40 protein-coding genes are annotated in these 44,164 nt (G+C 60.6%); 29 read left to right on the plus strand and 11 right to left on the minus strand.

What is annotated here, in order from left to right; all coding sequences use genetic code 11:
• Positions 1–1,604, minus strand: a 1,604-nt coding sequence (gene guaA / locus Q0I65_RS06950; protein WP_296061596.1) for a glutamine-hydrolyzing GMP synthase, incomplete at its 3' end; no start/stop codon positions are given.
• A 367-nt stretch (positions 1,605–1,971) separates the two neighbouring features.
• Between guaA and rplB the strand changes: the two genes are divergently transcribed.
• From rplB to nagA, 22 genes are all read left to right on the plus strand, one after another.
• Positions 1,972–2,802 carry a 50S ribosomal protein L2 gene (gene rplB, locus Q0I65_RS06955; protein WP_158050394.1) on the plus strand — a complete coding sequence of 277 codons (831 nt, stop codon included), beginning with the start codon at positions 1,972–1,974 and terminating at the stop codon, positions 2,800–2,802.
• A gap of 23 nt (positions 2,803–2,825) precedes the next feature.
• Positions 2,826–3,098: a 30S ribosomal protein S19 gene (gene rpsS, locus Q0I65_RS06960; RefSeq protein ID WP_296061600.1), complete on the plus strand. Its 273-nt coding sequence runs from the start codon at positions 2,826–2,828 to the stop codon at positions 3,096–3,098.
• A 13-nt stretch (positions 3,099–3,111) separates the two neighbouring features.
• Complete coding sequence (gene rplV, locus Q0I65_RS06965; protein ID WP_158050396.1) at positions 3,112–3,453, plus strand: 50S ribosomal protein L22; 342 nt, start codon at positions 3,112–3,114, stop codon at positions 3,451–3,453.
• Between the two features lie 5 nt (positions 3,454–3,458).
• The gene (gene rpsC, locus Q0I65_RS06970) at positions 3,459–4,172 is read left to right on the plus strand and encodes a 30S ribosomal protein S3 (RefSeq protein WP_158050397.1); all 714 of its coding nucleotides are present in this window, start codon (positions 3,459–3,461) and stop codon (positions 4,170–4,172) included.
• On the plus strand, positions 4,172–4,594 hold the full coding sequence (gene rplP, locus Q0I65_RS06975) for a 50S ribosomal protein L16 (protein WP_158050398.1): 423 nt from the start codon (positions 4,172–4,174) through the stop codon (positions 4,592–4,594). The genes rpsC and rplP overlap by 1 nt, the downstream gene beginning before the upstream one ends.
• A complete protein-coding gene (gene rpmC, locus Q0I65_RS06980) occupies positions 4,595–4,789 on the plus strand; it encodes a 50S ribosomal protein L29 (protein ID WP_139652572.1) in 195 nt (64 codons plus the stop codon).
• Between the two features lie 21 nt (positions 4,790–4,810).
• On the plus strand, positions 4,811–5,071 hold the full coding sequence (rpsQ, locus tag Q0I65_RS06985; protein ID WP_158050399.1) for a 30S ribosomal protein S17: 261 nt from the start codon (positions 4,811–4,813) through the stop codon (positions 5,069–5,071).
• 45 nt (positions 5,072–5,116) lie between these two features.
• The gene (gene rplN, locus Q0I65_RS06990) at positions 5,117–5,485 is read left to right on the plus strand and encodes a 50S ribosomal protein L14 (protein ID WP_158050400.1); all 369 of its coding nucleotides are present in this window, start codon (positions 5,117–5,119) and stop codon (positions 5,483–5,485) included.
• Between the two features lie 24 nt (positions 5,486–5,509).
• Entirely contained in the window at positions 5,510–5,824 is a 315-nt protein-coding gene (gene rplX, locus Q0I65_RS06995; RefSeq protein WP_246155894.1) for a 50S ribosomal protein L24, read from the plus strand.
• Positions 5,825–5,949: 125 nt separating this feature from the next.
• Positions 5,950–6,498, plus strand: a complete 549-nt coding sequence (gene rplE, locus Q0I65_RS07000) for a 50S ribosomal protein L5 (RefSeq protein ID WP_296061614.1) — start codon at positions 5,950–5,952, stop codon at positions 6,496–6,498.
• Positions 6,499–6,591: 93 nt separating this feature from the next.
• Positions 6,592–6,777, plus strand: a complete 186-nt coding sequence (locus Q0I65_RS07005; RefSeq protein ID WP_158050403.1) for a type Z 30S ribosomal protein S14 — start codon at positions 6,592–6,594, stop codon at positions 6,775–6,777.
• Positions 6,778–6,887: 110 nt separating this feature from the next.
• A complete protein-coding gene (gene rpsH, locus Q0I65_RS07010) occupies positions 6,888–7,286 on the plus strand; it encodes a 30S ribosomal protein S8 (RefSeq protein WP_158050404.1) in 399 nt (132 codons plus the stop codon).
• 17 nt (positions 7,287–7,303) lie between these two features.
• Positions 7,304–7,846, plus strand: coding sequence for a 50S ribosomal protein L6 (rplF, locus tag Q0I65_RS07015; protein WP_296061620.1), 543 nt, complete (start codon positions 7,304–7,306; stop codon positions 7,844–7,846).
• Positions 7,847–7,885: 39 nt separating this feature from the next.
• On the plus strand, positions 7,886–8,257 hold the full coding sequence (rplR, locus tag Q0I65_RS07020) for a 50S ribosomal protein L18 (protein WP_296061623.1): 372 nt from the start codon (positions 7,886–7,888) through the stop codon (positions 8,255–8,257).
• 14 nt (positions 8,258–8,271) lie between these two features.
• The gene (rpsE, locus tag Q0I65_RS07025) at positions 8,272–8,796 is read left to right on the plus strand and encodes a 30S ribosomal protein S5 (protein ID WP_276998479.1); all 525 of its coding nucleotides are present in this window, start codon (positions 8,272–8,274) and stop codon (positions 8,794–8,796) included.
• Positions 8,797–8,798: 2 nt separating this feature from the next.
• Positions 8,799–8,990 (plus strand): 50S ribosomal protein L30, encoded by a 192-nt coding sequence (gene rpmD, locus Q0I65_RS07030; protein WP_158050408.1) that lies wholly within the window; start codon positions 8,799–8,801, stop codon positions 8,988–8,990.
• Positions 8,991–9,152: 162 nt separating this feature from the next.
• Positions 9,153–9,602: a 50S ribosomal protein L15 gene (gene rplO, locus Q0I65_RS07035; protein ID WP_158050409.1), complete on the plus strand. Its 450-nt coding sequence runs from the start codon at positions 9,153–9,155 to the stop codon at positions 9,600–9,602.
• Positions 9,596–10,876 carry a preprotein translocase subunit SecY gene (secY, locus tag Q0I65_RS07040; RefSeq protein WP_158050410.1) on the plus strand — a complete coding sequence of 427 codons (1,281 nt, stop codon included), beginning with the start codon at positions 9,596–9,598 and terminating at the stop codon, positions 10,874–10,876. The genes rplO and secY overlap by 7 nt, the downstream gene beginning before the upstream one ends.
• 159 nt (positions 10,877–11,035) lie before the next feature.
• A complete protein-coding gene (locus tag Q0I65_RS07045) occupies positions 11,036–11,662 on the plus strand; it encodes an adenylate kinase (protein ID WP_296061641.1) in 627 nt (208 codons plus the stop codon).
• Between the two features lie 132 nt (positions 11,663–11,794).
• Complete coding sequence (locus tag Q0I65_RS07050) at positions 11,795–13,945, plus strand: cytochrome C oxidase Cbb3 (protein WP_296061644.1); 2,151 nt, start codon at positions 11,795–11,797, stop codon at positions 13,943–13,945.
• A gap of 83 nt (positions 13,946–14,028) precedes the next feature.
• The gene (gene nagB / locus Q0I65_RS07055; RefSeq protein WP_296061648.1) at positions 14,029–14,754 is read left to right on the plus strand and encodes a glucosamine-6-phosphate deaminase; all 726 of its coding nucleotides are present in this window, start codon (positions 14,029–14,031) and stop codon (positions 14,752–14,754) included.
• A 39-nt stretch (positions 14,755–14,793) separates the two neighbouring features.
• Entirely contained in the window at positions 14,794–15,918 is a 1,125-nt protein-coding gene (nagA, locus tag Q0I65_RS07060) for an N-acetylglucosamine-6-phosphate deacetylase (RefSeq protein ID WP_296061650.1), read from the plus strand.
• A gap of 289 nt (positions 15,919–16,207) precedes the next feature.
• Here the strand turns inward: nagA and Q0I65_RS07065 are convergent, their stop codons facing one another.
• The 8 genes from Q0I65_RS07065 to Q0I65_RS07100 all read right to left on the minus strand — a co-directional run bounded on the left by Q0I65_RS07065 (position 16,208) and on the right by Q0I65_RS07100 (position 26,098).
• On the minus strand, positions 16,208–16,891 hold the full coding sequence (locus Q0I65_RS07065) for an N-acetylmannosamine-6-phosphate 2-epimerase (protein WP_296061653.1): 684 nt from the start codon (positions 16,889–16,891) through the stop codon (positions 16,208–16,210).
• A 107-nt stretch (positions 16,892–16,998) separates the two neighbouring features.
• Complete coding sequence (locus Q0I65_RS07070; RefSeq protein WP_296061657.1) at positions 16,999–17,952, minus strand: ROK family protein; 954 nt, start codon at positions 17,950–17,952, stop codon at positions 16,999–17,001.
• 84 nt (positions 17,953–18,036) lie between these two features.
• On the minus strand, positions 18,037–18,981 hold the full coding sequence (locus Q0I65_RS07075; protein ID WP_296061659.1) for a dihydrodipicolinate synthase family protein: 945 nt from the start codon (positions 18,979–18,981) through the stop codon (positions 18,037–18,039).
• A gap of 324 nt (positions 18,982–19,305) precedes the next feature.
• Positions 19,306–20,181 carry a dipeptide/oligopeptide/nickel ABC transporter ATP-binding protein gene (locus Q0I65_RS07080; protein ID WP_366513236.1) on the minus strand — a complete coding sequence of 292 codons (876 nt, stop codon included), beginning with the start codon at positions 20,179–20,181 and terminating at the stop codon, positions 19,306–19,308.
• Positions 20,182–20,292: 111 nt separating this feature from the next.
• A complete protein-coding gene (locus tag Q0I65_RS07085) occupies positions 20,293–22,314 on the minus strand; it encodes a dipeptide/oligopeptide/nickel ABC transporter permease/ATP-binding protein (RefSeq protein ID WP_296061664.1) in 2,022 nt (673 codons plus the stop codon).
• A 4-nt stretch (positions 22,315–22,318) separates the two neighbouring features.
• Positions 22,319–23,275, minus strand: coding sequence for an ABC transporter permease (locus Q0I65_RS07090; RefSeq protein WP_296061666.1), 957 nt, complete (start codon positions 23,273–23,275; stop codon positions 22,319–22,321).
• Positions 23,276–23,434: 159 nt separating this feature from the next.
• On the minus strand, positions 23,435–24,334 hold the full coding sequence (locus Q0I65_RS07095; RefSeq protein WP_296061668.1) for an SGNH/GDSL hydrolase family protein: 900 nt from the start codon (positions 24,332–24,334) through the stop codon (positions 23,435–23,437).
• A gap of 147 nt (positions 24,335–24,481) precedes the next feature.
• Complete coding sequence (locus tag Q0I65_RS07100) at positions 24,482–26,098, minus strand: ABC transporter substrate-binding protein (RefSeq protein ID WP_296061671.1); 1,617 nt, start codon at positions 26,096–26,098, stop codon at positions 24,482–24,484.
• A 470-nt stretch (positions 26,099–26,568) separates the two neighbouring features.
• Between Q0I65_RS07100 and nifJ the strand changes: the two genes are divergently transcribed.
• From nifJ to Q0I65_RS07130, 6 genes are all read left to right on the plus strand, one after another.
• Positions 26,569–30,117: a pyruvate:ferredoxin (flavodoxin) oxidoreductase gene (gene nifJ, locus Q0I65_RS07105; protein WP_296061675.1), complete on the plus strand. Its 3,549-nt coding sequence runs from the start codon at positions 26,569–26,571 to the stop codon at positions 30,115–30,117.
• A 335-nt stretch (positions 30,118–30,452) separates the two neighbouring features.
• Complete coding sequence (locus Q0I65_RS07110; RefSeq protein ID WP_296061699.1) at positions 30,453–31,271, plus strand: methyltransferase domain-containing protein; 819 nt, start codon at positions 30,453–30,455, stop codon at positions 31,269–31,271.
• Between the two features lie 107 nt (positions 31,272–31,378).
• A complete protein-coding gene (locus tag Q0I65_RS07115) occupies positions 31,379–32,584 on the plus strand; it encodes a hypothetical protein (RefSeq protein ID WP_296061679.1) in 1,206 nt (401 codons plus the stop codon).
• 11 nt (positions 32,585–32,595) lie between these two features.
• Positions 32,596–32,805, plus strand: coding sequence for a hypothetical protein (locus Q0I65_RS07120; protein WP_296061681.1), 210 nt, complete (start codon positions 32,596–32,598; stop codon positions 32,803–32,805).
• Positions 32,806–32,910: 105 nt separating this feature from the next.
• Positions 32,911–35,625, plus strand: coding sequence for a PD-(D/E)XK nuclease family protein (locus tag Q0I65_RS07125; protein ID WP_296061683.1), 2,715 nt, complete (start codon positions 32,911–32,913; stop codon positions 35,623–35,625).
• Between the two features lie 3 nt (positions 35,626–35,628).
• Complete coding sequence (locus Q0I65_RS07130) at positions 35,629–39,279, plus strand: UvrD-helicase domain-containing protein (RefSeq protein ID WP_296061685.1); 3,651 nt, start codon at positions 35,629–35,631, stop codon at positions 39,277–39,279.
• Here the strand turns inward: Q0I65_RS07130 and Q0I65_RS07135 are convergent.
• A complete protein-coding gene (locus Q0I65_RS07135) occupies positions 39,255–40,541 on the minus strand; it encodes an aminotransferase class I/II-fold pyridoxal phosphate-dependent enzyme (protein ID WP_296061686.1) in 1,287 nt (428 codons plus the stop codon). The genes Q0I65_RS07130 and Q0I65_RS07135 overlap by 25 nt on opposite strands.
• Before the next feature lie 286 nt (positions 40,542–40,827).
• Between Q0I65_RS07135 and putP the strand changes: the two genes are divergently transcribed.
• Positions 40,828–42,390: a sodium/proline symporter PutP gene (gene putP / locus Q0I65_RS07140; RefSeq protein WP_296061692.1), complete on the plus strand. Its 1,563-nt coding sequence runs from the start codon at positions 40,828–40,830 to the stop codon at positions 42,388–42,390.
• 279 nt (positions 42,391–42,669) lie between these two features.
• Here the strand turns inward: putP and Q0I65_RS07145 are convergent, their stop codons facing one another.
• Positions 42,670–43,722, minus strand: coding sequence for a C40 family peptidase (locus Q0I65_RS07145; protein ID WP_296061695.1), 1,053 nt, complete (start codon positions 43,720–43,722; stop codon positions 42,670–42,672).
• Between the last annotated feature and the right edge of the window lie 442 nt (positions 43,723–44,164).

A 44,164-nucleotide genomic window follows, 5' to 3' on the forward strand; every position in this document is an offset into this window, starting at 1 on the left:
TACTCCCACTCTATTGTCGAAGGAGGTTTCGGCGTGATGTCGTAGCACACGCGGTTGGCGCCGGGCACCTCAGCGACGATACGGCTGGAAATCTTGCCCAGCACCTCGTAGGGCAGCTTCGCCCAGTCGGCGGTCATGGCGTCGGAGCTCTCGACGGCGCGCAGGATGATTGGGCGCTGGTAGGTGCGCTCGTCGCCCATGACGCCCACGCTCTTGATATCGGGCAGCACCGCAAAGTACTGCCAGCAGCTGTGCTCGGAGTTGCGCTCGCCGGTCTCCTCGAAAAGCCGTGCGTTGTAGGCGTCGAGCTCCTCGCGCACGATGGCATCGGCGTTCTTCAAGATCTCGAGCTTCTCCTTGTCGATCGCGCCGATGATGCGGATGGCCAGGCCAGGACCCGGGAACGGCTGACGGTACACGATGTGCGCCGGAAGGCCCAGCGCAAGACCCAGCTCGCGGACCTCGTCCTTGAAGAAGTGGTCGAGCGGCTCGATAAGGTCGAAGCTCACGCCATCGGGGAACGGAATCAGGTTGTGGTGGCTTTTGATGGTGGACGCCTTGCCGCCCGTCTTGCGCGCGCCGGACTCGATGATGTCGGGGTAGATAGTGCCCTGGGCCAGGAACTTCACGGGCTTGCCGTCGGTTTCCAGCTGCTGAGCGACCGCGAAGAACTCCTTCCAGAACTGCGTGCCGATGATGCGGCGCTTCTGCTCCGGCTCGGTCACGCCGGCCAGAAGCTCGGCATAGCGGTCCTCGGCGTGCACATGGATGAAGTCGACGTCGAACTGCTTAGTGAAAACTTCCTCCACCTGCTCGGGCTCGCCCTTGCGCAGTAGGCCGTGGTTCACGAACACGCAGGTCATCTGCTTGCCGATGGCACGGGCACCAAGGGCGGCGACCACGGAGGAGTCCACGCCGCCGGAAAGCGCCAGGATGACGCGGTCCCCGCCGACCTTTTCGCGGAACTCGGCGGTCATGGTCTCGACGAGGTTGTCCATCGACCAGTTCTCCTCGAGGCCGCAAATGCCGAAGAGGAAGTTGGAGAGGATCTGCTGGCCGAATTCGGTGTGCTTGACCTCGGGGTGGAACTGCGTGGTGTAGATGCGCTTCTCGGCGTTCTCCATCGCGGCGACAGGGCATACGTCGGTCGATGCCACCACGGTGAAGCCCTCGGGCACATCGCGCACGGCGTCGAAGTGGCTCATCCACACGGTTTGATCGGCCGGGGTGCCCTCGAAAAGCGCACCGCCCTCAACGTGAAGCGTCGCGGGGCCGTATTCGCCTACCTCGGGGTGGAACACGGTGCCACCGAGCGTCACCGCCGTGATCTGATGCCCATAGCAAAAGCCGAGCACCGGCACGCCCAGCTCGTAGATCGCGGGGTCGACGCGCGGGGCGTCTTCGGCGTTCACGCTCGCCGGGCCTCCCGACAAGATGATGGCGGACGGCGACATCTCGCGCACCTCCTCGGCGGTGATGTCGCACGGCACGATCTCCGAGTACACATGAAGGTCGCGCACGCGTCGGGCGATCAGCTGCCCGTACTGCGCCCCGAAGTCGAACACGAGGACTTTCTGCGCTGAAGCTTGGGATGATGCGCTCAATGCTGCTCCTTAGTCGAATTATCTTCATTCGCCGTCTCGTCAAACGGCGTCTTTTCACAACAAGATATCTTACTAAAAGGGTGGGGGAGTGATACCCGTTGCTAGGTGAAGGGTTTGGTAAAGAGTTGTGGTCACCTTGTGTTCCCAGGTCGCTACGAAAAGTCCTTCTTGCCGGTACTCCAAAAGATGTGTATAATCTTCAGTTGCGTCTGCGGTGTTATGGATACACCCGGGCGCGTGGTTAGACCGGCGTCATGACATCGAGCCTCCATCGGTGCCCACGGCAATCGGGAAGCCACGTAAGGTAGGAGGGTTTTTGGTGTGCGGAGAGGCGCGCGAGCAAAAACCCAGCAAGAAAGAGAGTGTCATGGGAGTCAAACAGTACAAGCCGACGAGCCCTGGCCGCCGTTTCCAAACGGTCTCCGATTTCGCCGAGATCACCACGTCGAAGCCGGAGAAGTCGCTGCTTGCGCCCCTTCACAAGAAGGCTGGTCGCAACAACAAGGGCCGCATCACCGTCCGTCATCAGGGCGGCGGCAACAAGCGTCGTTACCGCATCATCGACTTCAAGCGCAACAAGGACGGCGTGCCCGCCAAGGTGGCAACGGTTGAGTACGATCCGAACCGCTCCGCCCGCATCGCGCTTCTGCACTACGTCGACGGCGAAAAGCGCTACATCCTTCACCCGAAGGGCCTGAAGGTCGGCGATATGGTCGTTTCCGGTCCCGAGGCCGACATCAAGCCGGGCAACGCGCTTCCGCTCGCCAACATCCCCGTTGGTACGCTGATCCACGCGGTTGAGCTCCAGCCTGGCAAGGGCGCCGCTCTTGCGCGTTCCGCCGGCACGAGCATCCAGCTCATGGGTAAGGAAGGCAAGTACGCAATCCTGCGTATGCCGTCCTCCGAAATGCGCCGCGTCCTTCTGACCTGCCGCGCGACCGTTGGCGAAGTCGGCAACGCCGAGCATGCCAACATCCGCATCGGCAAGGCCGGCCGCAACCGCTGGAAGGGCATCCGCCCGACCGTCCGCGGCACCGTCATGAACCCGGTCGACCACCCACACGGCGGTGGCGAAGGCAAGAACAAGTCTTCGGGTCGCAACTCTGTTTCGCCGTGGGGCATGCCCAGCAAGGGCCATCGCACCCGCAACCCGAAGAAGGCTTCGAGCCGTCTCATCATCCGTCGTCGCAAGAAGTAGCGCGGACACGTTAAGGAGTAACTGTGAGCAGAAGTTTGAAAAAAGGTCCTTTCGTAGAGCCGCGTCTGCTTGGCCGTATCGAGGCCATGAACGCAGCTGGCGAAAAAGACGTCATCAAAACCTGGTCGCGTGCCAGCACCATCTTCCCGGACATGGTGGGCCACACCATCGCCGTCCACGATGGACGCAAGCACGTGCCGGTGTACATTACTGAATCTATGGTCGGCCACAAGCTGGGCGAATTCGCCCCGACCCGCACCTTCAAGGGTCATTCCGCCGACAAGGGCAAGAGATAGGTAGGGGTGAACAATGGAAGTTAGAGCACAAGCCCGTTACGTCCGCGTTTCTCCCCGCAAGGCGCGTATCGTCGTCGACCTCGTTCGCGGCAAGTCCGTCGCCCAGGCTCAGGAGATTCTGCGCTTCACTAATCGCGGTATCGCAGAGACCGTGGAGAAGGTTCTCAACTCCGCCGTTGCGAACGCGGAGCACAACAACCACCTGCGCGCCGAGTCCCTCGTCGTGAAGAAGGCCTACGTTGACGAAGGCCCCACGATGAAGCGTATTCGTCCCCGTGCAAAGGGTTCCGCCGCTCGCATCCGCAAGCGCACGAGCCACATCACGATCGTCGTCGCCCCGCGAGAGGAGGCATAAAGCACATGGGTCAGAAAGTCAACCCGACTGGTTTCCGCATCGGCGTCACCGAAGACTGGCGCAGCCGCTGGTACGCCGACAAGAATTACGCCACTAACCTGGCGAACGACCTCGAGATCCGCGAGTTCCTGAACAAGCAGCTCTCCCGTGCCGCCGTCTCCAAGGTCGAGATCGAGCGCGCAGGCGACAAGATCAAGGTCATCGTCACCACCGCTCGTCCGGGCGTGGTGATCGGCAAGAAGGGCGCCGAAATCGACGCTCTCCGCAAGAAGCTCGAGAAGATCGCCAACGGCCCCGTGAACATCGAGGTCGTCGAGGTCAAGCGTCCCGAGCTCGACGCGAATCTCATCGCTCAGTCCGTTGCTGAGCAGCTCGAAGGCCGCGTGGCCTTCCGCCGTGCGATGCGCAAGGCCGTGCAGTCCGCTCGCAAGAGCGGTGCCAAGGGCATCCGCATCCAGTGCTCCGGCCGTCTCGGTGGTGCCGAGATGAGCCGCCGCGAGTGGTACCGCGAAGGCCGCGTGCCTCTGCATACTCTCCGCGCTAAGATCGATTACGGCTTCTGCACCGCTAACACCACCATGGGCGCCATCGGCATCCAGGTGTGGGTGTACCACGGTGAGGTCCTCCCCGGCCAGAAGGCTCCCCAGCCGGCCCTCGAAGGCACCTCTCGTCCGAGCCGTTCCCGTCGCAACGACCGTAACGAAAGGGGGACGAAGTAATGCTCGTACCTAAGCGCGTCAAGCACCGCAAGGTGCAGCGTGGCTCCATGAAGGGCAAAGCCAAGGGCGGCACCCGTCTGAGCCATGGTTCCTGGGGCATTCAGGCCCTCGAAGCTCACTGGATCACCAATCGTCAGATCGAGGCTGCTCGTATCGCCATGACCCGCCAGATGAAGCGTGGCGGCAAGGTTTGGATCACGATCTTCCCCGACAAGCCGATCACCAAGAAGCCGGCAGAAACCCGCATGGGCTCCGGCAAGGGCAACCCCGAAGAGTGGGTAGCCGTCGTTAAACCGGGCCGCATCATGTTCGAGCTCGATGGTGTTGACGAAGCGACCGCTAAGGAAGCTCTTCGCCTTGCCATCAACAAGCTGCCCATCAAGTGCAAGATTGTTTCCAAAGAAACGGAGGGGCAGGCGTAAATGAAAGCAGCAGAGATTCGTGAACTGTCTGCCGACGATCTGCAGGCGAAACTGAAGGAAGCGCGCGCTGAGCTTTTCAACCTGCGTTTCCAGATGGCTACCAGCCAGCTCGACAACACCGCTCGTGTTGGTCAGGTTAAAAAAGACATCGCTCGCATCCAGACCGAGATGCGTGCGCGCGAGCTGAGCGCTTAAGGCGAGAAAGGTTAGTGCAACATGAGTGAAACTCGCAATTCGCGCAAGGTCCGCCAGGGCGTTGTGGTCAGCGATGCCAATGACAAGACCATCGTCGTTGCCGTCAAGGAGCGCAAGCCGCATCCGGTCTATGGCAAGATGATCACCACCACCAAGAAGTTCCATGCGCATGATGAGAACAACGAAGCCGGCATCGGCGACACTGTTCAGATCATGGAGACGCGTCCGCTGTCCAAGATGAAGCGCTGGCGTCTGTCGAAGATCGTCGAGAAGGCAAAATAGCACGTGCGTTTTTGCATGCTATTCACGAGAAAGTTAGGTTAAGCAATGATTCAGATGCAAACCATGCTCGCGGTTGCCGACAACTCCGGCGCTCGCAAGGTGCAGTGCATCAAGGTCCTGGGCGGCTCTAAGCGCCGTTACGCGGGCCTCGGTGACGTGATCATCTGCAGCGTCAAGGAAGCAATGCCGAACGGCTCCGTGAAAAAGGGCGAGGTTGTGCGCTGCGTCGTCGTGCGCGTCAAGAAGGAAGTGCGTCGCGCCGATGGCAGCTACATCAAGTTCGACCAGAACGCGGCTGTCCTGATCAACCAGGACGGCTCCCCGCGCGGCACCCGTATCTTCGGGCCCGTCGCTCGCGAGCTCCGCGACAAGAAGTACATGAAGATCGTGTCTTTGGCACCGGAAACGCTGTAGGGAGGTTAGTGAGATATGTCTTCGATGCATGTTAAGAAGGGCGACACCGTGAAGATCCTGTCCGGCAAGGACAAGGGCAAGACCGGTGAGATCCTCCGCTCCATCCCGCAGCGTCAGCGCGTGGTCGTCGAGAAGTGCAACATGGTGAAAAAGGCTATGCGCCCCACCCAGCAGAACCCGCAGGGCGGCATCACCACCGTTGAGGCTCCTCTTCACGTTTCCAACGTGATGCTTGTTTGCCCGAACTGCAAGGAAGCCACCCGTACTTCCAAGCGCGTTAACGAGCAGGGTAAAAAAGTCCGCGTTTGCAAGAAATGTGGAAAAGACATCGACAAATAGGTGTCAAGTAACGTATAATCTTCAACCTGCGCGCCTTTCGGTGCGCAGGTTGTTGTATGACCCTGGGCAATCCAGGGACGCCGGGTCGGAAATCCGGCGTTCAAATCATCGGATGAGAGGCAAAAATGACTACTCCTCGTTTGAAGGAAAAGTACAAAAGCGAAATCGTCGCGAAGCTCGAGAAAGAGCTCGGCATTTCCAACATCAACAATGTTCCGCGTCTTCAGAAGATTGTCGTGAACATGGGCGTTGGCGCTGCCGCCAGCGACCACAAGCTGCTTGATGCTGCTATGAACGACATGCGCATCATCACCGGCCAGCAGCCCTGCGTCACCCGCGCCAAGAAGTCCATCGCAGGCTTCCATGTTCGCGAGGGCCAGGCTATCGGCTGCAAGGTCACCCTTCGTGGCGACCGCATGTGGGAATTCCTCGACCGCCTGCTGTCCACTGCGCTTCCTCGCGTTCGCGACTTCCGCGGCATCTCCCGCACCAGCTTCGACGGCCGCGGCAACTACACGCTCGGCATCACCGAGCAGCTGATCTTCCCTGAGATCGAGTACGACAAGGTTGACCGCACCCGTGGTATGGACATCACGTTCGTCACCACCGCTGAAAGCAACGAGAATGCTCTTGCGCTCCTCGAGGCGCTCGGCTTCCCGTTCAAGAGCAAGTAAAACAAATCGGGTCGCACTCGCGGCCCATTTGCGTAACCTCGGCATTAAGGCTGCCTAAGGGAGGCGGCCTTTAAAGCAAGAAAGAAGGAATGCATGGCTAAGAAATCGATGATCGCCAAAGCCAAGCGCGAGCCGAAGTTCTCCACGCGTCAGCACAACCGCTGCACGCGCTGCGGACGTCCGCGCGCTTACTATCGCAAGTTCGGCCTGTGCCGCATTTGCGTGCGCGAGCTGGCGAGCAAAGGCGAACTTCCCGGCGTGACCAAGTCCTCTTGGTAGTCCTTTCCGGATTCACACGCTAGGGTGTGCCGGCGCATCAGGCGGAGGCGTTATGGGCGCCAACGAACCGAGCGCTTAGGCTCATCAAGGATCAAAGGAGAAAAACAAAAATGAGCATGACCGACCCCATCGCAGATATGCTTACGCGTGTGCGTAACGCTCATTCTGTCGGCAAGCCGACGGTTTCCATGCCGTCGAGCAAGAAACTCGTCGAGATCGCCCGCATCATGCAGGAAGAGGGCTACATCCAGGGCTTCGAAATCATTGATGGCGAACCCCGCGCAACCCTCGAGATCACGATGAAGTACGGCCCCAAAAAGGCCAAGACCATCCGCGGCATTAAGCGCATTTCCAAGCCTGGTTTGCGCATCTACGCCGGCAAGAACGACCTTCCGCGCGTTCTCGGCGGCCTCGGTACCGCAATCATCTCGACTAGCCAAGGCGTTATGACCGACCGCGACGCTCGCAACAAGGGCATCGGCGGCGAGGTTATCGCCTACATCTGGTAGGAAAGGAAGGCAAAGATATGTCGCGTATTGGCAAGCAGCCCGTCGCCGTTCCTGCCAACGTTGAGGTGACCATCGACGGTCATAACTTGACGGTGAAGGGCCCGAAGGGCGAACTGCACCGCAGCTTCAACCCGATGATGACCATCGCCCGCGAAGGCGATGAGATCATCGTTTCTCGTCCGGATGACTCCCGCGAGGCCAAGAGCCTCCACGGTCTCACCCGTACGCTCATCCACAACATGGTCGAAGGCGTCGAGAATGGCTTCCAGAAGAAGCTTCAGCTCGTCGGCGTCGGCTACCGCGCCGCGCTCAAGGGCACGTCCCTCGAGCTTTCCCTCGGCTACTCTCATCCGGTTGTCATCGAAGCGCCCGAGGGCATCAACTTCGAGGTTCCCAGCCAGACCGAGATCATCGTTCACGGCGCAAGCAAAGAGCAGGTTGGCCAGGTTGCAGCCGACATTCGCAAGTGGCGCAAGCCGGAGCCTTACAAGGGCAAGGGCATTCGCTACGAGGGCGAGGTTGTGCGTCGCAAGCTTGGCAAGGCTGCTAAGGGCGACTAGTGGGCTTAAGCGCTACGGTAATTTACTGAAGGGATCATCATGAGAAGCAATGATTTGAAGCATGAGAAAGGCTTAGCCCGTCGCCATCGTCGCGTTCGCGGCAAGATTTCCGGCACTCCTGAGCGTCCGCGCCTTTGCGTGACGCGCAGCAATTCGAACATCTACGCGCAGGTTATCGACGATGTGTCGCATACCACCATCTGCGGTGTTTCCAGCCTCGGCCCCGAGTTCAAGGCAACGGGCAAGAAGGGCGGCACCGTCGAGGGCGCAGCTGAGATCGGCACCATTATCGGCAAAATGGCTCAGGAAAAGGGCGTCACGAAGGTCGTCTTCGACCGCGGCGGCCACCTCTATCATGGGCGCGTCAAGGCTCTGGCCGACGCTGCTCGTGAAGCAGGCCTGGTATTCTAGAAGGGGTTAAGCGTATGGCTCGCAAACAGCAAGAAAACGCTGCCGTTCCTGAGCTCCAGGAGCGCGTCGTTTACATCAATCGCGTGTGCAAGGTCGTCAAGGGCGGCACGCGCTTTGCGCTCACCGCGCTTGTCGTCGTCGGCGACGGCAACGGTCGCGTGGGCATCGGTCTGGGCAAGTCCAAGGAAGTGCCTGTGGCCATCAAGAAGGGCGTCGATGACGCGAAGAAGAACATGTTCTCCGTCGCCATCACCAAGGAAGGCACCGTTCCCCACGACATCGTGGGCGAGTTCGGCGCAGGCCGCGTCCTCATCATGCCGGCTGCTCCTGGTACCGGCGTTATCGCCGGCGGCCCCGCTCGTGCGGTCATGGAGCTCGCAGGCATCAAGAACGTGTTCGCCAAGTCTCTCGGCACTAACAACGCGATGAACGTTGTGAAGGCTGCTGCAGACGGTCTCCAGAAGATGCAGAGCCCGGTTGAGGTTGCGGAGCGCCGCAACATGTCCGTCGCTCAGATCTTCGGCGGGAAGGAGAACTAGTAATGGCTGAGGCACAGAAAACGCTGCGTGTGACGCAGATCAAGAGCTCCATCGGCTACAAGAAGGATCAGCTTGCCACGCTCAAGAGCCTTGGTCTTGGCAAGATCGGTCGTTCCCACGACCTCGTGGACAACGAGTCTGTCCGCGGCATGATCTTCAAGGTGAAGCATCTTGTGAAAGTGGAGGAACTGTAAGTTGGGATTTACCCCGCTCACATATTCTCATTAAGGTATAATCTCGGATTGGCGCGCCGGACACCGGTGGCGCCAATCTGGGCGTTATTAGGAAGTTAGCTGGCGGCGAGCTGCCAGCCCCAGGTAAAACAGCCTGGAAGCGAATGTAAGGAGTATTACACAATGGAACTTAAGGATCTCAAGCCTGCAGAGGGCTCTCGTCACAGCCGCAAGCGCGTCGGTCGCGGCAACGGCTCCGGCTATGGCAAGACTGCCGGTCGCGGTCTGAACGGTCAGAAGTCCCGCGCTGGTGGCGGCAAGCGCCCCGGCTTCGAGGGTGGCCAGACTCCTCTCGCGATGCGTCTGCCGAAGCTCCCTGGCTTCCGCAACATCAATCGCGTCGAGTATCTGCCGGTGAACGTTTCCCGTCTCGAGGAGAAGTTCGAGGCTGGCGAGGTCGTCAACGGCGAGTCTCTCAAGGCTAAGGGCATCATCAAGCACGAGGATGCGCTGGTGAAGGTTCTGGGCGACGGCGAGCTCACGAAGGCTCTCACCGTTTCGGTCGATAAGGTGTCTGCTTCCGCTAAGGCGAAGATCGAAGCAGCCGGAGGAAAGGTCGAAGAGCCTTGCTAAGCTCTATCATTGACGCATTCAAGGTACCGGAGCTTCGTAAGAAGATTCTGTTCACGTTGGGAATTTTGGCGCTGTATCGTTTCGGCGCCTACATCCCCGTGCCCGGTATCCCGTTCAACGAGTTCGCGAATTCCTTCTCGAACTCGGGCGTCTCGATGACCATGCTCGACTTGTTCACGGGCGGTGCCCTTTCGCACTTCTCCGTGTTCTCACTCGGTATCATGCCCTACATCACTGCATCGATCATCATGCAGCTGATGCAGGGTGTGATTCCCGCCGTGGGCCGTTGGGCGAAGGAAGGCGAGACCGGTCGTCGCAAGATCACCCAGGTCACGCGTTACCTGACGCTCGGCCTTGGCCTGATCAACGCTATCGGCTACCTGCTGCTTTTCAAGTCCTCCGCATACGGCGTGGTCTTCACCGACCAGGTCCCCGAAGTTCTGACCGACATCATTGTGGTGTTCACGCTTGTTGCCGGTACGGCCTTCATCATGTGGATGGGCGAGCTTATCACCCAGCGCGGTATCGGCAACGGCATGTCGCTCATCATCTTCGTGAGCATCGTGTCCCGAGTCCCCGCTGCTATCTTCTCGTCCGTGAACCTGCAGGCTGATTTCGGAATGGGCATTGCTATCACGGTGCTCATCCTCATCGTGGTTCTCGCTTGCATCCCCGCGATCATCTTCATCGAGCGCGCTCAGCGCCGCATCCCGGTGAACTATGCCAAGCGCGTCCAGGGCCGCAAGATGATGGGTGGCCAGTCCACCTACATCCCCTTGAAGGTGAATGCTGCGGGCGTTATCCCGATCATCTTCGCGAGCTGCATCATCTACTTCCCGGCTCAGCTTGCTGCGCTGTTCAACGTTGGTTGGCTGACGGCGTTCGCTGATGCAGTTTCTACCGGTTGGCTCAACTGGATTTTGACCGTGCTGCTCATCGTGTTCTTCGCGTACTTCTACACCTCGATGGTGTTCAACCCCGAGGACACGGCGGACAATCTGCGCAAGCAGGGTGGCTTCATTCCCGGTGTGCGTCCCGGCTCTGCAACCGTGACCTACATCAAGAACGTGATTCATCGCGTGACCCTTCCGGGCGGTATCTTCATCGCCTGCATCGCGGTCATCCCGACGATCATCTTCTACTTCAGTGGCAACCAGCTCATTCAGGCGTTCGGCGGCACCTCGATCCTCATCATGATCGGCGTTGCGCTCGACACCATGAGCAAGGTCGAAAGCCAGCTGAAGATGCATAACTACGACGGCTTCTTCAAGTAAGACCGTTTGCATATGACCTGTTCATGTGCATGTTAGGAACCAAGGCCACGGGTGGAGTGCCCGTGGCCTTTTCCGTTTGCGTGAAGTTTCGCGCTCACGTTGCGCGTTTGGTAGAATAGGTGATGGAATTTATCCTTGCTGATTGAAAGGAACTCAATCATGAATATCGTGTTGCTGGGTGCTCCGGGCGCTGGTAAAGGCACGCAGGCTGCCAAGCTCGTCGAGGAATTCGGCACGCCCCATATCTCCACTGGCGACATGCTTCGTGCTGCCGTGAAAGCCGGAACCGAGCTTGGCAAAAAGGCGAAGTCCTTCATGGACGCGGGCGATCTCGTCCCCGACGACGTCATCATTGGGCTTGTGACCGAGCGTCTCGGCGAACCGGACACGGAAAAGGGCTTCATTCTCGATGGTTTCCCGCGCACTTCCGCTCAGGCTGTTGCGCTTGACGCTGAGCTTTCCAAGCTGGGCCGTCCCCTGTCCGCTGCTCTTCTTATCGACGTTGACTCCGAGGTTATCGTGAAGCGCCTCACCTCGCGTCGTATGTGCAAGGACTGCGGCTACATCGGCTCTGAAGCTGACGCGCAATGCCCCAAGTGCGGTGGCGAGATGTATCAGCGCGACGATGACAACGAGGCAACCGTTCGCAATCGCCTCGACGTGTACGAGAAGTCCACGAGCCCGCTCATTGATTACTATCGTGGCTGCGACTTGCTCGTTTCCATCGATGGCGATCGGGATCCGAACGTTGTCTATGCCGACGTGAAGAAGGCTCTTGAGCTGTAAGAGGGGCAATGCGGCGGTCTATTCGTCGTTCTCACCAGAAAACCCCGTATTCCCAAGGCCCCGTTCATTGAGCGGGGCCTTTCTCCGCTATAATGATGAGTCATGCCAACGCTCCGAAGGAATATCACGTATTTGTACGAGTCTCGGGTCCTCCCGAGGCGTTCTCTGCTTGCGCATATCGCCAAGGTGGCGGCTGTCATTATCGCAATTGCGCTATTCCTCGAAGTCTTCGTGTTCAACATGAACTTCTACAAGTCGTTGGGTTACAACTCGATCGACTTAAGCGATTCCCTCGAGCTGCAGGAAACAAGTGACGAGCAGTATAAGATTACCGAAGTCGACAACGTCATTGAGTTTTCCAACCTTAACACCGAGGTCCACAACGTGTATCTCAAGTTTGACTGGGAGCAACCTGCGCAAAACCTCACCTTCAAGATTCAGTTCACCGACGATGCCCACGCAACGTACTTCGATACGACGGAATATACCCTCGGTGTTCCTGAGGTCGACATCTCGACCATGGTGTCGGAGAGCCAGTACGTGAATCTGAACACTACCGGTTACGTGAAGAATCTTCGAATCGAGCTTGTCGGCAACGAGAAGACCAACTACCCGGTTCGCCTGACAAGTCTTGTGTTGAACGCCCATCGGCCGTTTTCCTTCAACTTCCTGCGCTTTTTCGGCGTGATCGGCATCCTGGCGTTTACGTATCTCTTCCGCCCTGGTTCGAGCGTTTACCGTGTGAGCATTGTTCGCCGGCCGAAGCTCTCGAAGGGGGGAATCATCTGCGCGGTCGCGATCGAGGTCGTGCTTATCTCGTCGTTCCTCTTCATGGGGTCCAACCTTGTGGGCGTTGCCACGTCGACCTACAACTTCGGATCGTGGGACGGCCATAGCATTGCGAACTCGTTCGAGGTCGGCGGTGAGAACGCGCAGCAGTATGCCGAGCTTGCCAAATCTATGTCGCAGGGGAAGCTCTATCTGGAAGAGGAGCCGCCCGACTGGCTTCAGCAGATGGACGATCCCTATGACAAGGGAGCTCGTGACGAGTTACAGAAGGAGACGGGCGAGCCGTATCTGTTTGACGTCGCTTACTACCAGGGGCACTATTACGTGTACTTTGGTGTGATTCCGGTGCTGCTGTTTTACTTGCCGTTCTATCTGGCGACAGGCGCAAGTTTCCCAACAGCTATCGGCGTCCTCCTCGCAGTGATCGCTTTCATTCTGGGGTGCTCGGCCTTGCTCGATCGCTTCGCTCGCTACCATTTCAAGCAAGTGAGCCTTGGACTATACCTGCTTCTCCAGATTGCCCTTGTCACGTGCTGTGGAATTTTGTACCTGGTGAAGTTTCCGACGTTCTACTCGCTGCCGATTGCGTGCGGCTTGGCGTTCTCCGTCTGGGGGCTCTATCTGTGGATGTGCGGTCGCGGCTCGCAGAGGCCGTGTGGATGGTATCTGGCGGGCTCGCTATGCATGGCGCTTGTCGCAGGATGCCGACCGCAGCTCGTGCTGCTATCGTTTCTTGCCTTCCCGCTGTTCTGGCGTCGCTACATCACCGAGCGCCGGCTTTTCACGAGGCGAGGCGCTCAGGAATTCGCTTGCTTAATAGCGCCGTATGTCGTGGTCGCTGCCGGCATCATGCTGTATAACAATGCGCGCTTCGGGTCCCTCACTGACTTCGGCGCGAACTACAATCTCACGGTCAACGACATGACGAAGCGCGGAATGAACGTGGGACGATTGGCCCCCGCGCTGTTCACGTACTTCTTGCAGCCGCCATGCGTGACGGGGGTGTTCCCCTTCCTGCAGCCGACGCCGTTCGAGACCACCTACATGGGGCAGACTATCAAAGAAGTCACCTTCGGCGGCGTGCTTGCCTGCCTGCCGGTGCTTTGGGTGCTTCCGTTCGCTCCCCGCATCCTGAAGCTTCGTATTTCTCAGCGATCGACGCGCACGATCATGGGCGTCATCCTGGTGCTGATCGCAGCGGGTGTCATCGTCGCGCTGCTTGATGCGGAGATGGCGGGAATCTTGCAGCGCTACTATGCCGACTTCAGCTTCATGCTCTTGGCTGCCGCGGTGCTTCTCGTCTTCATTGTGAACGAGAACCTTGTGCCAGGTTCGACGATCTCGCAGGTGTTCACCAAAGTGCTTCTCGTGCTTGTGGCGGTGAGCGTCCTCTATAGCGCGCTCATTTGCTTCGTCCCCGAAACGGGATGGTATTCCGACGTGTATTCATGGGCGTATTCGAGCTTCTTTGAGACGGTACTGTTCTGGACATAACGAGTGCGCTGCAGTATGCGCGTTGCACTGGATGAAAGCGAAGGAGCGGCCGGGCTGGCCGCTGGTTGGAAAGGAAAACTGACGTGAACGTAGTGGTTACCGAAAACTATGAGGAGATGAGTGTTGCCGCGGCGAACGTGATCGCGGAGCAGCTGAAGGCGAAGCCGGACAGCGTCCTTGGCCTCGCGACAGGCACGACCCCGATTGGCCTGTATGCCGAGCTCGTGCGCGCGTGCGATGCGGGCGAGATCAGCTTTGCTAACGCGCAGTCGTTCAATCTCGACGAATATCGTGGACTGCCTGGAACTCACGACCAGAGCTACCGTTACTTTATGCAGGACAACCTTTTCGACCACATCGATATCGACGTCGAGAAGACACACGTCCCCGACGGCTCGATGGAGGACGCCCAGGCGGCGTGCGACGCTTACGAGCAGGCAATCGCTCAAGCTGGTGGCGTCGATCTGCAGCTTCTGGGCTTGGGGCACAACGGGCACATCGGATTTAACGAGCCGTGTGATTCCTTCCCTGTGACCACCCATTGCGTCGAGCTCACGGAGAGCACCATTCAGGCGAACAGCCGCCTGTTCGACTCCGCTGACGAGGTGCCGCGCGAGGCATACACCATGGGTATCGGCACCATCATGAAGGCGCGCAAGATCCTTCTCGTGGTGAATGGCGCAGGCAAGGCGGAAATCGTTCGCGATGTGCTTCGCGGGCCGGTGATTCCGCAGGTTCCTGCGAGCATTTTGCAGCTGCATCCGGATGTGACGGTGGTGCTCGACAAGGAGGCGGCAGCGCTTTTGTAGGATTCGCTGCACGCGCGATGGCATGAGAAAGGGAAGCGTATGATCATTTCTGGTGGCAAGGTCTTCAGCGGTGCGGGGTTCGATGCGCGCGACGTGTACGTCGAGGGCGGTGTCTTCGCGGAGGAACCGATAGGGGAGTGCTCGCCAGGTCAGACGATCGACGCTTCCGGTTGCTGGGTCATTCCTGGCCTCATCGATGTGCACTTTCACGGAGCGATGGGGCACGACTTCTGTGACGCCGAGGATGAGGGAATCGCCGCAATCGCCCGTTACGAAGCTTCTCAGGGCGTTACGGCCCTATTCCCGACGACGATGACGCTTCCTGAGGAGCGTTTGGTTCCCATCGTATCGTCGATTGCCGAGCATTCCGGCGCCGACGACGAGGCCGCGATCGTCGGCATCAACATGGAGGGTCCTTTCGTCTCGCCGGGGAAAGTTGGCGCTCAGAACCCGTCGTACGTGCGCGGCGCGACGATGGGGGAGTTCGAACGTTGGCAAGAGGCGGCGAACGGAAAGATCAAGCTGGTTGATGTGGCGCCGGAGGAACCTGGCAACCTGGAGTTCATTCGCGAGGTTTCGGGGTGTGTTCGCGTTTCGCTTGCGCATATGTGCGCCGATTACAAGACGGCTGCCGCTGCCTTTGAGGCGGGAGCGCGTCACATGACCCACCTGTTCAACGCGATGCCGGGGTTGCATCATCGCGAGCCGGGTCCGATTGCCGCTGCTGTCGACCGGCGAGACGTGACCTGCGAGATTATCGCTGACGGCGTGCATATTGCGCCTTCGATGGTTCGCCTCGCATTCTCGCTTTTCCCCGAGCGCATGATTTTGATCAGCGACTCGCTGCGAGCGTGCGGGCTGGGTGACGGGACCTTCGAGCTCGGCGGACAGCTGTTCACCGTGCACGGCAATCGCGCGACTATCGAGAACGGCTCGCTTGCGGGCAGCGTGAGCAGCGTCATGGCGTGTTTGCGCACGGCGGTGACGAAGATGGGAATCCCCTTGGCCGATGCGGTTCGCGCTGCAACGATGACGCCGGCGTGCGCGCTCGGCATCTCTGGCGAGCGCGGGAGCATTGCGCCTGGGAAGATCGCCGATGCTGTCGTGCTCGACGGGGATCTTCAGGTAAAGCACGTCGTCTTGCGAGGGAAGCTGCTGTTCTAAAGGAGAGCCTAGGTGGGATAAACGCGCGCCAGGGGTGTCGGAATAAGCAGAAACGACAGCTAACCCTCGCTGCTAAAATAGTGCATCCTGAGAGGACGATTTTGGCACAAAAGCCGAGGTATCCCGCGGATAGAGCACTCGAATTGGGGAATGCGACGGACTTAAGCAGGCCCTTAAATAAGAAGTCCCAGGTCAAGCGTTTGCTCGACCTGGGACTTCTTTTTGGTCCTTTACTACCGAGTGGGACACCTCGGCTTTTGTGCCAGGATTGACTCGACTCGGTGTACTTTTACCCTTCGATCGCTTCCGCAAACCAGCTCGTGATGGACGTGGGGTGCGTGATGGCGGTTCCCACGACGACTGCCCAGGCGCCGGCGTCCATGGCGGCCTTTGCGTCGGCGGGCGTGTGGACACGGCCTTCGCAGATGACGGGCTTGTCGGGGAATTCCGTCGTCGCTTGGCGCACGAGCGCAACGTCGGGGCCGTCGGCCATTCCGCAGTCGATGGCGGCCCCAGGATGCGAAAGCGTTGTCGAGGCGATGTCGCATCCGATGGCGAAGGCGTGACGGATGTCCTCAATCGTCGAGCAATCGGCCATGACGAGCACGCCTTCTTCCTTGAGCGGGCGCACGGTGTCTTCGAGCGTCTTGCCGTCGGGCCTCGGACGGTCGGTGGCGTCTACCGCGACAATGTCGGCACCTGCGGCAACGCAGGCGCGCGCATGACGCAGTGTCGGCGTGATGTAGACGCCCTCGTGTCCTTCTTTCCAAATGCCGATGACGGGCACCTCGGTACGTCCCTTAATAGCGGAAATGTCGGAAAGTCCCTGGCAGCGGATTCCGCCAGCGCCGCCCAGCTCGCAGGCGCGTGCCATCTGCGCCATCGTTTCAGGGTGGCGCAGGGGCTCACCCATGTAGGCCTGGCAGCTTACGATGAGCTTCCCCTTGAGTTGCTGGATAACGGGATAGATCATGAGATGCTCCTTTGCAGTTAGCGAGATGTGCTTTAGGTTGGGCGCGAGCTGCGAGGATGTATGCAGCTCGCCGGTTTTAGCCATCGTGTGAAAGGACCGCTTAGGCGTTAAAGCGAATCGATAAGGTTCTCGGCCGCGCCGATGAGCGGGGCGGTTGCGCCAAGCTCGGCATCGACGATGGGAAGATCGCGCTGGATTGAGGGGATCTGACCGTCGAACCCGCGCTGCAGCTCTGCACGCCATTCGGTACCGGCTTTCACCACCGAGCCCGACAAGATCACGATGTCGGGATCGAGAATGTTCGTAAGTCCAGCGATGGCCTGGCCGAGCGCAAAGCCCGCTTCCTTGATGATGCGCCGTGCGGGCTGCTCGCCTTTTGCGGCAAGTGCGGAAATCTCGGCCCCGGAGAGATGCTCCTCGGTGGCTTCGAAGAAACGCGCCTCGATGCCGCTGCCTGCGGCGACGCTTTCCAGATGCCCGCTTCCTCCGCAAACGCAGGGAATCCCCGTGGCGACGGAGGAGGCCATATGTCCCACCTCGCCCGCGAAGCCGTGCTTGCCGCGCACGATGCGGCCATGCGCGATAACGGCGCCGCCGACGCCGGTTCCCGCGGCAATCATGATGCAGGTATCGGCACCGCGCCCAGCGCCCCAGCGGGCTTCTCCCACTGCATAAGCTTGCACGTCGTTCAAGACGGCGGCAGGGACGCCGCAGTGCTCGCGCAATGCGGAGGCGAGCGGTTGTCCGCCCCAGCCTGGCATGAGATCGTTCGCGTAGGCGATGTCGCCGGACTTCGCGTCGACGCGCCCGGCGGTTCCCACTCCGATACCGAGCGGGGAGGCCGGGGCGCATACGGCAAGGTCGCTCGCGAGCGAGCAAATCTTGTCGAGGACGCTCGCCCCGCCCTTCATCGCCTCGGTCGCCACGGTGCGCGAATCTTCCACGACGGGCTCTGCTTCGGCGGAATCGTAGCGCACGATGCTGCCCGTGATCTTGGTGGCGCCCACATCGATCGCGACAACACGCGCAGGAAAATCGCAGTTCGCAGGGAAGGTTGCCATGCTGCTCCTTGAATGGGTCGAAAGAAAGGAGCGCGACGCGTGGGCCTTTCGCCTTTGCACGCCGCGCTCCTCTGCTGGGTGACGTTATTTGCGGATAGGCGCGTCGGCGTCCATGAGGCCCGACTTCTTGAGGACCTCGACGATGGCCGCGACGTCTTCGCCTTCAAGCGCTTGGACGGGCTCGCGCATCTGGTTCGTGTTGAACACGCCCATCTGCCAGAGCGCCGTCTTGAACGCGCCCACGCCGGCGCCGAAGCCGACGGTCGCCTTCACGACGCGGGTGAGGAACATGAGGCGGGCGAGGTGGTCCTGCAGCTCCTTGACCTTCGCCCAATCGCCTGCCTGGAACGCCTTGTACTGCTCGACGTAGCTGAACGGATCGAGGTTCGCAAGGCCGGGAACGGAGCCGTCCGCGCCGCCGAGGTAAGCGCCGTCGACGCAGACCTCATGGCCGGTGAGCAGCTGAAGCGGATGGCCTGCGTCCTCGTTTTCGAGCACGAGCCAACGGAAGGAGACGTCGTCGCCGGAGGAGTCCTTCACGCCCTGGAGCACGCCGTCCTTGCCGAGGCGCACGAGCATCGTGGGGTCGAGCTTGGTGTGCACGCACACGGGCAGGTCGTAAGCGAACAGCGGCAGGTCGGTGTTCTCGCGGATGTCGCGGAAGTGACGCTCGACCTCGCGCGGGCCGCCGAGCGCGTAGAATGGGGCGGTTGCGACGAGCGCGTCGACGCCGTAGCCCTTCGCGCGCTTGCACTGGTCGATAACGCGCAGGGTTTCCATATCGATGACGCCGGCGAGCACGGGCACGCGATGGTTCACGATGGCCACGGCTTCCTGCAGCACGTGGTAGCGTTGTGCGTCGGTGAGGAAGGCGACCTCGCCTGAGGATCCCAGGAAGAACAGGCCGTTCACGCCTGCGTCAATCATGCGGTTGATAGAGCGCTCGAACGACTCGAGGTCGAGCTGCTTCTTCTCGTTCAGGGGGATTACCACGGGGGGGATTACGCCGTGGAACTCTTTGGTGTCCATGCCGTGCCTTTCATTTGACGGTCTTGTCTCAAACTCAAAAAGCATAGCACGCAGGGAAAACGCGTCAAGAAAAGGGCGCTTATCATCACATGAAAAGGGGAGAGGGAAGAACGTTTTACAAAACTCCATATGACGCTCGATGGATGTGGGGTGCGTTTCGCGCGCAGTTCCGCACGAGCCAAACAGCCCAGTGGGCTGTTTGCGCGAGCAGGACTGTTTGAGCGCGGAATGCACCCCACATCCATCCTTGAGATTGGGATTTCCCGTCTCTAGCAAACAAAAAGGGCGACCCTTGCGAGTCGCCCTTCGTTGACTTGTCGGTGCTTACTCTTTCCCAAGATTGGGGTGGAGAAGCGAGGGGGCCGCGCCCAGAAGCAGGCGCGTGTAGTCGTCCTTGGGGTGGTTGAACACCTCTTCGGCGGTTCCCCGCTCGACTGCCTGACCGTGGTTCATGACGATGATGCGGTCGGAGATGTAGCGCACCGTCTGAATGTCGTGGCTGATGAAGACCATAGCAAGGCCGAGCTGCTTCTTCAAGTCCATGAGTAGGTTCAGAATTTGTGCGCGAACCGAAACATCGAGTGCGGACGTCGGCTCATCGGCGATGATGGCGTCAGGGTTGAGCGACAGCGCACGAGCGATGGCCACGCGCTGGCGCTGGCCGCCGGACATCTGGCCGGGCAGCGCATCGAGAACGGATTCTGGCAGGCCCACCATCTCGATGAGCTCATGCACGCGGGCCTCGCGGGATTTCGCGTCGCCCACCTTATGCACGATCATCGGGTCGGTCAGCTGGTCGCGTACGCTCATACGGGCGTTCAGCGCCGTCGCCGGATCCTGGAACACGACTGAGATCACGCGGCCGATGATGCGACGCTGCGCAGCGGTGCGCTTCGTGACGTCGGTTCCCTTGAAGTAAACGTGCCCCGACGTAGGCGTCTGCAGGCCGCACATGACGTTTGCCGTGGTCGATTTGCCGCAACCCGACTCGCCGACGATGCCAATCGTCTCGCCCGGCATGAGCTTCAGGGTGAGGCCGTTCACCGCGTGCACCTTGTTCGGGTGCAGAATCGATCCCGTGCGCGTCTTGAAGACCACATGCACGTCGTCGAGGAAGATGATGGGGGTTTTCCCGTCCTCATCGGAAGCGACAGTGCTCGCAGGCACATTTGCGTCCTTCGCGTCTTCCTGCTCGGTGATAAGCTCGCGGCCCTCCGCAGTCTCAATATCGTTCACAGACTCCGTGTCGCTCGCGGCGGCGATAAGGTCCTTTTCGACGATTTCCGCCGCTTGATTGTTCTTCTCGGTCATTTACTCTGCACCTCCCGTAAGGTAGGGCTCGATTCCCACGCGCTTCAGCTCGCTGTCGGGAAGCTCGGCGTAGTAGTGGTCGGTGCCCTTGACGCGCTTGAGCATCGGGCGGACGTTTGAAATCTTGTCCGGGTGGCTCGAACGCGGGCGGAAGCGGTCGCCCTCGGGGAAGTCCTTCGGGGACGGAACGCTGCCAGGCACCTGGTGCAGGCGGTCGCCGCCGGCTTCGATGGAGAGCACCGAGCCGAGAAGGCCGCGCGTGTACTCGTGAACGGGGCTGGTGAGGATGTCCTTCACGGGGCCCTGCTCCACGACCTGGCCTGCGTACATGACGGTGATCGAGTTTGCGACCTCGGCGACGAGTGCGAGGTCGTGGCTCACGAACACCATCGCGAAGCCGAGCTCGTGCTGGAGCTTGTTCAGAAGGTCGATAACCTGCTTCTGCACGGTGACGTCGAGGGCGGTCGTCGGCTCGTCGGCGATGACGAGCTTCGGGTCGCGCGTGAGCGCCATGGCGATGAGCACACGCTGGCGCTGGCCGCCGGAGAGCTCATGCGGGTAGGAGTCGAGCGTGCGCTTGGGGTCGAGTCCCACAAGTTCCAGCAGTTCCTCGGCGCTGCGGGTGCCGCCGCGCTTGGTGAGCTGCTTCATCTGCGCCTTGATCAGCATTGACGGATTCAAGCTCGAAAGCGCGTCCTGGTAAATCATCGCGATTTCACGGCCGCGCAGCTCGTTCATCTCCTTGTCGGAGAGGGTGAGCAGATTCTTGCCGTCGTAGAGGATTTCGCCGGAAATCTGCGCCTTCTTGTCGAGCAGGCCCATGATGGTGAGGCTCGTGATGGACTTGCCGCAGCCGGATTCGCCCACAAGGCCCATGGTTTGGCGCGGACGGACGACGAAGCTCACGTGGTCGACGACGTTCACGTCGCCATGACGCGGGAACTTGATGCAAAGGTCCTTCACTTCGAGGATCGGCGGCACGTCGGTGCGGGCTTCGAAGCGGTCGGTGCGCACAAGCTCGACCTCGCGCAGTGCGTCGAGGCGCTTGGTGAGCATCTCGGCCTGGGCGGCGTAGGCAAGCGTCGGGTCGGCGACCATGCGGTCAGCCTCGCGGTTGCCCTTAAGATCGTTCTCGTCGACCTTGACGGCGGCCTTCGGTGCTGCGATAGCGTCGGTGATGCCTTCGGAGACGATATTCAGGCAGAGCACCGTGATCATGATCATGAGGCCCGGGAACAGCGCCTGCCACCAGCGACCGGCGAGCACGCCGTTGCGCGCGTCGGCGAGGATGTTGCCCCACGTCGGCGTCGGTTCGGGGATGCCGGCGGAGATGAAGGAGAGCGACGCCTCGAACACGATGGCGTCAGCGACGAGCACGATGGTGAACACGAGCACCGGGGCGATGCAGTTGCGTACGACGTGCTTCCAGAGAATCCAGGGGGCGCGGGCGCCGGAGACGACGACGGCGCGCACGTAATCCTGGTTGTATTCGCTCATCACGTTCGCGCGCACGATGCGGGCGATCTGCGGGATGTAGAGAAAGCCGATGGCGAAGATGAGCGAGGGCACGCTGTTGCCAAACACGACGATGAAGGTCGCAGCGAGAGCGATGCCAGGGAAGGACATGATGATGTCCAGGATGCGCATGATGATATTGGAGATGCGCTGGCGCACAACGGCGGCGATGGCGCCGACGATGGAGCCGACCACGAGCGCGAACGCCGTGGCGCCCAGGCCGATGGTGAGCGAGTACTTGGCGCCACACATCAGGCGGGACAAAACGTCGCGCCCCTTGTCGTCGGTGCCAAAGAGGTGTTCGCCGTTAGGCGCGGTGAACGAGGTGTAGATCGCATAGGGATCATAGGGGGCGATGAAGTCGGCGAGGATGGCGATGGCGATGATCGCGATGAGCACGACAAGCGAGATGCGCGCGCCGATCGTCATGTTCTTCCAACGGCGGAAGCGCACTTTGCCGGCGCCGGCCTCCATCTTCTTAGTGAGGTTGCCACGAAGTTGAGCCATGGTGCTACACCGTCCTGATTCGCGGATCGATAAGGATATAGAGCATGTCGACGATCACGTTGACGATGATGAAGGTGATGGCAACGACGAGGACGACACCCTGGACGAGCATAACGTAGTTCGAGGTGACGCCCGAAAGGATGGCCATGCCCATGCCAGGAAGCGAGAAAATGACCTCCAAGACCACAGCGCCGCCGATCATGTAACCGAACTTCAGGCCGAGCACGGTGACCGGCGTGATGAGCGCGTTGCGAAGCACGTTGCGCGCGACGACGGTGCCGTAGGGGATGCCGAAGCCGCGGGCGGTGCGCACGTAGTCCTTGTCGAGCTCCTCGACCATCGACGTGCGGATGATGCGCGTCATCTGGCCGGTGAGGGGGACGGCAAGCGCGATGCCGGGCATCGCCATGCGGGCAAGCCAGCCGCCCGGGTTCTCCGTGAACGCAGGGAGGGCACCTGATGCGGGGAGCACATGCAGCATCGAGGAGAACAAAAGGATGAACAGTACGGCGAGCCAGAACGACGGGGTCGCGATGCAGGCGATCGAGAAGATGCGGATGACCTGGTCAGGCCAGCGATCGCGATAGAGCGCCGAGATGACGCCCAGGATCGTGCTTGCAATAATCGCGATGATGAAGCCGAAGAAGCCCAGCTGCAGCGTAATGGGCAGCGCGGTCGCGATGCGGCCTGCGACGGATTGGTTCGCGGGGCCGAAGGTTCCCAGGTCGCCATGGAAGAAGCCCACCATGTAGTTGCAGTACTGCACGACGACGGGGTCGTCGAGGCCGTGTTGCTCGCGGTAAAGCGCGAGTTGTTCCGCTGACGCGTTTTCGCCCAGGGCTGAGTACGCCTGATCGATGGGTGATAACGACATCAGGAAGAAGACGAGAACGGTGACACCGAAGATCATGATGGGCAGCCAAATCAGGCGGTTGCCAATCAATCGCAACAGGTTATTCACTTGTCCCCTCCTTTCGATTTCTGCTCGTGAGAGCACCCTAAAATAATGTTCGGCACCTCTCCGAGCGGTGCCGCGCCCAAGAATTGCCAACCTAGTATTATAACGGTCGGTTCCATATCAAAGACCGTTATTTATTGCAAGAGCATAAATTGGATAGCGTTACTGCAGCTGTTTTTCGCAAACGTGCCACCAGTTGTTGCCCGTACCCTTCGCGAATTCGCATCCGACGCAGGGCTTCGTGCAGAACTCGACGGTCCTCATGTCGTCGGTGAGAAGCTCGCTTCCTTCGTAGGGGGTGTGGGGAAGGGCCTTGTCCGCGGTCTCCATGCCTCGGATGTACATCGCCGCAAGTTGCTTCATGCCGCGCTTCGTGGGGTGCGTACCATCGATTGCCTCGTAGTCGAAGCCGAGGGCCGCTGCGTCGACGGGCGTGCAGTTGGGCTCGTCAGCTGCGGCGTCAAGGATGGCCTTGCTGTACTCATCGACGCAGATGCCGCGAAACCATCGAGGCGAGGTCGACTTCTCCGCCCCCTTCACGCGCCCAGGGAGAAGCGTTGCTGCCCAGATGTGGGCTTCCGGCCACTTCTCGTGCATGGTGCGAAGCATGCTGCGATACGAGCTCGCGAACTTCTCAACTGCATTGTCGGGCGCGAGTCCCGCGACTTTCCCCTTGTCGGGACAGCTCGCCACAAGCTCGGCCGGCGCGTTCGGTGACCCGCCGCAGATCTGCGCGTAAGCGGTTCCCCATCCGTAGTCGTTGATGCCGATATAGATGAGGATATCGTCAGGTGCTTTCCCGTCCCGCTCGAGCGCGGCGATACGGCGCTCGCTCGCGCCTTGGGGAAACACGTTGCCCTCGCAGACGCAGCCCGACCAGGCGGCATTCGCGAGAAGCTCGCCGCCGAAATGGTTGATGACCTGCATCCACCAAGTGTCGGCAGGCGTTTGTACCCCCGTCGCCTCACGCTGATCGCCCGTATAGAAAATGCTCCAGCCATCGGGGGTTACCCCTTCGAAGGTGCTGATGGAGTCCCCGTACACTGAAAAAAGTCGCTTCATGCGAAACCTTTCCTCCCTCTTTCGACTGCAATGCAACCAGTATAGTTGCGCATGCCCGCTTTCCGCGTTTCGCGGTTGTTTCGCAACAAAAAGCCCGCCTCGGGAGGCGGGCTTTCGTGCAGGATGAAGCAGGCTTTTTAGGCAAGCTTACTTAAGCTTTGCGTCCTGGAAGTACAGACCGGTGGTCGGGCTGGGCTCGAAGCCTTCGATCTTGTCTGCCCAGTAGCCGGTGAGAACCTTCTTGTGGAACAGCGGGTACAGTGGCACTTCCTCGGCGATGATGTCGAAGCACTTGTTGTAGGCTTCCTGGCGAGCGCCCGCATCGGTGGCCTTGCGTGCCTCGTCGAGGTACTGGTTGAATTCGCTGCACTTGCCGTCGCCAGCCTTTGCCCAGCAGGTACGGCCCTGGCACCAGTCGGTGTTCTCGCCGTAGAACCAGGCCAGATGCACGTCGGCGTTGGTGCCGAAGCAGGACACGTCGCCAGGGGCCAGGAACACGTCGTAGTCGAGCACGGAATTGTCTTCCTTGGCAGCGAGCGCCGGGTAGGGGGCAGCCTGGACGTCGAGCGTGCAGGTCAGGCCGACTGCCTGGAGATCCTGCTGGATCTGAGCTGCGAGGTCCTTGATCCAGTTGTCGATGACGAGGAGCGTGAAGGAGAGATTCTCCTGACCCGCTTCCTTGAGCAGGGACTTCGCCTTCTCGGGATCGTACTTATAGATGGTGGAAGCCTCATGGTAGGCCGGGTTGTCCTTCGGCAGGTAGGACGTCAGCGTCTCCGCCTGGCCGCCGAGCTGGTTGGAGATGAGCTTGTCGTAGTCGATGGCGTAGAAGAAAGCCTGACGGACGCGCTTGTCGTTGAAGGGCTCCTTCTGGCAGTTGAACATGAGGAAGCCGATGCCGTAGCTGCTGACGCTGTCGACGGTGACGCCGGCGTTCACGAGCTGGTCGCTGTTGGCGAACGGGATGTTCTCGCCAGCGACGGCGGTGCCTTCCTGAAGGGCGGTCACGCGAGCGGTGTTGTCGACGCGGACGAGCCACTGCATGGCGTCAGCGTTTGCCGGCTTTGCACCGTTGTAGTTGGCGTTCGGCGTGAAGTTGAGCTCGCCGCCGTCCTCGCCGTTGCACTCGCCGAATGCCCAAGCGCCCGACCCGATCGGCGGGGTGGGCATGGATTCCTTGGTGATTTCGCTTGCCGGGAACACGCGGCACAGGGACAGGCGCTCTTTGAGCAGGCTGTCGCTGTCGACCGAAGGATAGGCGAGCTTGAAGGAAACCGTGGAGGCGTCCTTGGCGGTGACTTCGTCGATGAAGGAGAGCATGTCCTTGTAAGTTGCGTTAGCCTTGTTGGCCTCGACCACGGCGACGACGTCGTCGGCGGTCACTTCGGTGCCGTCGGAATACTTGGCGCCCTGGCGAAGCGCGACCTCGTACTCGGTGTCGGAAACCTTCGTCGGCTCGCCGGCTGCGAGGGCAGCTTCGGTCTTGCCGCTGAAGTAGTTGAGCTCATAGAGACCCTCGAGGCAGTGCTGGATTGCGGGGAGCATGAGGGCGGAGCTTGCGCCGATGGGGTTGTAGTTGGCGTTCTTGTAGCTGCAAGCAGCGACGATGGTGCCGCCGCCCTTAGCGGTGCCGTCGGACTTCGCGCCGTCGTCCTTCTTCTCGCTCGATCCGCCACCGCAGCCGGTCAGCGAAAGCGCGGCGAGCGCGCCTGCGGCAGTTGCGCCTGCAACGAAGGAGCGACGAGTGAGTTTCACTTGTTCCATGGAATACCCTCCAACTTTTATCGTTCGGGGACGACCCCCGTACGCTCATGCGCCTTCCTTTTGCGCACGAACGCTTCACATTATCTTCGAAACCGCTTGATAAATAAAGGGAAAGTAAAGGATTTCGTGCATCTTGTTCGAAAGTTGTAACGTTGCGCCGAGAGGGACAATCCCGCGTACTGTTACCGAATCAGTCACGTTTGACCAGCGGCGAAGGGGTTTTAAGGCCCCTTTCTGTCCCCTAAACATCCCTCCCGATGTCCCGTGCGCTCTCCTGCGCGCCCCGTCGCGCCCATTTACCGAAGCGTAACAACCCTTGCAAGCGCCGTTTCGCGCTGCAGGCGGGTGGAGTGCGATTGCGCTGCTAGTATTCCTGAATGTCTACAAGAACAGACGAGATTGTGCACGAGGGCGCAGGGGGCACGCCTCATGCGCCTTTGCCCTTCCGTAATTATCTGAGGAGAGTGAGCATGGCACGAGAATTCAAGTCGATGGACGGCAACTCCGCGGCCGCGTACGTTTCCTACGCGTTCACCGAGGTGGCGGGAATTTACCCCATTACGCCGTCGAGCCCCATGGCTGACCTGGTCGATCAGTGGTCCGCCCAGGGCAGGAAGAACATCTTCGGCACGCGCGTGAAGGTGTGCGAGATGCAATCGGAAGGCGGCGCTTCGGGCACGATGCATGGCTCGCTCGCAGCGGGCGCTCTCACCACGTCCTACACCGCATCCCAGGGCCTCCTCCTCATGATTCCCAACATGTACAAGATGGCGGGCGAGCTGCTCCCCGGCGTCTTGCACGTCTCCGCCCGCACCGTGGCCACCCAGGCCCTGAACATCTTCGGCGATCACTCCGATGTCATGGCCTGCCGCCAAACCGGCTTCGCCATGCTCGCCGAGGGCAACGTGCAGGAAATCATGGACTTGGCTCCGGTGGCGCACCTTGCGGCCATCAAGGGGCGCGTCCCGTTTTTGAACTTCTTCGACGGCTTCCGCACTTCGCATGAGGTCCAGAAGGTCGCATGCTGGGATTATGCCGATCTGGCAAATATGTGCGACATGGACGCGGTGCAGGCGTTCCGCGATCACTCGCTCAACCCCGAGCGCCCCTCCATGCGCGGCTCGCACGAGAACGGCGACATCTTCTTCCAGCACCGCGAGGCGTGCAATTCCTTCTACGACGAGCTTCCCGCCATCGTCGAGGACTATATGCACCAGATCAACGCCAAGCTCGGCACCAACTACGAGCTGTTCAACTACTACGGCGCGCCCGACGCCGACCGCGTGATCGTGGCCATGGGCTCGTTCTGCGACGTGGCCGAGGAGGTCATCGACTACCTCAACGCCCACGGTGAGAAGGTGGGCCTTGTGAAGGTGCGCCTGTATCGCCCGTTTGTGACGAGCAAGTTCGTGGAGGCTCTTCCCGAGACGGTGAAGAAGATCGCCGTGCTCGACCGTACGAAGGAGCCGGGCAGCGTGGGCGAGCCTTTGTATATGGACGTCCTGAACGCGCTTGCCATCGAGGGCCGCTCGGGCATCACCGTTGTCGGCGGCCGCTACGGCTTGGGCAGCAAAGACACCCCGCCCGCGTCCGCGTTCGCCGTGTTCTCCGAGCTTGCGAAGGACGAGCCCCGACGCCAGTTCACCATCGGCATCGTCGACGACGTGACCAACCTTTCGTTGCCTGAGGACCCCAACTGCCCGAACACCGCGGCGCCCGGGACCATCGAGTGCAAGTTCTGGGGTTTGGGCGGCGACGGCACGGTCGGCGCGAACAAGAACTCCATCAAGATCATCGGTGACCACACCGACAAGTACGTGCAGGCCTACTTCCAGTACGATTCCAAGAAGACGGGCGGTGTGACGATTTCGCATCTTCGCTTCGGCGACAGCCCGATCCGCAGCCCCTACTATATTAATAAGGCGGACTTCGTCGCCTGCCACAACCCCAGCTACATCACGAAGGACTTCCCCATCGTGAAGGACGTGAAGCCGGGCGGCACCTTCATGATCAACTGCCAGTGGACGCCCGAGGAGCTTGCGCACCACCTGTCAGCCGACGCCAAGCGCTACATCGCGAAAAACGACGTGCAGCTCTACACGATCAACGCGATCGACCTGGCCATCGAGATCGGCATGGGCAAGCGTACGAACACCATCCTGCAGTCGGCGTTCTTCACGCTTGCCGGCGTGCTCCCGCAGGCCGAGGCCATCCAATACATGAAGGATGCGGCAACGAAATCGTACCTGAAGAAGGGCCAGGCCGTCGTCGACATGAACCACAAGGCGATCGACGCCGGCGCGACCGCGTTCGTGAAGATCGACGTTCCCGCCGACTGGGCGGACGCCGCAGGCGATGCGGCTGCCCCCGAGCTTGAGGGCAAGCCTGAGCTCGTCAAGCAGGTGCGCGAGATCATGGAGCCCGTCGGCCGCATGGACGGCGACTCGCTGCCTGTCTCCGCGTTCGTCGGCCACGAGGACGGCCAGTTCGAGCAGGGCGCTTCCGCCTACGAGAAGCGCGGTGTCGCCGTGAGCGTTCCCAAATGGGATTCCTCCACGTGTATCCAGTGCAACCAGTGTTCGTTCGTCTGCCCGCACGCCACGATCCGCCCCTATGCGCTCACCGACGAGGAAGTCGCCGCAGCGCCTGAGAACCTTGTGGCCATCCCCATGAAGGGCAAGCTCAAGGACACTTTCCGCTACACCCTCGCCATCTCGCCGCTCGACTGCATGGGCTGCGGCGTGTGCGTCGGCGTGTGCCCCACCGACTCGCTTTCCATGGTCGGTGCCGAGGGCGAGCTCGCCGAGCAGGATGTGTTCGACTACTGCGTGGCGGAGGTTGCCGACAAGCCCGAGGTGCAGGACAACTCCGTGAAGGGCAGCCAGTTCAAGCAGCCGCTGCTTGAGTTCTCCGGCTCCTGCGCGGGCTGCGCCGAGACCTCCTATGCACGCCTTGTCACCCAGCTGTTCGGCGACCGCATGTTCATCTCCAACGCGACCGGGTGCTCCTCCATCTGGGGCGGTCCCGCTGCGACCTCGCCGTATACGGTCAACAAGGAAGGCCACGGCCCCGCTTGGGCGAACTCGCTGTTCGAAGACAACGCCGAGCACGGCTTCGGCATGCTGCAGGGTCACACCGCCGTTCGCCAGATGGTGATCGAGCAGACCGAGCAGCTGCTTGCTGCCGGCGTGCCCGAGGACGCGGCTGCGGCAGCGCAGGCGTGGCTCGACGCGCGCGATGACTCCGCGGCATCGAAGGATGCTTCCGCCGCTTTCGTGGCCGAGCTTGAGAAGCTTGCGGAAGGCGAAGGGGAGGCATCGGCGCTTGCGGCCAAGATCCTCGCGAACAAGGACTACCTCGCCAAGAAATCCATCTGGATCTTCGGCGGCGACGGCTGGGCTTACGACATCGGCTACGGCGGACTCGACCATGTGCTCGCATCCGGCGAGGACGTGAACGTGTTTGTCTTCGACACCGAGGTGTACTCCAACACCGGCGGCCAGGCATCCAAGGCATCCAACATCGGCCAGGTTGCGCAGTTCGCGGCGGCGGGCAAGAACATCGCTAAGAAGAGTCTCGCCGAGATCGCCATGCAGTACGGTTATGTGTACGTGGCGCAGGTCGCCATGGGCGCGAAGCCGGCGCAGACGATTAAGGCCATCGCCGAGGCCGAGGCATATCCGGGACCGTCGCTCATCATCGGTTACTCTCCTTGCGAGATGCATGCCATCAAGGGCGGCATGAAGAACTGCCAGGAGGAGATGAAGAAGGCCGTCGACTGCGGGTACTGGAACCTCTTCCGCTACAACCCGGCGGCGCCCGCGGGCAAGAAGTTCACCCTCGATTGCAAGGAGCCCGCTGGAGGCTACCAGGAGTTCCTCATGAACGAGGCGCGCTACAGTCGACTCACGCGCGAGTTCCCCGAGCGCGCAGCCGAACTCTTCGAGCGCAACGAGGAAGCAGCGATCGATCGTTACAACCATCTGGTGAAGCTGAAGGAGCTCTACGCCGAGGACTAACGAGGCGGAAGGGCTTACACCTAAGCGAATAGGGAGGGCGCGGTTCTCTGCGAGGGCCGCGCCCTCCTTCGTTTTGTGGGGTTTTTCGCGGGCGGAAAACGAGGTGGCGCGCCGCGCCCTCATCGATGCTTTCTGTCCACGAGACTCCGGTTTTCAAGAAAAGGTCTCGTGGGCGAGGGCGCCTTCTCGCGGTCTTTCCGCGCGCAATGCTTCGCGATTAGGTATCATATTCGCTACAGGATTATCGTTTCGACCGCAGCTTCCGCGCGCCGATCTTGCGCGTTGCCTGGTTCCGCTGCGGCTGGTTATCGACGAGGAGGCCTCTTTTGCAACGCGTGCCCACCGCCCAGGAATGGTGCGATTTCTACCGAAGCGCCGACAAGAACGCCGACAAAACCCTTGATGAACTCAGGGTGCGCTGGAACGAGATGGCGCCCAACTATGCTCACAAGAATCGGCGCAGCAGCTATCTCGCGCAGCTCACCGAGCTGCTCGCGCTCGCGCCGGGCGAGAGCATCCTCGATATGGGCTGCGGCCCCGGCGTGCTCAGCGTTCCATTGGCGAAAAAGGGCCACGATGTGGTGGCAGTCGATTTCTCGGACGGGATGCTCGGGGAGTTGCGGCAGGCGGTTGCCGAAGCCGGCGTCGAGGAGCGTTTCTTCATCTTCCGTCGCGCATGGCAGGAGAGCTGGGAGGGCATCCCTCAGGCTGACGTGGCGATTTCGTCGCGCTCTCTCACCACCCATGACATCCAAGATGCCGTCGCCAAGCTCGAGTCCAAGGCGAAAAGCCGTGTCGTGATCACCACTGCATGCGGCGAGGTACCGTGGATCGACGCCCGCGTGGAGCGCGCTTTGGGTCGCGAGATTACGCCGCCCCAGCTCGCAAGTGATTTTGCCGTGCTTTTGAACTATCTGCTGGGAAGCGGGCGTTTCCCTGAGGTCCGCTACATCGAGGTGCCGCGCGTCCCGCAATCGGATAGCGCCGAGGAGCTCAAGGGATTTCTCGCCAAGGCGGCGGACGTGAAGCCCGAAGAGCGCCCCCTGCTCGATGCGTTCTTTGATGAGCACGTGAAGGAGCGCCCTGGCGGCGGCGTTATGATGGACTACACCCAGGAGACGCGCTGGGCCGTCCTTTGTTGGAGGCCGCTTTAGCTGCGCCCGCTCGCGTGTCAACGTAAGAATGTCGTTCGCAGCTCCATGCGGCAAAGCGCGTCCCGTATAATGGTTCCCATGCGATAACGCAATCGAAAGGGGAGTGCATGGCAGACAAGAACAACAAGGGCTACGGCGTTCCCGCGGCTCCCGCTGTGCCTGCCTCTCCTGCGAAGCCGGCTGCACCCGCGGCGCCTGCTGGGCGGCCAGGAAAGTCCGCGGACGACGCTTCGCTTGACGTTCGGGAAGTATCCGCGAAAGAACGTATCGATGCTCGTCGGCGCACGCTCGAAAAGAAGCTCACCGCTCAGGCGCCTGCGGGTTCCTCGGAGGCTCGCAAGAGCTCGCCCTCGGCGGCATCCCGTGCGTATGCGGAAACATCTCCGCAGGTGGGAAGCTCACCGACGCGTGCTACCCCTCCCGCGGGGGCGGGCAAGCGCCCTGCAGCGGCGCCCTTCTTGGAGGAGCATCCCCATCCGAAAGGCGTTTCCGATCGCTTGCGCCGGACCATCGTGCACACGACATCGGGGCGGCCGAAGGACGCGTTCGGCAAGGGGATGAAAAAGCCGCAATCGACGGTGGGCGTGGAAGGCGGCAAGCCCGCTTCGCCCGAAGAGACTCCCAAGAAGAAGTCCTGTCTTGGCTCCATTTTCGGTATCATCATCGCTCTCATTCTGATTTCCCAGGTTGGAAGCTGTGCGGCGTCTTGCGTGGGTGATATCGCCGATTCGTTCGACAACGATACCTCGAGCTGGTTTGATGACTCGGGCTCGGAGCGCCAGGACGGCTCTTCTAGTTCCATGAACAGCTTCTCCAACGATGAAGCCGACGAGTTTGCGGCGCTTGCGTCCGCGCGCGATGCTTTGGCGTCGCTCGATTCGCACGAGAAGATCGTCGACCGCATTGCCCAAGGGGCCAATGCGAGGTACGTCAAGATGTTCGGGTTCTCCGCCGATGATGCGGGCGTCGATTCGAAGGAGCTTGCGCGCTGGTTCATCGAGGAGGCGTCATGCACGGTTGACGATGACGACGTCTTCGCTTATACCGACGGTACTGCCGACGTGTTCGCCGACTGCACGAGCGTTCCGGTATACAACTTCGTGTCGGCGGTTGACAATGCGGCGCGCTCGCTCGCAGCGGGCTCGCGCACTTCCACAAAGCAGCAGGTCGCTGCGGCAACGGAGACGGCGAAGGGGCATGTGAGCTCCGAGTACTCCTTCATCATGTTCTCGCTTGTCAAGACTGATGCTGGCTGGGTGCTCGATGAGGATGACTTCGTGAGCAACACCGCCGACCATCTGTTCGGATTGTAAGGAGCCTTGCAATGAAGATTCCGAGAGAGGTCGCTATCAAGGCGCAATCGCTTAGGATGGGAAACGGCGTGAGCGTTCCTGCCATCCTGTTCGTCTGCAGCACCTGCGGGCGCGTGCTCAAGCCTGGCGAAGGTTCGCGCACGTGTCCCGACTGCGGAAGCCGCGACATCGAGACTCGGGTCGACCCTTCGCGCAGCGTCGTCGTTCGGCGCGCGTGTTGAGGCTAGGATCCTCCGCCGGTCTGGTGGGAAAATACGCGTGGGAAACACGGCAAGAATCTTCGAGCCCTTCTTTAATTGGTACATATGTTCGTGTATACTGAGCCCATGAATACGAACGAACATACTTCATACGACGTAGTCCTGCTCCCGACATACGCCGAGGCGCTCTCCTATCGGAAACGCGTTGCTGCCGAGGCCGGTCCCCGTGCGCTTTTTGGGGCGACGGTTGCCACGTTTCCCACCTGGATTGCCGACCTCTGGGAGCTTTTCGGCGACGGCCGGGTTATCGCGAGTCCTCTCGAGGTGGAAGCGCTCTCCGTGTCGCTGTGCTCGAAGGACCCAGCTGCGGCAGGCTGCGCCCGCGTGGTGACGGCCTGCCTTCAAAGCGCGGGAATACCCACCTTCGACGAGGCGTGTGCCCGTGCGAAGCGCGGCGAGGATTGCGGGGTCACTTCCGCGCAGGCTCGCGTGCTGCGCCTGTGCGCCGATGTGCGCGATGCGCTGCGAGGCTCCGGCCGTGTGCTTGCGGGGGAAGCGCTCAAGATGCTTCCGGGCGCTATGCCGTCGCGGCCCTTGCGCCTGCTCGTCGAGTGCTCGTCGCCCTTGTCAGCGCAGCAGAGGGCATTCCTCGAAGCGTGTCCGCTTATCAGCTACGAGGTTCGCTTGGCACCTGGCGGGGGAGGGATTCATCGCGCACCTGAGGGCGTTCTCGTGAGGTTCGCCTTCCCCTCGGGAAGTTATGCCGAGCCAGCGACTTTGCGCGATGTCCTTTGCGGCGAAGATCGCGAAGGCGCGCTCGTCGTCTGCAAGGAGCCCCTGTCTCTGTTCGAGAAGCTTGCGCCTGCGCTTGCGGAAGCGGGGCTTTCGTGTGCCGTTCGAGCTAGCGTCCCCTTTGTCCAGACCGACTTCGGGCGTGCGATGCTCTCGCTTCGCCGATTCCTCGTCTCCGATGCTTGGCGCTCGGGCGACCTTATGGACTATCTGCTCTCGCCCTTCTCGGGGTTCTCTGTCGAGGGCGCTTATTCTATCGATGCGCAGATCCGCGGCAACCGGCTTATCGATTGCGAGTCGATAACGGCGTCGCTGCGCGAGAAGAGCCGCCTGTTCGAGGCAATGGAGGACATCGCAACCGACCGGGACGCCGACATACTGCTCGGCGAGCTCGAGGACGCGGTGCGCTCGATGGTCAAAAGGCCTGAAGCCTGGCGCCGCGAGCAGCTTGCGGCAATGGCGTCGCTGCGGGACGCCGCCTCGGCGGCACGTCTTGCCGATCTCGATATGCAAGGGGTCGTCGATCTTCTGGCCCATGCGAGCGTCGACGCCTCGCGCTCGTTGGGCGTGGAAGCGGAAGGGCACTCCTGTGGCAGCGATCCTGCGGCCTTGCCCGCCGACGTCGTGTTCGCGGACTATCGACATGCGATGTCTTTCCCTTCCGCATCCTGCGATCTTGCCGTCGCGTGCGATCTCACCAGCGCCGCGTTTCCCGCCTCCGATTCCGACGATGCGGCGACGACGCTCCTTGCCAAACTGGGAATCTTTCCCGATGACGATGCGCTCTCGCGCATGCGCCGATCGTTCACGGCCCTGTTGGCGGCGCCCCGCAAGATGGTCCTCATCGTTCGTTGCCTCAACGACGAGAATGCCGACCCGACGTACCCCGCCGCCGTCCTCGAGGAATTCATCGACTGCTATCGCGAGGATCCGTCTGCAACCGATGACATCAAGAATCCCTTCATGTTGCCCGCTTGTTTGCAGGAGGGGATCGTCGAGCGCGGGGAGGAGACCCTTGTCGAGAATGCCGTCATGGCGGGCGGCGACCTGCCATGCGAGACGGTCGAGCTTCCCGCGCCCGGCGAGGTGTCGGCGTCGAAGCGCCCGCTTGTCGTGTTGCCGCGCGTAGTGGCAGGGCAGGTGGTCGACGAGCCGTGCCTCTCTCCCTCGCAGATTGAAAGCTATTTGGAGTGCCCGTACAAGTGGTTCGCCCAGCGCCGTTTGCGTCTCGAAGGGCTCGACGAGGGATTCGGCCCACTGCAGATGGGCGATTTCGCCCACAGTGCGCTCAAGAGCTTCTACACCCATTTCCAAGAAGAGGTCGCACCCAAGGTGACGCGCGGAACGATTGATTCTGCCCGTGCCATCATGCGCGATGTGCTCGATCGGCACGAATCGCACCAATACGACCTGAAGCCTTCGGACAACCGCCTCGTTCCCACGACGGAGCTCGAACGGCGCGACATGGATTCCCTCAAGCGCAAGCTGCTCGACTACCTCGATTACGAGGCCGAACTTCTGCCGACGTTCCATCCTGCATATCTGGAATACAACATTGCGGAAGGCGCAACGGCAGAATACGCAGGTCATCTGCTCGTTGGAACGGCGGACCGCATCGATGTCGACGATGAGGGGCACGCCGTGGTGCTCGACTATAAGGCGTCGGTTTCCCCTGAACACGAGCTTGCCGTGCGCGAAGAGGGAAGGCTTGGCAAGGTGCAGACGCTCATCTATGCTCAGGTGGCCCGTCGAATGCTCGGACTTAACCCTGTCGGCGCGCTCTATGTTTGTTACGGAAAGAGGTGCGCCGTTACCGGAGCCTATGACGCTACCGCACTCGAGTCGCCGCACCTTCCTTCCATGCGTCACGACAAATGCGAGTTCGCGCCGCGGAACGGCGAGTCATTTGCCGATCTGCTCGACAGGACCGAAGAGGCGATTGCCCGCGGCGTCGAGCGCATGCTTTCAGGTGACGTACGCCCTGATCCTTCAAGCCCCCATGCATGCACCTGGTGCCCGGTGCTCTCGTGCACAGAAAGAAGGGCATAGCATATGGCTCTCACTCCTGGACAGAAACAATGCGTCGATACGCTCGTGGGTCCCGTGGCGGTGTCTGCCGGTGCGGGCAGCGGAAAGACGTTTACGCTTACCCGCCGCATCGTCCATTCGCTTGAATGCGGGTTCGTCTCCGGCATCGATGAGGTGCTCGCGATTACGTTCACCTCGAAGGCGGCGGGCGAGATCAAGTCTCGTGTGAAGGGCGCGCTCAAGGCCTGTAGGCGGACTGACCAGGCGCTCCTCGTCGACTCCGCCTGGATTTCCACCATTCATGGTGCCTGCGCCCGCATGCTTCGCGCCCATGCGCTCGACTTGGGAATCGCCCCCGATTTCACGGTGGCGGACGAGGCGACTGCAAACGACATGCTCGATGCCGCGCTCGAGGAGGTGCTCGGCTCAGAGAACGACATCATCTCGCCTGGCGACTACGATGCGCTATTCACGGAGTATGCAGCTCGTCAGGCGGGATCGATGTCTGCCGCAAGCGTTGAAGGCATGGTGCGCGACATCGTCGTTGCTGCGCAATCGAGCCCCGAAGGGATGGCGTCTATCGTGCCGGCGCCGTCGGCGGCATCGCCCCGCAAGCTCATGGCGCGCATGGCGTCTTTGGCGGGCGATATCACGGCGGTGTGCGAGGCCCAAAAGCCGGGAAAGACCCGCGACGCGTTCCTCGACGGTACGGCCCGTGCGCTCGAGGGGCTCGAGGACGTGCAGCAGCAGGGTGCGGAACCATCACCTGAGCAGGTCTTAGAGCTATTCAACGCGTTCCCGGTTCCCAGCCGCGCGTTCGGCACGTCTGAATACAAGGAGTACGCAACCGAAGCGGCGCAAGGGTATCTCTCCTTGATGATGGAAGCTCGTCTTGCCCTTGCCGAGCCGCGCATGCACGAGGTGATCGACCTGTCGGGTCGTGTCTTCGACGCGTATCGCCGGCGCAAGCGTGAGGCGGGCATGCTCGACAACGACGACCTGCTCACGATGGCGTCGCGCATGTTCAGCGAGCACCCTGAAATCGCTGCCGAGTACGCCAATCGCTTCAAGCTGATCATGGTCGACGAGTTCCAAGACACCGATCAGTTGCAGGTGAATATGATCAAACGCATGGCGGGCAAGAACTTCGAGCGCCTGTGCACGGTTGGCGATGCGCAGCAGAGCATCTACCGTTTCCGCGGGGCGGACGTCTCGGTCTACGATAGGCACCTTGCATCGGTGGCAAGCACTAACGAAGCAGGCCTTATCGAGCTTGCCGATAATTTCAGAAGCCATGGTGACGTGCTCGCATTCGTCGACTGCGTGTTCAGTCAGACGAGTGTGTTCGGACGCTCGTTCATGTCGCTTTCCGCATCGCGCGATTCTGGTCGCATCGACTGCCCCTACCAGGGGTCTGATCCGCGCATCGAGGTGCAGCTCACAACCTATCCCCGAGGTGTTGCCTCGGATTCGGCGCGCGCAACGGTTGCGCAGCGGATTGCGGAGCGTTTTGCGAAGCTTGTCGACGAGGGCCATTCGGCGGGTGACATGGTGGTCTTGCTTGGCAGCATGCGGTGTGCCGACATTTATGCTGATGCTATACGCGAGAAGGGGCTTTCGTGTGTGGTCTCAGGGGGGTCCATCTTTGGCCGCGCGCCAGAAGTGCGCCTTGCGGTGCGGCTCGCCGAGGTCATTGCGAACCCCAAGGATACTGAAGCCCTTTTCGAGGTTCTCTCGAGCGAAATCTTCGCGCTCACTGCAGACGATTTCATCGACCTTTCGACAGGCCTTGACGAGCTGCGCGGCATTCCCCGCCGCCGTTCGCTCGATTCCGGTGTGTCGGTGTGCGCCGCCGCTGAAGACGAAGCGTCGCTCACGCCCGGTCTCCGCGCTGCAGTACGAACGCTGAAAAAGGCGGCGTTTCGCGTGCGACTCGAGCCCCTCTCCGAGGTCATGGAGGGCGTCCTCATCGATTCTGGCTGGCTTCGCCGACTCGAAGACGAAGGCGCCGAAGGGCTTGCGCGCGCGGCAAACGTCTACAAGGCATGCCGCCTCGCTCGCGACATCGAGCACAGGAAAGGGTCGGGTCCTGCTCAGACCGCAGTCGAGCTGCGTGCGCATATCGAGATCGCGAAAGAGGCTCCGGGATCGCTTTCCTCGAAGTCAGGCGATTTCGTCCGCATCATGACCGTCCACTCAAGCAAGGGCCTCGAATTCCCCATCGTCGCGGTGGCCGAGCTGCGCTCCGACGAGGTGCGCTCATCGCGAATGGTGCGAACCACGCTCAATGGCAAAACCTATCTCTCGCTCGATGCGGGAGCGACCGCAACGCGCCTGACCGCGAAGCAATCGCAGCTCATCGCGAAATGCACGGCAGTGGCTCCTTTCGTGGGGGACGAAGACGACGAATACTTCCAACAGCTGATCGAGCACCCCGGTGACCATAGTCCCGTGGAGGTCCGCTGCGCGATTCGCCAACATGAGCATCTCGGCGAAACTGAGGAGACGCGTCGACTTCTCTACGTCGCGCTTACCCGTGCGCAGGAGGCAATCATCTGCGCAATTGCCGGGAAGACGACGAAAGACGACCCGACAGGCCTTGCAAAGAGCGTATGGGGAAGTGTGGAGTCCGCCCTGTGCGGGGAAGGCAATGCCTTCGAGTCGGGCGTGTCTCTGCTCGATTTCGGCGGCGAGTCTCCCGCGCGCGTTGAGCGCATCGACTTGGCTGTTGAGTCGGAAGAACCTTGTGATTCTGAAGGCGTCGACGCCGAAGACAACGATGAAGCGGCAAATCAAGAAGAAGGGTGCTCGCTTGCAGACGAGTCCGACCCAGCACGGCGAACCATCGAGATTCCCGAAGTCTTGCCCCACAGCGAGCTGCTAGCTCAGGCGTGGCCTGCGTCCCGTGCCGATGTGTTCAGCTATTCGTCGATTGCACACAGCTCATCGGATGAGGTTGAAGTCGACTCGGTTGAGGAAGATCTTGCATTGTCGAAAGTGCAGTCCTTCGAAGAGCCTGGTTTTTCGGAGGCGGACGAGACGGCGTGGACTGCGATTCGAGCTTCGCTTTCGGGGGATGCCGACAAGGCGACGGACTTGGGCACCGCCTTCCACAGGCTTGCCCAGCAGGCAGTATGCACCCATACCGAGAACGCCGCCCTCGTCTGCCCCGACAAATCGCACGTTGATGCGCTCGCTCGCCATTGCGGGCTTTCCGACTTGCAGCGCATTCGCCTCACCGAAGCGCTTGCGCGATGGTTTAAAAGCGATCTTGCGGCACGCGTCGTGACATTTTCCCGCCTTCGCGCGGAAGTTCCCTTCTTCGTGCGCGTGGGGCACGGAGCCGACGCGCCTTTCATGGAGGGGGAAATCGACCTTCTCGCCGATGGGGAAGACGGTCGCACAGCGCTCGTCGTAGACTATAAAACAGGTGGGTCGCCAGGGGAAACGCCGGCACAGTTGCACGAAAAGCATCGACTTCAGGCGCTTTGCTACGCGTATGCCCTGCTCATGCAAGGCTATGAATCCACGGAGTTCGCATTCGTGCGTGTGGAGCAGCCCGACGATACCAAAGAAGGCCAGCCGCAGCAGATGAACTACACCTTTTCCGCAGCTGACCTTCCGACAATCGAAGGGGAAATACTTGCGCGCTACGCGAGCAGCTTCTCCGCGTAAGCGATCTTCACGCAGCAGACGAACACATTGAGCGCCTCGCGAAGCTCGTAGAGCGGGGGAAGCGTGGGCGCGATGCGAATGTTGCTGTCGTAGGGGTCGTGCTTGTACGGCCAGGTCGCGCCAGCGTCCGTCATCGTGACGCCCGCTTCCTTCGCGAGCTGCACGATGCGCTTTGCACACCCCTCAGGCGCGTCGAAGGACACGAAGTATCCGCCGCGCGGTTTGGTCCATGTGCACCCGCCGACCTCGGAAAGGCCCATGGTGAGCTCGTTTTCGACGAGCGTGAACTTCGGGCGCAGGATATCGGCATGCTTCTCCATGTGGGCGGCGATGCCGTCGGCGTTCTTCAAAAACCTCACATGGCGAAGCTGGTTGAGCTTATCGTAGCTGATGACGGTCGTGGCCATGCGCTTCTTGATTTCGGCGATATTGTCGGGGCTCGCGGCGATGGCAGAGATGCCGGCTCCAGGAAGCGTTACCTTCGACGTGGACGCGAACTTGAAGTAACGGTCGGGGTTGCCCGCTTCTCGGCATGCCTCGGCGATGTCGAGGAGTTGGTCCTGGTCGGCCTTGAACGGGTTCAGGTGATGGACGCTGTAGGCGTTGTCCCAGAAGATGCGGAAATCGTCAGCAGCGCAGGGCATGGCCGCCAAGCGACGAACGACTTCCTTGGAATAGGTGACGCCGCCAGGGTTGGAGTACTTGGGGACGCACCAGATGCCCTTCACGGAATCGTCCTCGGCGACGATTCTCTCGACCTCATCCATATCAGGGCCGTTTTCGTCCATCTTCACGGGAATCATCTCGATGCCGAACGATTCCGTGATGCCGAAGTGGCGGTCGTAACCGGGAACGGGGCAAATCCATTTGATGCCGGGGTACTGCGCCCAGGGTTTGCTGCCGAGTGTGCCGAAGTCGAGGCATCGAGCGACGGCATTGCCCATGAGCGTCAGGCTCGAGTTTCCGCCGACGATCACATTTTCCGGTACATCATCGAGCATCACTGCCATCAGGCGCTTCGCCTCGGGAAGACCGTCGAGCACGCCGTAGTTGCGACAGTCGGTGCCGTCCTCGGCGATGCAATCTTGCGCGCTTGAAATGCAGGAGAGCAGGGGCAGGCTCAAATCGAGCTGCTCTGCGCTCGGTTTGCCGCGAGCCATATTGAGTGAAAGACCCTTTGCTTTGAACTGCGCGTACTCTTCTTTCAATCGATTGAGCTCGCTTTGGAGCTCCGCGCGATCCATTTGTTCGAATGCAGCCATTTCTCATCCTTTGCCGTGTGCGGCGAAACGTGCGATACGCCGCGAATCTTGCCGCCCTTGATATTACGTTTGCACGCGCGATGCGACAAGTTTCAATTGCGAGAAATCCTCGGCATCCTCGCGTATCGCAGGTATCGACACCACTCAAACACCCTTTCATGCTCTTTACTAAAGAAAGCGAAAGGGCCGCCGTTTCGCGAATCGTTCACACAGCGACCGAAATATCACTTTAGTCGGGAAAAGTATGCCGTATAATTCGCCTATTCGACTATCGAGAGGGATGAAAATGGTTACTGGTGATTTTTGGGTACTCCTGGCGATGCTTCTGTATTTCATCGTCGTTGTGCTCGTCGGCTTCGTCTATGCGAAGAAGTCGAACGCCTCAAGCGAGGCGTACTTCCTCGGCGGTCGCGGGCTTGGCCCGTGGCTCACGGCGCTTTCCGCGGAAGCGTCGGACATGTCCGGGTGGCTGCTCATGGGCCTTCCCGGCGTTGCATACTTCACGGGCGCGTCGGACGCCATGTGGACGGCGATCGGCCTTGCTATCGGCACGTATCTCAATTGGAAGTTCGTGGCGAAGCGTCTGCGCAAGTACTCCGAGGTGGCGAACAACTCCATCACCGTCCCCGACTTCTTCTCGAACCGCTTTCACGACAACAAGCATATCCTCATGACGATTGCGGCCATCATCACGCTCGTCTTCTTCTCGATTTACACGGGAAGCTGCTTTGTGACTTGCGGTAAGCTGTTCTCGACGCTCTTCGGGCTCGACTACGCGACGATGATGGTGCTCGGTGCCATCATCGTGTTCCTCTACACGTTCGTTGGCGGATATCTCTCCGTCTGCACGACCGACCTCATCCAGGGCACGCTCATGTTCTTCGCGCTCGCCACAGTGTTCATCGGCAGCGTCGCGCAGGCGGGCGGCGTCGAGAACACGGTCGCTTTCCTGCAGGATATCCCCGGATTCCTTTCGGGTACGCAGATTGCAACCCCTATTCTCGATGCGGCGGGCAACCAAGTCGTCGAGAACGGTGCGCCGCTGTTCGGAGCGGCAGGGGAGTACGGGCTCATCACCATCGTGTCGGGTCTCGCGTGGGGCCTTGGATACTTCGGTATGCCCCAGGTGCTCGTGCGCTTCATGAGCGTGCGTCATTCCGACGAAATCAAGAAGTCCCGCATCATCGCGATGATCTGGCTGGTGGTGTCGCTTTCGAGTGCGGTGTGCATCGGCCTTATCGGGCGCGCCGTCATCCCGACGGAGTTCCTCACACAGTCTGCCGCGGAAAATGTCTTCGTCGTGCTCTCGCGCATGATTCTGCCATCCTTCGCCTGCGGCCTCGTCGTTTCGGGTATCTTCGCAGCGGCGATGAGCTCCTCGTCTTCCTATCTGCTTATTTCCGGCTCGGCGGTCGCAACGAACATCTTCAAGGGCCTGATCAAACGCGACGCGACCGATCGCCAGGTCATGATCGTCGCCCGTTTCACCTTGGCTGCCGTTCTTCTGTTCGGCATCATCATCGCGATGGACTCCAACTCGTCCATCTTCAACGTCGTGTCCTACGCATGGGCGGGCTTCGGTGCGTCGTTTGGCCCCCTCGTGCTGTTCTCCTTGTACTGGAAGCGTACGACGCTGCAAGGCGGTATCGCCGGCATGCTCGTCGGCGCAGCGTCGGTCTTCGCGTGGCATAATCTGGTGAAACCTCTCGGCGGCTGGTTCGGCGTCTATGAGCTCTTGCCGGCATTCGTGTTCGCCTGCATCGCCATCGTGGTGGTCTCGCTGCTCACGAAAAAGCCTTCCGAGGAAATCGAGAAGGAATTCGATACCTACATGGATCTCGACGTGTAGCGCGCCGCCAGTACCAATTGAGCGAAACGGCCCCTGTGCAGACAGTGGGCCGTTTCTTTTATACGGTGAGACGGGGAGGACGCTTCCCGTTCTGCAGGAGATGAGGTCATCCCAATTTGCCACAGAGAAGGCGAGCAGGGAACCAGGGTGCGCGCCCTAATGCTATACGATCTACGCTTTCCCAGCCTGTTAATGCAGCTATTGCCTTAGTAGTATAAAGAACGCCCCCGTTTCTCCTTGAAGAAGCGGGGGCGTTGAGCGCATCTTATAAAGAGACATTTAGAATCTCAGCGCAAGAGTGAATCCCGACCACGAAAGGCTATCCGTATCGCGCACGTAAGCTCCGAACGTAGGAGCGTGCACGTAATGGGATCCACCGTAGCTCACGGCAATTCCCACGTGCCCGCTGCGCCAGAGAACATCGCCCGGGCGAGCTTCGGAAACAGGTCCACGCCATGATGCGCAGTTGTAAAGCGATTCGCTTTGATGCGGAAGGGAAATGCCAATTTGCAAATATGCCCAGCGCACGAGTCCGGAGCAGTCGAAAGCGTTCGGACCTTCGGCACCCCACACATACGGGCACCCGATGCGCGACATGGCGTAGTCGACAACCGAACCATAGGAGGGAACATCGGAGCTGCCGCCAGTGTAGCCACCGCCGCTGCTCGATCCGCCGCCACTGCTGGAGCCACCGCCGCTGCTTGACCCGCCACCGGAACCGCTGTTGCGATTCGCGGCCGCTGCCGCTTCAGCCGCCGCTGCAGCCGCCGCTGCGGCCTGCTCTTGCTCGAGAAGCTCCTTGGCCTCGGCGTCAAGGGAGTTGACGAGCTCGGTAGCCTGGTCAACCTTCGCCTGAACCTCCTGCTGAATTTGCGCGGCTTCGGCAGCCTTGTCAGCTGCGATCTGCTCTTGGCGCGCGTACTCGTCCTTGGAGGCCTGCAGCTGCTCGCGCAACTGCTTAGAGGTGTCGACCATTTCGGAGTCGTTGTTGTTCATCTGCGTGAGCAGATCCCAGTTCGACGTGAACTCGTCGAACGAGGAAGCACCCAGGACGAAGTCGAGGAAGCTTGCCGAGCCCGTGCGATACATGCTGCGTGCGCGGGTAGAAAGCTTACCCTGCAATTCTTGGATTTGGGCGTTCGTGTCGTCGATCTTGACCTGCTCGGCCGCCATGGCGTCTTGGGCAGCTTGCTGCTCGTCCAACGCGCCATAATAATTATCTGTAGCGGTTTCCAGGTCTGCCTGAAGGCTGACCAACTGATTGCGAACGGCATCGGCTTCGGCCTGCTTTTCAGCTGCCGTGGCGCCGAATGCGATATTCGGAGCGGCCATCGTGACAGCACCTACTGCTGCCGCTGTACCGATAAACGCTCGCCTTGATAGTGTGTTCGTATGCTCGCTCACTGAGGAACCTCCTTGGTTGAGCATGCTGGTGTTCGTTTGGCAAAAGCGTATCTATAATAACACGTAGAGATAACGCTCGCAGGTGGGGGAGCGTTCAATTCATAACACCAGGTCATATGTGGCATAACTATGCATATGGAGCGATTTGCGAAGGAATAGTGAATAGATACGCCCGGTGGCGTGTAAGGTATTGACAGCCACCGCAGCCTACCGTAATATTCTCTTGCTCGCTGCGCCGGGGACGGCAAAAAGCGGGCGGCAGCTTGATAAATACACATGAATTAAGCGTCGATCATGGGCGTGTGCCCGAGTGGTTAAAGGGGACGGGCTGTAAACCCGTTGACTCTGTCTACCTAGGTTCGAATCCTAG

Source organism: uncultured Ellagibacter sp., assembly GCF_934643285.1.
Classification (GTDB): Bacteria; Actinomycetota; Coriobacteriia; order Coriobacteriales; family Eggerthellaceae; genus Ellagibacter.

What these genes read in the sequence shown, in the direction of transcription:
- rplB (WP_158050394.1), top strand. Translation starts at nt 1,972, where the DNA reads ATGGGAGTCAAACAGTACAAGCCGACGAGCCCTGGCCGCCGTTTCCAA.
- rplV (WP_158050396.1), top strand. Translation starts at nt 3,112, where the DNA reads ATGGAAGTTAGAGCACAAGCCCGTTACGTCCGCGTTTCTCCCCGCAAG.
- rpsC (WP_158050397.1), top strand. Translation starts at nt 3,459, where the DNA reads ATGGGTCAGAAAGTCAACCCGACTGGTTTCCGCATCGGCGTCACCGAA.
- rplP (WP_158050398.1), top strand. Translation starts at nt 4,172, where the DNA reads ATGCTCGTACCTAAGCGCGTCAAGCACCGCAAGGTGCAGCGTGGCTCC.
- rpmC (WP_139652572.1), top strand. Translation starts at nt 4,595, where the DNA reads ATGAAAGCAGCAGAGATTCGTGAACTGTCTGCCGACGATCTGCAGGCG.
- rpsQ (WP_158050399.1), top strand. Translation starts at nt 4,811, where the DNA reads ATGAGTGAAACTCGCAATTCGCGCAAGGTCCGCCAGGGCGTTGTGGTC.
- rplN (WP_158050400.1), top strand. Translation starts at nt 5,117, where the DNA reads ATGATTCAGATGCAAACCATGCTCGCGGTTGCCGACAACTCCGGCGCT.
- rplX (WP_246155894.1), top strand. Translation starts at nt 5,510, where the DNA reads ATGCATGTTAAGAAGGGCGACACCGTGAAGATCCTGTCCGGCAAGGAC.
- rplE (WP_296061614.1), top strand. Translation starts at nt 5,950, where the DNA reads ATGACTACTCCTCGTTTGAAGGAAAAGTACAAAAGCGAAATCGTCGCG.
- Q0I65_RS07005 (WP_158050403.1), top strand. Translation starts at nt 6,592, where the DNA reads ATGGCTAAGAAATCGATGATCGCCAAAGCCAAGCGCGAGCCGAAGTTC.
- rpsH (WP_158050404.1), top strand. Translation starts at nt 6,888, where the DNA reads ATGAGCATGACCGACCCCATCGCAGATATGCTTACGCGTGTGCGTAAC.
- rplF (WP_296061620.1), top strand. Translation starts at nt 7,304, where the DNA reads ATGTCGCGTATTGGCAAGCAGCCCGTCGCCGTTCCTGCCAACGTTGAG.
- rplR (WP_296061623.1), top strand. Translation starts at nt 7,886, where the DNA reads ATGAGAAGCAATGATTTGAAGCATGAGAAAGGCTTAGCCCGTCGCCAT.
- rpsE (WP_276998479.1), top strand. Translation starts at nt 8,272, where the DNA reads ATGGCTCGCAAACAGCAAGAAAACGCTGCCGTTCCTGAGCTCCAGGAG.
- rpmD (WP_158050408.1), top strand. Translation starts at nt 8,799, where the DNA reads ATGGCTGAGGCACAGAAAACGCTGCGTGTGACGCAGATCAAGAGCTCC.
- rplO (WP_158050409.1), top strand. Translation starts at nt 9,153, where the DNA reads ATGGAACTTAAGGATCTCAAGCCTGCAGAGGGCTCTCGTCACAGCCGC.
- Q0I65_RS07045 (WP_296061641.1), top strand. Translation starts at nt 11,036, where the DNA reads ATGAATATCGTGTTGCTGGGTGCTCCGGGCGCTGGTAAAGGCACGCAG.
- nagA (WP_296061650.1), top strand. Translation starts at nt 14,794, where the DNA reads ATGATCATTTCTGGTGGCAAGGTCTTCAGCGGTGCGGGGTTCGATGCG.
- Q0I65_RS07065 (WP_296061653.1), bottom strand. Translation starts at nt 16,891, where the DNA reads ATGATCTATCCCGTTATCCAGCAACTCAAGGGGAAGCTCATCGTAAGC.
- Q0I65_RS07070 (WP_296061657.1), bottom strand. Translation starts at nt 17,952, where the DNA reads ATGGCAACCTTCCCTGCGAACTGCGATTTTCCTGCGCGTGTTGTCGCG.
- Q0I65_RS07075 (WP_296061659.1), bottom strand. Translation starts at nt 18,981, where the DNA reads ATGGACACCAAAGAGTTCCACGGCGTAATCCCCCCCGTGGTAATCCCC.
- Q0I65_RS07085 (WP_296061664.1), bottom strand. Translation starts at nt 22,314, where the DNA reads ATGGCTCAACTTCGTGGCAACCTCACTAAGAAGATGGAGGCCGGCGCC.
- Q0I65_RS07095 (WP_296061668.1), bottom strand. Translation starts at nt 24,334, where the DNA reads ATGAAGCGACTTTTTTCAGTGTACGGGGACTCCATCAGCACCTTCGAA.
- Q0I65_RS07100 (WP_296061671.1), bottom strand. Translation starts at nt 26,098, where the DNA reads ATGGAACAAGTGAAACTCACTCGTCGCTCCTTCGTTGCAGGCGCAACT.
- nifJ (WP_296061675.1), top strand. Translation starts at nt 26,569, where the DNA reads ATGGCACGAGAATTCAAGTCGATGGACGGCAACTCCGCGGCCGCGTAC.
- Q0I65_RS07115 (WP_296061679.1), top strand. Translation starts at nt 31,379, where the DNA reads ATGGCAGACAAGAACAACAAGGGCTACGGCGTTCCCGCGGCTCCCGCT.
- Q0I65_RS07120 (WP_296061681.1), top strand. Translation starts at nt 32,596, where the DNA reads ATGAAGATTCCGAGAGAGGTCGCTATCAAGGCGCAATCGCTTAGGATG.
- Q0I65_RS07125 (WP_296061683.1), top strand. Translation starts at nt 32,911, where the DNA reads ATGAATACGAACGAACATACTTCATACGACGTAGTCCTGCTCCCGACA.
- Q0I65_RS07130 (WP_296061685.1), top strand. Translation starts at nt 35,629, where the DNA reads ATGGCTCTCACTCCTGGACAGAAACAATGCGTCGATACGCTCGTGGGT.
- Q0I65_RS07135 (WP_296061686.1), bottom strand. Translation starts at nt 40,541, where the DNA reads ATGGCTGCATTCGAACAAATGGATCGCGCGGAGCTCCAAAGCGAGCTC.
- putP (WP_296061692.1), top strand. Translation starts at nt 40,828, where the DNA reads ATGGTTACTGGTGATTTTTGGGTACTCCTGGCGATGCTTCTGTATTTC.
- Q0I65_RS07145 (WP_296061695.1), bottom strand. Translation starts at nt 43,722, where the DNA reads ATGGCCGCTCCGAATATCGCATTCGGCGCCACGGCAGCTGAAAAGCAG.